38 protein-coding genes and 3 pseudogenes are annotated in these 40,861 nt (G+C 37.8%); 18 read left to right on the top strand and 23 right to left on the bottom strand.

Annotated elements, in window-relative coordinates; genetic code table 11:
• The first annotated feature begins 377 nt into the window (after window positions 1–377).
• From M5121_RS12465 to M5121_RS12455, 3 genes are all read left to right on the top strand, one after another.
• Complete coding sequence (locus M5121_RS12465; protein WP_005159687.1) at window positions 378–539, top strand: hypothetical protein; 162 nt, start codon at window positions 378–380, stop codon at window positions 537–539.
• Between the two features lie 157 nt (window positions 540–696).
• The gene (locus tag M5121_RS12460) at window positions 697–1,131 is read left to right on the top strand and encodes an I78 family peptidase inhibitor (protein ID WP_249571365.1); all 435 of its coding nucleotides are present in this window, start codon (window positions 697–699) and stop codon (window positions 1,129–1,131) included.
• A 200-nt stretch (window positions 1,132–1,331) separates the two neighbouring features.
• Window positions 1,332–1,895 carry an FxsA family protein gene (locus M5121_RS12455; RefSeq protein WP_249571364.1) on the top strand — a complete coding sequence of 188 codons (564 nt, stop codon included), beginning with the start codon at window positions 1,332–1,334 and terminating at the stop codon, window positions 1,893–1,895.
• 43 nt (window positions 1,896–1,938) lie between these two features.
• On the opposite strand, the gene M5121_RS12450 is transcribed toward M5121_RS12455, so the two are convergent.
• On the bottom strand, window positions 1,939–2,121 hold the full coding sequence (locus M5121_RS12450) for a hypothetical protein (protein ID WP_249571363.1): 183 nt from the start codon (window positions 2,119–2,121) through the stop codon (window positions 1,939–1,941).
• 229 nt (window positions 2,122–2,350) lie between these two features.
• Between M5121_RS12450 and M5121_RS12445 the strand changes: the two genes are divergently transcribed.
• Window positions 2,351–2,608, top strand: a complete 258-nt coding sequence (locus tag M5121_RS12445) for a hypothetical protein (protein WP_249571362.1) — start codon at window positions 2,351–2,353, stop codon at window positions 2,606–2,608.
• Between the two features lie 59 nt (window positions 2,609–2,667).
• Here M5121_RS12445 and metK read toward each other — a convergent pair whose 3' ends face one another.
• The gene (gene metK, locus M5121_RS12440; protein WP_249571361.1) at window positions 2,668–3,834 is read right to left on the bottom strand and encodes a methionine adenosyltransferase; all 1,167 of its coding nucleotides are present in this window, start codon (window positions 3,832–3,834) and stop codon (window positions 2,668–2,670) included.
• 385 nt (window positions 3,835–4,219) lie between these two features.
• Between metK and tkt the strand changes: the two genes are divergently transcribed.
• Both tkt and M5121_RS12430 read left to right on the top strand, forming a co-directional pair.
• Window positions 4,220–6,208: a transketolase gene (tkt, locus tag M5121_RS12435; RefSeq protein ID WP_249571360.1), complete on the top strand. Its 1,989-nt coding sequence runs from the start codon at window positions 4,220–4,222 to the stop codon at window positions 6,206–6,208.
• A gap of 174 nt (window positions 6,209–6,382) precedes the next feature.
• Window positions 6,383–6,655 carry a hypothetical protein gene (locus M5121_RS12430; RefSeq protein WP_249571359.1) on the top strand — a complete coding sequence of 91 codons (273 nt, stop codon included), beginning with the start codon at window positions 6,383–6,385 and terminating at the stop codon, window positions 6,653–6,655.
• Between the two features lie 170 nt (window positions 6,656–6,825).
• Here M5121_RS12430 and M5121_RS12425 read toward each other — a convergent pair whose 3' ends face one another.
• A complete protein-coding gene (locus M5121_RS12425) occupies window positions 6,826–7,236 on the bottom strand; it encodes an OsmC family protein (RefSeq protein WP_249571358.1) in 411 nt (136 codons plus the stop codon).
• Window positions 7,237–7,463: 227 nt separating this feature from the next.
• Between M5121_RS12425 and M5121_RS12420 the strand changes: the two genes are divergently transcribed.
• On the top strand, window positions 7,464–8,042 hold the full coding sequence (locus M5121_RS12420; protein ID WP_249571357.1) for a YceI family protein: 579 nt from the start codon (window positions 7,464–7,466) through the stop codon (window positions 8,040–8,042).
• A 96-nt stretch (window positions 8,043–8,138) separates the two neighbouring features.
• On the opposite strand, the pseudogene M5121_RS12415 reads toward M5121_RS12420, so the two are convergent.
• Window positions 8,139–8,596: pseudogene (locus tag M5121_RS12415) on the bottom strand (GNAT family N-acetyltransferase).
• A gap of 249 nt (window positions 8,597–8,845) precedes the next feature.
• Window positions 8,846–9,019: pseudogene (locus M5121_RS16005) on the bottom strand (lecithin retinol acyltransferase family protein); the annotation flags it as partial.
• A 171-nt stretch (window positions 9,020–9,190) separates the two neighbouring features.
• Between M5121_RS16005 and M5121_RS12405 the strand changes: the two are divergent.
• Window positions 9,191–9,928 (top strand): phosphodiester glycosidase family protein, encoded by a 738-nt coding sequence (locus tag M5121_RS12405; RefSeq protein ID WP_249571356.1) that lies wholly within the window; start codon window positions 9,191–9,193, stop codon window positions 9,926–9,928.
• A 46-nt stretch (window positions 9,929–9,974) separates the two neighbouring features.
• On the opposite strand, the gene M5121_RS12400 is transcribed toward M5121_RS12405, so the two are convergent.
• The 3 genes from M5121_RS12400 to putA all read right to left on the bottom strand — a co-directional run bounded on the left by M5121_RS12400 (window position 9,975) and on the right by putA (window position 15,530).
• Window positions 9,975–10,202, bottom strand: coding sequence for a hypothetical protein (locus M5121_RS12400; protein WP_004661846.1), 228 nt, complete (start codon window positions 10,200–10,202; stop codon window positions 9,975–9,977).
• 249 nt (window positions 10,203–10,451) lie between these two features.
• Window positions 10,452–11,537 carry a tRNA (uridine(54)-C5)-methyltransferase TrmA gene (gene trmA, locus M5121_RS12395; RefSeq protein WP_249571355.1) on the bottom strand — a complete coding sequence of 362 codons (1,086 nt, stop codon included), beginning with the start codon at window positions 11,535–11,537 and terminating at the stop codon, window positions 10,452–10,454.
• 231 nt (window positions 11,538–11,768) lie between these two features.
• Complete coding sequence (gene putA / locus M5121_RS12390) at window positions 11,769–15,530, bottom strand: trifunctional transcriptional regulator/proline dehydrogenase/L-glutamate gamma-semialdehyde dehydrogenase (protein ID WP_249571354.1); 3,762 nt, start codon at window positions 15,528–15,530, stop codon at window positions 11,769–11,771.
• Between the two features lie 120 nt (window positions 15,531–15,650).
• On the opposite strand from putA, the gene M5121_RS12385 reads away from it, so the two are divergent.
• Window positions 15,651–16,142, top strand: a complete 492-nt coding sequence (locus tag M5121_RS12385) for an Lrp/AsnC ligand binding domain-containing protein (RefSeq protein ID WP_004662457.1) — start codon at window positions 15,651–15,653, stop codon at window positions 16,140–16,142.
• Window positions 16,143–16,200: 58 nt separating this feature from the next.
• On the opposite strand, the gene putP is transcribed toward M5121_RS12385, so the two are convergent.
• Complete coding sequence (gene putP, locus M5121_RS12380) at window positions 16,201–17,697, bottom strand: sodium/proline symporter PutP (RefSeq protein ID WP_087548121.1); 1,497 nt, start codon at window positions 17,695–17,697, stop codon at window positions 16,201–16,203.
• 480 nt (window positions 17,698–18,177) lie between these two features.
• Between putP and aspA the strand changes: the two genes are divergently transcribed.
• Window positions 18,178–19,620, top strand: a complete 1,443-nt coding sequence (gene aspA / locus M5121_RS12375; RefSeq protein WP_249571353.1) for an aspartate ammonia-lyase — start codon at window positions 18,178–18,180, stop codon at window positions 19,618–19,620.
• Between the two features lie 70 nt (window positions 19,621–19,690).
• Here aspA and M5121_RS12370 read toward each other — a convergent pair whose 3' ends face one another.
• The 8 genes from M5121_RS12370 to M5121_RS12335 all read right to left on the bottom strand — a co-directional run bounded on the left by M5121_RS12370 (window position 19,691) and on the right by M5121_RS12335 (window position 25,521).
• Entirely contained in the window at window positions 19,691–19,951 is a 261-nt protein-coding gene (locus tag M5121_RS12370) for a hypothetical protein (protein WP_241311330.1), read from the bottom strand.
• A 3-nt stretch (window positions 19,952–19,954) separates the two neighbouring features.
• Window positions 19,955–20,329, bottom strand: a complete 375-nt coding sequence (gcvH, locus tag M5121_RS12365; protein WP_249571352.1) for a glycine cleavage system protein GcvH — start codon at window positions 20,327–20,329, stop codon at window positions 19,955–19,957.
• Between the two features lie 97 nt (window positions 20,330–20,426).
• Window positions 20,427–21,452, bottom strand: a complete 1,026-nt coding sequence (locus tag M5121_RS12360) for an AraC family transcriptional regulator (protein WP_249571351.1) — start codon at window positions 21,450–21,452, stop codon at window positions 20,427–20,429.
• Between the two features lie 127 nt (window positions 21,453–21,579).
• Window positions 21,580–22,020: a MaoC family dehydratase gene (locus M5121_RS12355; RefSeq protein WP_249571350.1), complete on the bottom strand. Its 441-nt coding sequence runs from the start codon at window positions 22,018–22,020 to the stop codon at window positions 21,580–21,582.
• Window positions 22,020–23,870 (bottom strand): ABC transporter ATP-binding protein, encoded by a 1,851-nt coding sequence (locus M5121_RS12350; protein ID WP_249571349.1) that lies wholly within the window; start codon window positions 23,868–23,870, stop codon window positions 22,020–22,022. Before M5121_RS12350 ends, M5121_RS12355 begins: the two co-directional genes overlap by 1 nt.
• A gap of 260 nt (window positions 23,871–24,130) precedes the next feature.
• Window positions 24,131–24,529 (bottom strand): hypothetical protein, encoded by a 399-nt coding sequence (locus tag M5121_RS12345; protein ID WP_249571348.1) that lies wholly within the window; start codon window positions 24,527–24,529, stop codon window positions 24,131–24,133.
• A gap of 178 nt (window positions 24,530–24,707) precedes the next feature.
• Window positions 24,708–25,178 carry a transposase gene (locus tag M5121_RS12340; RefSeq protein ID WP_249571367.1) on the bottom strand — a complete coding sequence of 157 codons (471 nt, stop codon included), beginning with the start codon at window positions 25,176–25,178 and terminating at the stop codon, window positions 24,708–24,710.
• Window positions 25,126–25,521, bottom strand: coding sequence for a transposase family protein (locus M5121_RS12335; protein WP_249571347.1), 396 nt, complete (start codon window positions 25,519–25,521; stop codon window positions 25,126–25,128). The genes M5121_RS12340 and M5121_RS12335 overlap by 53 nt, the downstream gene beginning before the upstream one ends.
• A gap of 662 nt (window positions 25,522–26,183) precedes the next feature.
• Between M5121_RS12335 and M5121_RS12330 the strand changes: the two genes are divergently transcribed.
• Together M5121_RS12330 and M5121_RS12325 are read left to right on the top strand one after the other, a co-directional pair.
• Window positions 26,184–26,378: a hypothetical protein gene (locus tag M5121_RS12330; protein WP_004662441.1), complete on the top strand. Its 195-nt coding sequence runs from the start codon at window positions 26,184–26,186 to the stop codon at window positions 26,376–26,378.
• A gap of 127 nt (window positions 26,379–26,505) precedes the next feature.
• Window positions 26,506–27,244, top strand: a pseudogene (locus M5121_RS12325) (transposase).
• Window positions 27,245–27,316: 72 nt separating this feature from the next.
• On the opposite strand, the gene M5121_RS12320 reads toward M5121_RS12325, so the two are convergent.
• Entirely contained in the window at window positions 27,317–28,096 is a 780-nt protein-coding gene (locus tag M5121_RS12320) for a ferredoxin--NADP reductase (RefSeq protein ID WP_249571346.1), read from the bottom strand.
• Between the two features lie 118 nt (window positions 28,097–28,214).
• Between M5121_RS12320 and tsaA the strand changes: the two genes are divergently transcribed.
• Window positions 28,215–28,931: a tRNA (N6-threonylcarbamoyladenosine(37)-N6)-methyltransferase TrmO gene (gene tsaA, locus M5121_RS12315; RefSeq protein ID WP_249571366.1), complete on the top strand. Its 717-nt coding sequence runs from the start codon at window positions 28,215–28,217 to the stop codon at window positions 28,929–28,931.
• An 8-nt stretch (window positions 28,932–28,939) separates the two neighbouring features.
• Here tsaA and M5121_RS12310 read toward each other — a convergent pair whose 3' ends face one another.
• Window positions 28,940–30,211: an MgtC/SapB family protein gene (locus M5121_RS12310; protein WP_249571345.1), complete on the bottom strand. Its 1,272-nt coding sequence runs from the start codon at window positions 30,209–30,211 to the stop codon at window positions 28,940–28,942.
• Between the two features lie 230 nt (window positions 30,212–30,441).
• Between M5121_RS12310 and tfpB the strand changes: the two genes are divergently transcribed.
• On the top strand, window positions 30,442–32,199 hold the full coding sequence (gene tfpB, locus M5121_RS12305; protein ID WP_087546957.1) for a type IV pilus assembly ATPase TfpB: 1,758 nt from the start codon (window positions 30,442–30,444) through the stop codon (window positions 32,197–32,199).
• Window positions 32,200–32,337: 138 nt separating this feature from the next.
• Here the strand turns inward: tfpB and hemP are convergent, their stop codons facing one another.
• The gene (hemP, locus tag M5121_RS12300; protein WP_249571344.1) at window positions 32,338–32,508 is read right to left on the bottom strand and encodes a hemin uptake protein HemP; all 171 of its coding nucleotides are present in this window, start codon (window positions 32,506–32,508) and stop codon (window positions 32,338–32,340) included.
• A 175-nt stretch (window positions 32,509–32,683) separates the two neighbouring features.
• Here hemP and M5121_RS12295 point away from each other — a divergent pair, with 175 nt between their 5' ends.
• Window positions 32,684–33,595 carry a thiamine phosphate synthase gene (locus M5121_RS12295; protein WP_249571343.1) on the top strand — a complete coding sequence of 304 codons (912 nt, stop codon included), beginning with the start codon at window positions 32,684–32,686 and terminating at the stop codon, window positions 33,593–33,595.
• Between the two features lie 9 nt (window positions 33,596–33,604).
• Here M5121_RS12295 and M5121_RS12290 read toward each other — a convergent pair whose 3' ends face one another.
• Window positions 33,605–34,174, bottom strand: a complete 570-nt coding sequence (locus M5121_RS12290; RefSeq protein WP_249571342.1) for a tetratricopeptide repeat protein — start codon at window positions 34,172–34,174, stop codon at window positions 33,605–33,607.
• A 19-nt stretch (window positions 34,175–34,193) separates the two neighbouring features.
• Window positions 34,194–36,608 (bottom strand): penicillin-binding protein 1B, encoded by a 2,415-nt coding sequence (gene mrcB / locus M5121_RS12285; protein WP_249571341.1) that lies wholly within the window; start codon window positions 36,606–36,608, stop codon window positions 34,194–34,196.
• Between the two features lie 234 nt (window positions 36,609–36,842).
• Here mrcB and M5121_RS12280 point away from each other — a divergent pair, with 234 nt between their 5' ends.
• A complete protein-coding gene (locus tag M5121_RS12280) occupies window positions 36,843–37,751 on the top strand; it encodes an NAD(+) kinase (RefSeq protein WP_034601775.1) in 909 nt (302 codons plus the stop codon).
• Window positions 37,748–38,020: a YeaC family protein gene (locus M5121_RS12275; protein WP_005159772.1), complete on the top strand. Its 273-nt coding sequence runs from the start codon at window positions 37,748–37,750 to the stop codon at window positions 38,018–38,020. The genes M5121_RS12280 and M5121_RS12275 overlap by 4 nt, the downstream gene beginning before the upstream one ends.
• 210 nt (window positions 38,021–38,230) lie before the next feature.
• Here the strand turns inward: M5121_RS12275 and M5121_RS12270 are convergent, their stop codons facing one another.
• On the bottom strand, window positions 38,231–39,226 hold the full coding sequence (locus tag M5121_RS12270) for a glycosyl transferase family protein (RefSeq protein ID WP_249571340.1): 996 nt from the start codon (window positions 39,224–39,226) through the stop codon (window positions 38,231–38,233).
• A 249-nt stretch (window positions 39,227–39,475) separates the two neighbouring features.
• Here M5121_RS12270 and M5121_RS12265 point away from each other — a divergent pair, with 249 nt between their 5' ends.
• Entirely contained in the window at window positions 39,476–40,621 is a 1,146-nt protein-coding gene (locus M5121_RS12265; RefSeq protein ID WP_249571339.1) for an acyl-CoA dehydrogenase family protein, read from the top strand.
• Window positions 40,622–40,861 lie beyond the last annotated feature (240 nt).

The raw sequence follows: 40,861 nt of genomic DNA, 5'->3' as shown, positions 1-40,861 counted from the left end.
TTCTGTTTCTTGCTCATGGTAAACTCCTAATGAGTATGTATAGTTTACCAAGTTAAACCCTCCTGTTTTTTAAGCACACATCATAATGACTGCATGCGCATCTCGATCTAAAAAGATTTGTCGGCTCGGAATATCAATATGCTTTTGTCGTCTACAGAGGGTGGAGTAATCTGGTGCTGTCCAATTCAAACATTAGTTGTACGGTAGGTTTTAGTCACAGGCTTCTTCATGTAGAAATTATATTGCTGAAGAAGCCTTCAAGAATAGCTTTGTGCAACAAAGCCTTCTAACATCAATAAAAATGACGATTAAGATTGAATTTTAAACTATATCTAAATATTCACTCTATGCTAGGCTTAAGAAAAAAGGATAAGCCTATGGATGCCATTGAAATAAAAGATTTCTCAGCTCTAACTGGGTATACAAATGCCATTTTAGCAATCGATGAGTGGCTTGAACACAAACCTTATTTCTATGTGATTAAGGATCAGTATTTGATTGATGAGGCTATTCGTGTTGAATATATCATTATTCAGTAATTTTGAATTTAGAGGAGCTTATAAATGACAAAAAACCGATTGTTTATAGACTTATCTATTATGTATTGTTGATCTGAAATTGGGGTTTTTGTTTCAAGTAATAGACATAATATTTTGATTTATTTGTTATCTTTAAATTTTTGCAAGATTTCAAATTATGAAGAAAATTCTATTTTTAGCTTTAGCACTTACTACATTAACAGCGTGTTCTTCAACACCCAGCAAGGATGTTACTCCACCTAAAATTGGTATGGCAAATCCTGCAAGCCAATACTGCGTTGAACAAGGAGGTCAGCTTGAGATTCGCAATAAGGCAAATGGTCAGGCTGGATATTGTAAATTGTCTAATGGGCAAGTGATTGAGGAATGGACATTTTTCCGTGCAAATCAAAGTAAATGTGTTGCTGATGAAGCACAAAAACTTGTAGGGCAGTCTGGTTTAACCGAACAGCAAATTAAGCAAAAAACCAAGTCCGAAATTGTGCGTAGTGTAGGACCAGATCAGCCCGTAACGATGGATTACCGTGAAAATCGAGTGACGGTAATGATTGATCCGCAATCTAAAAAAATTCTTAGCGCAAATTGTGGTTAATTGGTGAACTAGGTTCTTGCTTTCAAGTTGGTATCTACCAATTTGAAAGCTTTTCTCATCTAAATGAAAGATAGACCTTGATAAATCTACTTTTGTACCCATCAATTATAATATCGCAGTAATATTTTTCGTTTTGGCTTTAACCAAAAGTATAATCACTGTATTTATTTTCTAATTTTTGAGATAGACGAAACTTTGACATGAATCTACTTCTTATCGTAGTGTTTGGCGCAATTGCTGAGATATTAGTATGGATCGGCGTGGGCGACCTTGTTGGGAGTATGTGGTACGTATTCTTTTGGTTTGTTATAACTTTTTTCGTGGGTTTGAATCTCGTTCGTTCTAGTACATCTAATATTATGCCGCAATTGCAACAAATGCAGATGACAGGTAAACTTGGAGCTGATCCTGCTGTTACTAAAAAATTAGCAATTGCAATGTCGGGTTTCTTGTTAATGATTCCTGGTTTAATTTCTGATGTATTGGCTGTATTGGTTTTAATTCCTGCAGTTCAAACAGCGTTTAGAAATATGTTGATGAAAGCAATGGCAAAGCGTCAACAGGCGATGATGGATCAAATGATGGGTGGAATGGGTGGTAATGCTGCTGGTCAGAATCCATTTGCTGATCTCATGCGTCAAATGCAGGACATGCAGAATCAACAACAAGGTGGTGGTCAATATCGTGACTCAACCATTATTGATGGCGAAGCGAGAGAAGTTCAACCTGATCAAAAGAAAATTGAATTCAAAGATGTTAATTAGTCGTTGATACACTTAAAAAGCACATCCTAGTTGATGTGCTTTTTTATGCTTTAATTTTTACACTTTGCTCTTGTTTAGATTCTGTTTTATCTGGTGTTTGTTGTTCTTTGCTCTGAGGTTGATAGTGGGTAGGAGGGAGATTTGTTATTTCATTTTCAGATTGTTTATATGAACGACTTCGATTAGCTCGTTCACGAAATCCACCTTTATTGATCAATTGAGCCATAGTAATGTCATCTATGATTTGAAAGATATATTTTAACAAATTATGTGAAAGATCAAAATAATACTGAGCGTTAGTTGAATCTAGCTTTGTATATCTTCTTTAGAATGTATCCAAGAGAATTGTTAATTTGAATGAATTGCCTTTAAAACTAGATTGAATTCTGATTTTTTTTCTCATAGGATAAAAGTGTGACGAAAGAAATTGTTGTAAATAGTAAGTGGAAGGAAGAATGATGTTATACCAATATCATTGTGCATGTTGTGACAAGGTTGTCGCCTCAACAGATAAGCAGTGTCCTTACTGTGGTTCTCAACATATCCGAAGCCCTTATGGCTTATGGATGTTCTGTCTGGCTGCCTGCTTTGCGGTTGTGGTCATTGTGAAACTTGCACATTTATATTCCCAGCATCATCAAGAGGATCATCCTGTACAAAAGACATCATTGTTTGAAATCTTGAAACAGGACAATACCGACTCAAGCAAATAATGGAGGAGCATAAAAAAAGCTCGCTATCTATGAGCGAGCTTTTAGAATCAGGTAAGATGTTACAACCCAGCCGCATCTTTAAGAACTTCGACTTTATCTGTCTTTTCCCAAGTAAATGCAGTGTCTGAACCCTCACGACCAAAGTGGCCATAAGCAGCTGTCTGCTTATACATTGGCTGAATTAGGTTCAGCATACGAGTGATACCGTATGGACGTAAATCAAAGTGCTCACGAACCAATTGAATGATTAATTCGTTTGATACTTTACCTGTATTGAAAGTATTGATTGAAATCGAAGTCGGTTCAGCAACACCAATTGCATAACTGACTTGGATTTCACATTTATCCGCTAAACCGGCTGCAACAATATTTTTTGCAACATAACGACCTGCATAGGCCGCAGAACGGTCAACTTTTGATGGATCTTTACCAGAGAAAGCACCGCCACCATGACGTGCCATACCGCCATAAGTATCTACAATAATCTTACGACCAGTTAGACCACAGTCACCTACAGGACCACCAATCACAAACATACCTGTTGGATTGATATGGAATTTTGTACCCGCATGGAACATTTCAGCAGGAATAATCGGTTTTACGATTTCTTCAATCACAGCTTCTTTTAAGTTAGCTTGACTAATTTCAGGATCGTGCTGAGTTGAAAGTACCACAGCATCTAGACGCACTGGCATACCATTTTCATAAGCAAATGTTACTTGGCTTTTTGCATCAGGGCGCAACCAAGGTAAAGCACCTGAACGGCGTAATTCTGCTTGACGCTCCATTAAACGATGCGCATAAGAAATTGGGGCAGGCATGAGTACGTCAGTTTCACGACTTGCATAACCGAACATTAAGCCTTGGTCACCCGCACCTTGATCTTCAGGTTTCTGGCGGTCAACACCTTGTGCAATCTCAGGAGATTGTTTACCGATCATATTGATCACGGCACAAGTTGAACCATCAAAACCTAAATCAGAGTGATGGTAGCCAATACCATTTACGGTTTGACGCACAATTGCTTCAAAGTCGACATTTGCTGTCGTTGTAATTTCACCAGCAAGAACAACCGCACCTGTTTTTACTAATGTTTCACAAGCGACACGCGCATACGGGTCTTCTTTTAGGATTGCATCTAAAATAGCATCACTAATTTGGTCAGCCATTTTGTCTGGATGACCTTCGCTTACAGATTCTGAAGTAAAAACAGCATACTCGCGCATGAACGTCCTATCATGGTTATTTTCAAAAAGACAGAGTATGTTACATCGACTTGGCGGATAGGACTAGCATAAGCTGACTAAAATGCATGAATTTATTTCATTTTCATTGTGTTTTTATTGATATGTGTATCAGTAGAACTAATATTAATGCTTTAATTAATAAAGTTTTTCTGAATTGTAAATTTTCATATTGGCGTGAATGCATTTTAGTGGTTGTTTAGATGGTGAGCATTTATATAAAGAATTGTATTTGAATGATCAAAATATAAGAAATATCGTGTATTGCACTTTACCCCATCTTGTTTTTTTAAGACAATAGTCGCAGTTTTTGAAAGATGATTTCTCATCTTCTCTCATCTTATTTGATTTAATCGGATTCTGACTTATGACAACCCCTTTAAATGAACGTCGTATTGCAAATGCAATTCGTGTCTTGGCTATGGATGCTGTGCAACAAGCAAACTCAGGGCATCCTGGTGCTCCAATGGGGATGGCAGATATCGCTGACGTAGTTTGGCGCGAATTTTTAAATCATAACCCAAGTAACCCACAGTGGGCGAACCGCGACCGTTTTGTATTGTCAAATGGTCACGGCTCAATGTTGCAATATGCATTATTGCATTTGACAGGTTATGAGTTATCTATTGAAGATTTAAAACAATTCCGTCAATTACATTCTAAAACACCAGGTCACCCAGAATATGGCTACGCACCTGGTATCGAAACAACAACTGGTCCATTGGGTCAGGGCATTGCTAACGCAGTTGGTTTCGCTTTAGCTGAAAAAACTTTAGCTGCACAATTTAACAAAGATGGTTTAAACGTTGTTGATCACTTCACTTACTGCTTCTTGGGTGATGGCTGCTTGATGGAAGGTATTTCGCACGAAGTATGTTCACTTGCAGGTACTTTGGGTCTAGGTAAGTTGATTGCTTACTACGATGACAACGGGATTTCAATTGATGGTGAAGTAGAAGGCTGGTTCAGTGATGATACTGAACAACGTTTCAAAGCCTATGGTTGGCAAGTGCTTCGCGTAGATGGTCATGATGCTGATGCGATTCGTCAAGCAACTGTTGAAGCGAAAGCTGAAAGCAATAAGCCAACAATTATTATCTGTAAAACGATTATTGGTTTAGGCTCACCAAACAAACAAGGTAAAGAAGATTGCCACGGTGCGCCATTGGGCAAAGATGAAATTGCTTTAACACGTGAAGCATTAGGTTGGAAAGAAGACGCATTTGTTATTCCTGAAGATGTTTATGCTGCTTGGGATGCAAAAGCAAAAGGTCAAACATCTGAAACAGCTTGGAATGAATTATTTGCTCAATACCAAGCAAAATATCCAACTGAAGCGGCTGAATTATTACGTCGTATCAATGGTGATTTACCTGCTGAATTTGCAGCACAAGCCGATGCCTTTATTGCTGAAACCAATGCAAAAGCAGAAACGATTGCAACTCGTAAAGCCAGCCAAAATACTTTACAGGCATTCGGTCCATTACTCCCTGAATTATTAGGTGGTTCTGCTGACTTGGCTGGCTCTAACTTAACACTTTGGAAAGGTTGCCAAGGCGTACAAGAAAATCCAGCGGGTAACTACGTGTATTACGGTGTTCGTGAATTCGGTATGACCGCAATCGCAAATGGTGTAGCTTTACACGGTGGTTTTGTTCCTTACGTTGCAACATTCTTAATGTTTATGGAATATGCACGTAATGCGGTACGTATGTCGGCATTGATGAAGCAACGTGTGATTCATGTTTATACACATGATTCGATCGGCTTAGGTGAAGATGGTCCTACGCATCAACCAATCGAACAAATTGCATCGTTACGCGGTACACCAAACTTAAATACTTGGCGTCCATGCGATACAGTTGAAGCTGCAATTTCTTGGAAATCTGCGTTACAACGTAAAGATGGTCCAACCGCATTAATTTTCTCTCGTCAAAACTTGCCATTTCAAGCACGTAATGAAGCTCAAATTCAAAACGCTGCAAAAGGTGGTTATGTACTTGCTGAAGAGAAAGGTGAGTTGAAAGCAATCATTATTGCAACAGGTTCTGAAGTTTCATTGGCAATGGAAGCATATGCACAACTTGAAGGTGTGCGTGTCGTGTCTATGCCATGTGCAGAAGAGTTTATGAAGCAAGATGCTGCTTACCGTGAAGCTGTATTACCTGCACATATTCGTGCCCGTGTAGCGGTTGAAGCGGCTCATGTAGACTACTGGTGGAAATTTGTTGGTTTAGACGGCAAAGTGATCGGTATGACCACCTATGGCGAATCTGCACCAGCCAAAGATCTGTTCCAATTCTTCGGTATCACCACTGAAGCGGTTGTTGCTGCTGTTAAAGAATTGACTGCTTAATCGAATTAAGTGGTATAAAAAAAGCGCTCTGATTAAGGGCGCTTTTTTTATGATAAGGCACAGGAGTAAAAAGAAAAATGAGATGATTTGTTTGGTTGAATGTAGTTAATTAATTATATTGAATCTATATAAGCTAATGAAAATATCAATAATCCATCTGAGGAGAATAATAATATGAATTTATTGGAAGCTTTAGTACAGATAGAAGAATATTCTGAGGAAGAAACAATTTACTCAGCAAAACCATGGACACTAAATTCAGAGACAATCATTATGATTGAACCAGATGAAGGGGGACTCGAATTTACAGTAAATGGACGAGTATATAGTTACTTTCTAGAAATTTTCTTAGTTAAAGAGCTTTTAAGCGATTTAGCTGCAGAAAATGGCCTGTCTCCGGAAGGAAAAGTGCTTCGTATCATTCAATATGCTTATAATGATGCATAGTTTTTTAAAAGCACACTAGCGAAAGTGTAGTTATCTTCAACTAAGGCGACAATATTCTTTAAACAAAGTTGACTTTAGGTCGCAATTCTAGACCGGTTTAGGCCTAACCTGTTCTTGTGAAGAGATGACTTGCTGAAACCTAAATTGACAACAAGTCTACTGATATAAGTTTACCCAATACTTAATGCACTCTGAATTGAAATATTAGACGTTAATAATTTATGAACAGGACAACTTTCCGCAACTTTTAATAAGCGTTTATGCTGTTCTTCGGTAAATTCACCTTTTAGTGTAATTTTACGCTCAATATTGTTTTGACCTGCTTCAGGTTCACCATTTGGGTTTAAAGCCAAATCAACCTGAACATGATCAAGTTTAATTCCTTTATGGTTTGCATACATTTCCAGTGTAATGGTTGTGCACGCACCTAAAGCTGAAAGTAGCAGTTGAATTGGGTTAGGAGCTGAGTCTTGACCACCTTTATCTGTTGGTTCATCTGCATACCAAGTATGACCCGAAGAATCCGTCAACGTAACACGATAAGGGGTTGGGGTATTTAGAGCTTGAACTGTATGAGTCATATTCTACCTTTTTGTTTATCTTTAAGAATTTAAATCTAAATTTATCAATCGATCATGTTATTCCTCAGATCAATTGTCCACTACCTAATGGTCTTATGATAATTGTGTTTGATATGTGCTGTAACGTTTTTATTGTTGCACGGATGAAACATATCGTTTTATAAAGAATAGTGAATAAAAATACTTGATCTATAAACTATTGCTTATATCAAACAAGGATACGAAAAATGCAATTTAAAACATTAAGCCTCGGTTTATCAGTTGCCATTGCAAGTTCAGTTGCTTTGGCTGCCCCAGTCGACTATAAAATTGACCCAACCCATACAGCCACCGTGTTTAGCTGGAACCATTTTGGTTTCTCTACACCAAGCGCGAACTTTACTGATATTCAAGGTACAATTAAAGTTGATAATGCAAAACCTTCAAATTCATCTGTAGAAGTGACGATCCCTTTAAGCAGCGTAAATACCAATGTTGCTGCGTTGGATAAGGAATTCCAAGAAGAAGCTTGGTTTAATGCTGCGAAATATCCAAACATTACTTTTAAAAGTACCAAAGTAGAAACCAAAGACAAGAAACACTTCAAAATTACAGGTAATTTAACCGTTAAAGGTGTGACTAAGCCGGTGGTATTGGATGCTGTGCTGAATAAACAAGGCGAGCATCCAATGGCGAAAGTGCCAGCGATTGGTTTTAATGCCACAACAAGCTTTAACCGCTCTGCATTTGGTATCGGTAACTACGTGCCAAATGTTGGAGATAAGATCACTGTGAATATTACGACTGAAGCAACTGCTGCAAAGTAATATCAAACAAATCGTTAGATTGATAAAAAAAGCTCATGGAACTAATCCCTGAGCTTTTTTTAATTTTGCGTGTAAATTTGGTGTATTGATTTAATATTATGCTGTTGCGTTGAAAGCTTGGGCATAAACAACGCTACCTGTTGGGATGGTTTTGGAGAAAGCAAGCACCTGAAAATATTCAGCAGGTACATTTTCTAAAACCAGTCTTGAATCCGCTTTAAAGCCAAATCTGCCATAATATTCAGGTTCATCAAGCAATACACATCCTGCTGCTCCCAAATCTTTTAATGCCGCTAAACCCTCATTGATTAGCTTTGAGCCTACACCTTGTGCTTAATATTCAGGTTGAACTGAGACTGGCCCAAGACCATACCAACCTGTTGATCCAGCGGAAATGGAAACAGGAGAAAATGCAATGTGCCCCATCACTTGTTATATTCAGCAACCAGTGAAAGGGTTAATTGACCTGAATTACGCAGCGCATTCACAATAAACTGTTCAGTATGGCTGGAATATTGCTGATCTTGAAAAGCAATCTCAGTTAAATTAAAAATAGCCTAAGTTTCGGATGGTTGTTCATTGCGAATATGAAAGTTTATGTTTTATCTGGCCCTAATGAAATGTCCGAATCTATGGGAGTTAATATAAACGATAAATCATTAATCTGATAAAGCCTACGCGTTTTAATCTTTCGCCTGTTTTTCTTCTGGCAATAAATATTCAGGCATAGATTTCTTCGCTTGTCTGCGTAACATCATTTTGATGTATAAAACGAGGCTCTGTACAGGACAAATTTCATAGGGCCGAGCAAAGCGCTGAATTGAGGTCATTTTAATCGGACGTTTTTTAAAAATATGGGCAAAACCTGAATAATGAATAACTCGCCCACGACCTGCATAAATACCATGATGACTATAGCCAAAGTGTTTAACAATTAGGTGCGCACCGAGAGGGAAATGTTGCTGTATTTGCTGCATACTCATATAAGACTATTGTATTTACAGATGTATTTTAATCAAAAAATATAAATCTATCGAGTGCATTTAAAGACTCATTTATACGATTATGTGTGGAGATTGTATCTATTCTTTTTATGTTGAAACACATTGTGGGACAATGCGGTTAGTCGATTTGAACAATATTAAATTATGCTAAAAAAATGGTTTATAGCCTCATTGGTCAGTATTTGTATGTCTCATGTTTATGCGATGCAGCATCAAATAATTAAAGTAGACAATATTTCATACGATGTAATTAAAGTAGACCATTTACAGCAACTCAGACTTTTCCTAAAAGATCCAAAGACTGCTCGTTATTATCAAAAATTTGCTCATATCCAAAAAATGCTTCCAACATGTGAACAGTTAAGTTTTGCTATGAACGCAGGTATGTATCACCCTGATTTTCAACCTGTCGGTTTATATGTTGAGGAGGGTAAAGAAATTGTTGAACTTAATGAAGCGCAAGGATTTGGTAATTTTTTTATGCAACCAAATGGCGTGCTTGCATGGAATGATAAATATGCTGTAATTAAAACAACGACAGATTATAAATCCATGAGATTTAAGCCACGGTTTGCTACGCAGTCTGGACCAATGTTGGTTTATAAAGGCCAAGTAAATCGCCAATTTTTAGCAGATTCAAATTCTCTAAAAATAAGAAATGGAGTCGGTGTTAGAAATAATCAGTTGTATTTTGTGATTTCACAACAACGGGTCAATTTTTATCAGTTCGCACAATTTTTCAAGCAAAATTTAAAAATTGATAATGCGTTGTATCTCGATGGTTCAATTTCAAGTTTATATTTATCCAAAACTAAACGTCATGACAAGACTTTTAATTTAGGTCCAATCGTTGCTGAAATTGCTCAAGAGAATTGTAATTAATCAACTTCTCATCTTCTAGGCATTAGAAGATGAGAAGCGTTTATTTTTATTGAATTGGCGTTTTGATAAGAGCAAGAAGCTCTTTGCGGCTATAGCCTCGGGAAATGAGAACTTTCTTTATACCTTTAATCACATCTTCATCTGTCGCTTTGACTAAAGCATCCAGTAGTTGTTCATTTGATTTGCAAGAACAATCATTTTCAACGCAAGAGGTTTGATTCTTGTGTTCATTATATTGCTGATCTGCATTAAACAATTTTTGCCAAAAACTCATAGAGCCTTCATATACAACCTAACATATATCGAAATATAGTCACTTTAAAATAAAATACAAGTCAGCTTAAGTGATAAAAGCAGCAGTTGATCTTCAATTTTTTCGATGATTCTTTTTGTTTCTAACGAAATTATGACAGTTGAATGACTTGATCTTTGAAAAACATCATTTTTTCTAGTAAAAACTTTAAATAAAAATAGAGAGTTATGAGAACTCTCTATTTTTAATGGTTACTTTGCAATAATTTGTTTAAATCTTTTCGAGCAGTACACCAGATTCCACATGATGAGTAAAAGGGAATTGATCGAACATGGCAAATTTTATAATGCGATGTGTTTGACTGAGTGTTTTTAAATTATCATGTAAGGTATCTGGATTGCATGAAATATAAAGAATACGCTTAAAGCCTTGTAAGAGCTTCAACGTTTCGTCATCAATTCCCGCGCGCGGTGGATCGACAAATACCGTGTCAAAGTCGTAGCTTTGAATGTCGATCTGAGCTTCCTGCAAACGTCTAAATTCACGTTCACCTTGATACGCCTGAGTAAACTCTTCTGCAGATAAACGCGCCACCTGAATATTCTCAATCTGATTTTGCTCAATGTTCCATTGCGCTGCGTAGACTGAAGATTTAGCAAGTTCAGTTGCAAGGACACGTTTAAATTTCAAAGACAGTGGTAGAGTAAAATTACCATTGCCGCAGTACAATTCTAATAGGTCTTTCTCAGAGCTTGCGGCAGCATCACACGCCCACTCCAACATATGTTGACATACTTGTGCATTGGGTTGTGTAAAGCTACTTTCAATTTGTTTGTATTTAAAAGTACGACCATGAACATTGAATTGTTCAACCACGTAGTCGTCACCAATAATCACTTTTTGGCCACGGCTACGCCCCATAATTTTAATATTCAGCTTTTCTGCTAAAGCTTTCGCAGCGATTTCCCAATCTGCATCTAAACGGCGATGATAAATTAAAGTCACCAACATTTCTCCGCTCAATGTGGCGAGGAAATCAGCTTCAAAAATACGTTGCGATAAAATAGAAATTGCTTTTAATTCTTCTAATAAACGTGGCATCAAATCATTGATGCTTTGATCTGCGATAGGAAACTCATCAACTCGTATAACTTCTTTTTGTTTACCATCTTCAGCACGTTCAAACATGGCATAGAACAAATCATTTTCGGTATGCCAGATACGAAACTCTGCGCGCATACGAAAGTGTTGTTCAGGTGATTGAAACACTTCTAAAGTTGGGGGATTGAACGGAGCGAATTGTGCGGTAATGCGTTCAACTTTCTCTTGAAGTTGCTGTTGATAAGATACGGTCATAAAAAGAAAGCTACAGCTGAAATCTAAAGCCGAATGGTATCAAAAAAGCAGTTAAAGGTGCAGGGAAATTATGATTATCCCTGATTTAAACGAATTAGTTTTATTTAAATGATCGTAGGGAAGTTTTTGCTGAAATCCATTTGCTTCAAAGCTAGAAAATAAAAACCCGAACCATGTAAACATGATTCGGGCTGGGATGAGGAACGACTGAAGTTCCGCAAGAGACTTAAATTAGTCTTCAGATAAAGTCATCAAGCTTGCATTGCCACCTGCTGCAGCCGTATTCACACTGATTGCACGTTCGATAACAAGACGTTCTAAAGGAATTTGTTCATTTGCTTGTAACTGGGTAATCCCGACAATCGCACCTGAACGGGCAGCAACTTTAGTTTGCAAATCTTGTAACTGTTCAACAGAACCATGATGAAGCACTGCATCAAACGCATCTTTTTCAACACTTGAAATCACAGTGATTGCATCTAAGACATCTTTTGGTAAAGACGCTTTGTGTTTTACTAAGAATGCATTGTCTTTCAACACAGCAGCAGTACTACTGACGGAGAAAATCGCTAATAACTGTTGTAACTGGCTCGCTTCATCATTGGCAATCGAAAGCACACGATGACGAGGCAAGATAATGTATTGATTGCTTTCACCTGTTGGGCCTTGCAACTCGTAGAATTTACCAACACCAAATGCTGGAATTGTCGGAATTGCGTGAGGCATGTTTTGCTTAGCCCAAGTCAACAAGTTCTGGTAAGCAACATTTGATAAAGCATCAAACTGAGAGATTTCAGCTTTAACCGCAAAAGGTGTTGCTAAAACTTTCTCTGAACAATGTTCCATTAAGCGGTACATATACAGTGGACCACCAGCTTTAGGACCAGTACCAGATAGGCCTTCACCACCAAATGGTTGCACGCCAACGACTGCACCAACGATATTACGGTTGATATATAAGTTGCCCACTTCTGCACGTTGGATGACACTATTAATCGTTTCATCAATACGTGTGTGTAGACCCATAGTTAAGCCGTAGCCTTTTGCATTGATACGATCAATCAATTGCTCAAGTTCACCATATTTATAGGTAATGATGTGCAAAACAGGACCAAAAACTTCGCGCTCTAAGTCATCAAGATTTGGTAATTCAATCGCTGTTGGCGGAACAAATGTACCTTGTGCAAGTGTCTGTTGGCTTACAGCATCGTTAAACATCAATTGATGAACAGGGTAGCCCTTAGATTTCATCTTTTGAATGTGCGTATCGATGGTTTGTTTCGCTTCAATATCGATAACAGGGCCAATGTCAGTTTTTAAGATTGCAGGGTTGCCTACGATCAACTGCTGCATTGCACCTTTCAACATTTTAATCACAGTTGCAGCACTGTCTTCTTGCACACATAAGATACGAAGTGCAGAACAACGTTGACCAGCACTGTCAAATGCAGAGCTTACAACATCGAGAACGACTTGTTCAGTGAGTGCAGAAGAATCTACGATCATCGCATTTTGACCACCTGTTTCCGCGATGAGCGGAATCGGTTGACCATTTGGAGATAAACGTTTTGTCACAGTTTTTTGCAAGATTTTTGCAACTTCTGTCGAACCCGTAAACATAATGCCTTGAATGCGATCATCTTGGCTAAGTTGAGCACCAACAGTTTCACCACGACCCGGCAGAAGTTGAACAACGCCGTGTGGCACACCAGCTTCCCAAAGCATTTGAACGGCTTGCGCTGCAATCAATGGTGTTTGTTCAGCAGGTTTGGCAATCACACAGTTACCACTGACCAATGCAGCAGCAATTTGACCAGAGAAAATCGCAAGAGGGAAGTTCCATGGGCTAATACACAAAACTGTACCTAATGGCTTTACTTGTGCATTTGCAGGCAAGTTTTCGATTTGTGTCGCGTAGTAACGCAAGAAATCAACGGCTTCACGAACTTCTGCAATCGCATTGGCATAAGTTTTACCACTTTCACGGCAAAGTAATACCATCAATTCTTGGATGCGAGCTTCCATCAAATCTGCAGCGCGTTTTAAGCAAGCTGCACGTTCAACTTTATCTGTTGCAGCCCAGCTGTGTTCAGCTTGTACAGCTGCTTCTAATGCCAGTTGTACATCCGCACTAGTCGCTTCATTCACATGACCGACAATTTCACTATTTTGTGCAGGGTTTGTAATTGCAATCGCATTACTTTGATCGTGAATTGTTGATTCAAATCCAAGTAAAGGCGCACTTTTCCAAATATGGCTACGGAGTTTTTGTGCTGTTGTATCTAATGCAGCTAAAGGCTGGTCGTTATTTAAATCAAAACCACTTGAGTTCAGACGTAATGGGTAAAGATCATGCGGAAGTGGAATCGCAGGATGCTTTAAGCCAATCTGACCTTCATCTTTCGCAGCAGTTTGAATATCATTAATTGGAGACTGAATTAAGTCTTCAACTTTTAATGTCTTGTCTGCAATACGGTTTACGAATGAGGTATTTGCACCATTTTCAAGTAAACGACGTACCAAGTAAGCGAGTAAAGTTTCATGGTTACCCACTGGCGCATAGACGCGGCATGGCACACCAAGTTTATTGTCTGCTTTTGGACCTACAACTTGCTCATACAAAGGTTCGCCCATACCGTGTAGGCATTGGAACTCATATTGACCTGGATAATATTTGCTTGGGTCTGCAAGTGTATAAATCGTTGCAAGTGATTGTGCATTGTGCGTTGCAAATTGCGGATAGACTTGATCTGGTGCAGCAAGAAGCTTCTTCGCACAAGCAATGTATGACAAATCAGTGTGAACTTTACGAGTAAACACAGGGTAGTCAGTCATGCCGTCAATTTGCGCTTTCTTGATTTCGCTATCCCAATATGCACCTTTCACCAAACGGATCATGAGGCGTTTGTTACTGCGTTTTGCAAGATCAACGATATAATCAACCACGTAGAAACAACGTTTTTGATAAGCCTGAATAACGAAACCAATGCCTTTCCAATTCGCAAGTTTTGGTTCGAAACATAAACGCTCAAGCAATTCGAGTGAAATTTCTAAACGTTCAGATTCTTCAGCATCGATGTTTAAGCCGATGTCATATTGTTTTGCTAAGCATGCAAGTTCGAAAACTTTGTTGTAAAGCTCATGATGTACACGATCAATTTGCGCACGTTGGTAACGTGGGTGTAAAGCAGAGAGCTTAATCGAGATACCAGGACCTTCATAAACACCACGCCCGTTTGATGCTTTACCAATGGCATGAATCGCTTGAGTGTAATCGTTATAATAACGCTCAGCATCATGATCAGTTAGCGCAGCTTCACCGAGCATATCGTATGAATAGCGGAAACCTTTGTGTTCAAATGGTTTTGCATGTTCAAGTGCTTCTTCGATGGTTTCACCCGTAACGAATTGCTCACCCATCATACGCATCGCGACATCAACCGCTTTACGAATGATGCCACGTCCACTGCGAGCGAGAAGACCTGTTAAAATACTTGATAAACTGGTTTGTTTAGGTGTTTCCATTAACTTGCCAGTCAGCATTAAACCCCAAGCAGCGGCGTTTACGAACATCAGGTTACTTTGACCTAAATGCTCTTTCCAGTTGCCTTGGTTGATCTTGTCACGAATTAATAAATCACGTGTTGCTGTATCTGGAATACGAAGTAATGCTTCTGCCAAACACATCAATGCCACACCTTCTTGTGAAGAAAGTGAGAACTCTTGGAGTAAACCTTGAACAATACCTGCTTTTCCAGCCGAGCTTTTACGTTCACGTAAATTATGTGCAAGACTGAATGCTAATTCATAAATTTTTTGATCAAGATCAGGAGAAATATCTGCTGCTTCTGCAAGTTGTTTAACCGCTTCAGGCTCAGCACGTCGCCAAGCTGTATTAATGCGTTGCTCAAACTCACTTTTTTCTTTAAATTCGGTGATATAACCGTCTGTGTGAGCTGTGTCCATTTGTGCAGGAGTATCCAATGTATTCATACTAAATTCCAATAACAATCTCTAGAACATATTGAGTAGAGAGGTTTAGATAATTTATGATTACAGAATAAAACCCGAGTAACTCACTATAATTTACCTATTTTTTAGAGGAAAATTCAGTTGAATGGCCCTATTTATACATTAGATCGTACCGATCTGAAAATTCTGGATATTCTTCAAACAGATGGAAGAATTTCCAACAGTAAATTGGCTGAATTAGTGAACCTTTCGCCGACTGCCGTCATGGCTCGTGTCCAAAAGTTGACGAAGGATGAATTTATCTTGGGATATGAGGCAAAACTCAATCCGAATAAGTTAAATGCGAGTTTTCTTGTGTTTGTTGAGGTGCTTTTAGATAAAACCACCCCAAATGTGCTCGAGGATTTTATTGATGCGGTAACGCAATATCCTGAAATTGTTGAGTGTCATATGGTGAGTGGTGGCTTCGACTTTTTGATCAAATTACGTAGTGCAGGGATGGAGGAGTTTCGTCGTATCGCAGGACAAATTTTATGGCAACTTCCTGGGGTAAAGGAAACGCGTAGTTATCCTGTGATGCAGGTTGTGAAAGACAGCTCTAAAATAAAAATTAAATCAAGAACCAAATTTTAATAAAAGATTAAATAAAACAAAGGGGCTCGAAAGCCCCCTTAAATTTTAGTCAGAAATTTTATTTCATTTCTCTCGTATAGATTTCATCTGCTTGTTCAAAACGACCAGTCACAGTTGCGTTAGGTGCTTTACCAAGTAAGCTCACCACAACAATACTGATCAAAGCAAAAATGAAACCAGGAATAATTTCATAAATACCAGTACTAGCAAATACATTTTTCCAAACAATCACTGTAATTGCACCGATCACCATACCCGCTAAAGCGCCGTTTAGCGTCATACGTTTCCAGAACAATGACATGATAATCAATGGACCGAAAGCAGCACCGAAGCCAGCCCAAGCATAAGAAACTAAGCCAAGTACTTTACTATCGGGGTTTTGAGCTAAAGCAAGCGCCAACATTGCAACAGCGAGTACCATTCCTCGACCAATCCAAACTAACTCTTTTTGAGTTGCATTTTTACGGATCAAGCCTTTGTATAAATCTTCAGTTAATGCACTTGAACATACCAATAACTGACAACTTAATGTACTCATGACTGCTGATAAAATTGCAGCAAGGATCACACCAACAACCCAAGGGTTGAATAAAATTTTAGTGAGTTCCATGAATACTGTTTCAGGGTTAGCTGTCACAACCGCTGCAAATTCAGGATGTTGATGGAAATACGCAATCCCGATAAAACCAGAACCAACTGCACCTGCCAAGCATAAAATCATCCATATCATACCGATACGACGAGCAGCAGGGATTGACTTAACAGAATCAGCAGCCATAAAACGAACTAGAATATGAGGTTGACCAAAATAACCCAAGCCCCAAGCAGCTGCTGAAAGAATACCAACGATACTTAAATTTGAAACAAAATCATAAGCGTGTGGGCGTGCACTCTCAAGAATTGCTGTAAATTCTTCGACACCTACACCCAAAGACATGTATGTGACGATAGGTAAAAGCAATAACGCAAAAATCATCAGACCAGCTTGGAACGTATCTGTCCAACTGATTGCCAAGAAGCCACCGATACAAACATATCCGATTGTTGCAAACGCACCAAGCCATAAAGCGGTTTGGTAAGGTAAGTGGAACAATGTTTCAAATAGACGTGCACCAGCTACCATGCCAGAAGCACAATAAATCGCGAAAAAGATGAGAATAATCAGTGCGGAAGTTACACGTAAGATCTTTTTCTGGTCATCAAAACGACCAGTGAAATAATCTGGTAACGTAAGCGCATTATTCTGAACTTCAGTATGAACGCGTAAACGTCCAGCCACGAGATACCAGTTGAGCCATGCACCAATGATTAAGCCAATTGCAATCCATGATTCAGATAAACCTGTCAAATAGATTGCCCCAGGTAAACCCATGAGTAGCCAACCACTCATATCGGATGCACCCGCAGATAAAGCAGTAACGAAACTACCTAGGCTTCGTCCTCCAAGAATATAATCATCAAGGTTTTTGGTAGAAAAATAGGCGTATAAACCGATACCAAGCATGGCGATAATATACACCACGAACACAACAACAGTGGGATTCGAAAAATTCATAATGGATGCCTGTCCTTACATATCCATAACTGTGCAATCCCATCTGAATAGACAAAATGATTCACTATTCTAACAAGACTGATAAGGCCACAGATTCAAGCACGAATGATTTTTAAAATACTGTTTTGTTTTTGTATGTTGTTTGTATATTTTATGTAATTTAAATTAAGTGTATGAATCTTAATTTTTAAATCTAAAAAAGCTCACTTTTTTTTAATAAAAGAAAGATATTTGCGGCTTAAAAAAAGGCTACATGTTTCAAATTATTGCAGTGGCAAAAAATTGATAGTAATAACAGGTATTTTTGAACAGAAAAATAGAGTGAAATGACAACACATGTTGTTACAAAAGCAACAATGCAGAGAAATTACATTATAAAAAGCTCGTAATGTTAAGCAATTCTGCTAATGAAAATTTATTTGAAATCTTCCATATTATTTCTTTGCACCATTAGGGTGCATTGTCTGAGAGAAATGGAAAGTGGACACGGTTCAAGCAGCAACCATAAGAATAGAGCATGATTTACTTGGCGCAAAAGAAGTGCCAATGGATTGTTATTACGGAATTCATACTTTACGCGCAATTGAAAATTTCAAAATTTCTTCGCAAAAAGTTGGACAAAATAGTCACTTTATTCGTGCGTTAGCACAAGTGAAGAAAGCATCTGCTCAAGCGAATCTAAGTTTTAATAAATTAACAGAAACTCAAAGCTTGGCGATTCAGCGAGCTTGTGATGACTTAATTAATGAAACACAAAAATGGCAAGACTCATTTCCAATTGATATTTATCAAGGTGGGGCAGGCACGTCGATTAATATGAACACTAATGAAGTCATTGCCAATATCGCACTTGAATCATTAGGTCATCAAAAAGGTCAATATGACATTATTCACCCGAATGATCATATCAACAAATCACAATCAACGAATGATGTGTATCCTACCGCGATTCGTTTATCGACTTATTGTTCTCTAGATGCATTATTCACACAAATGGATAAATTGATTACTTCATTTGAGAATAAAGCAATCGAGTTTCGCTATATTTTAAAAATGGGGCGTACCCAACTTCAAGATGCGGTGCCGATGACACTTGGGCAAGAATTTCATGCATTTGCAACTTTATTAAAAGAAGATGTCCGCCTGATTAAACGTACACGCGAGTTGTTGCTTGAAGTAAATTTAGGCGCAACTGCAATTGGTACTGGTGTAAATACACCTAAAGGCTATGCTGTAAAAGTAGTTTCGTGTTTGAAACAAATTACAGGTTTAAATTTAGTTGGTGCTGAAGACTATGTTGAAGCAACCAGTGATTGTGGCGTCTTTATTATTTTATCGAGTGCCTTAAAACGTCTTGCATGTAAACTTTCGAAGATTAGCAATGATTTACGTTTGCTAAGTTCAGGTCCTCGTACTGGTTTGGGTGAAATCCAATTACCTGAATTACAAGCTGGCTCATCAATTATGCCTGCAAAAGTAAATCCAGTTATTCCAGAAGTTGTAAATCAGATTGCATTTAAGGTGATTGGTAATGATTTAACCATTACCTTCGCGGCAGAAGCGGGGCAATTACAACTCAATGTAATGGAACCTGTGATTGCAATTTCATTGAATGAATCAATTGAATTGCTTACACATGCAATTCAAAGCCTAGATGAAAAATGTGTACGTGGCATCAAAGCAAATGAACAGGCTTGCCATGATGCAGTGATGCGTAGTGTCGGGATTATTACGCTGCTTGATCCACTCTTGGGCCATGCATTGTGTGATGAAATTGGTAAACAATGTATTGCTGAAAATAAAACCATTCAAGAGGTGGTTTTAGAGCGCGGTCTGCTGACTCAAGCGCAACTGGATGAGATTTTCTCTTTTGAAAACTTGGTTTCAGAAGTAGATGGCATTCCTATAGATTACGTTGCTTAACGTATCAACCTCAAAAAAAGCCCAGTAAATGTACTGGGCTTTTTAGCCAAATCTCTTGAAGTTTTTGATATTAATAACCAACCCATACAGTGCAATTAGGATAGTGCTCTTTAATAGAATAAATAGCTTGTTCTACTCTAATATTATTTGTATGTTCCAAAGAATGAGTAAAAATTGTGATATCGAACCCTGAGCGACGTAAAGTAGTTATTTCATTACTCGATACAACTTCAGCTGATACCCATAGCGGAATGCTATAGGTATTTAGTTTTATAAAACTCTCATACCCTTGACGGTTTGTTGCTAGAAAAACCGAAGAAGAAATTTCCAAGAATTATAAACCTGATTCGTATTCGCTATTTGAAAGTAATTTTTCAACATCAGCCATATTGTCTGGCTTAATCTTATAAATCCAACCTTTACCATAAGGCTCTTCATTAACAAAATCTGGATCATCTTCAAGTGCTGTATTGACTTCGACGACAGTACCTGAAACAGGTGCATGGATGTCAGATGCAGTTTTGACTGATTCAACAACACCTGCTTGTTCTGTTGCAGTCACATGACTACCGACTTCTGGTGTTTCAACGTAAACTAAATCACCTAACTCCACCTGAGCATGGTCACTGATTCCAGTAACAACTAAATCACCTTCGATTCTTACCCATTCGTGTGTTCGTGCATATTTTAAATCTGCTGGATGATTCATGACAACTCCTTAAACAATCTGTCGTATCATTTTATTTGGCTTTATACAGGTTTTTTAGTTAAAACAAAAGTGTTTATAAATGAAGCACTTTGCAATATTACAAATAAGGGTCTTTACGCCAGTTACTCGGACTGCGTCCACTCCACCGCTTAAATGCACGGCTAAAATTTGCTACATCAGAATACCCTAATTCATCAGCAATTTGTTCTAAACTATAATCTGTTCTAGATAGTAAAGATGTTGCATGACGATAGCGTACTTCATCTACCAAGGTAGAGAAGGATGTACCTTCAGCTGCTAGCTGACGTTTGAGAGTGCGATCTGACACATGCAGAAGCTCAGCAACACTCTCGATGCTTAAATAATGCTGTTCTGAATTGGTTAAAATATCACGTACACGCATTGCAAGGCGACGACGTTCGCCTAAAGCAGAAAGTTCAGTTTCACACTGATTAATTGCAATTTGGCTGGCAATTGGATCTGCATTGACCATTTTTAAACCGAGATATTTTTTATCAAAACTCGAAATTAAATGTGGCTGATTAAAACGTACTGTACTGGTTAATTTATCACGATATTTATCAAAGCCCGCAGGCTCAGGGAAATCTAAATCAACTTCACTCTTTAAGTCTTCAATTCCTGTCAAGGCTTTGGCCATGGTCATAATACCAATCGTTAAACCTAAGATAATTTCAGTACGTAATGGTTCAACTTCAATATCACATTGTAGTTGTAAGGTTGCTTTAGATCCAAAAGTAGAAAAGTAAAGTTGTAAAAAAGGTAAGCGTAATTGAATGAAACGGCTTGCAAGTGCAATTGCATCGGTAATGTCATGCGCAGTCATAATGGCATAACCAATAAAACCGTGAATAGAAATACGCATTTGCGTACCTAGGTGAAATCCTAATGTACTTTCACCTGTTAAACGCAAGGAATGTTTAACTAATTCATTCGCAATAGGCGTAGGAATTCGATAATTTGGGTCAGCTAATTGCTCACTGGTTAAATGAAAAGGAGCAAATAAGGTTTCATCGCTATATCCCCAGCGTGAAACAACATCTAATAGCAATAAGCCATAGACGCCTGGTATACCTTGATCTTGACGAGTTGAAGTTGTTTGCATGTACTTTCCGTGGCGCTCATCAATTTTGCCAATATCTTTTAAACATTTAAGTCTGAAATATCTTTACACGAAATAAAATAATCAATCATAAAAATTGTTGGACAAAAGAGTCATCCAATCTCCAAAATTAAGCTGCTTTTCTAAAGACCATTATTTTGGTTGTTGATATTAATAGCACATCGCCATGTTGGTTCAAAGCTTGCGTAACGTAACTGACGATACCGCGATCGGTTTTGGTTTTAGACGGCACGATTGCCGTAATTTCAACTTCTACATGTATCTTATCGCCAACACGTGTTGGGCGGGGCCAGCGTAAACTGGATTCTGTTCCCACGAGACCACCTGCGACAGGAAAACATTCAGTCCATAAACGCATGGTGACTGCCGAGGTGTGCCATCCACTTGCTGCCAAACCCTGAAAAACAGGATGCTGTGCGGCCGCTTGCTCATCCAGATGAAAAGGTTGCGGGTCATATTGACCAGCAAACTGTTTCACCTCATCAAGTGTCATTTCATATTCACGGCTGATGAAATGATCTCCAACCTTTAAGTCTTCTAAATACAACATTATTCTGTGTCCTGAGCCACTACTTGCTCCTCAACTAAAAAACCACCTGTCTGACGTTTCCATAGCTGAGCATACAAGCCATCATTTGCAATAAGCTGCTCATGTGTACCTTGTTCGGCAATTTTGCCCTGATCAAGCACAATGAGGCGATCCATCTGGGCAATAGTAGATAAACGGTGTGCAATTGCAATGACCGTTTTGCCAACCATTAAGTCATTTAAACTGCTTTGAATGGCTGCCTCGACTTCTGAGTCAAGTGCGCTAGTGGCTTCATCCAAGATTAAAATTGGTGCATCTTTCAGAAAAACCCTTGAAATTGAAATACGTTGACGTTGCCCACCAGACAGTTTTACGCCACGCTCACCCACATAGGCATCAAAGCCAACACGACCTTTCATATCGGTTAGCTGTGGAATAAATTCTTCCGCTTTGGCTTTTCTGACAGCCTGTTGAATTTCAGCTTCAGTCGCATTGGGGCGGCCATATTTGATATTTTCAGCTACCGTACGATGTAATAGAGAAGTATCTTGAGTGACCAGTGCAATATTTGCACGTAAACTATCTTGTGTAACATCATGGATGTTTTGTCCATCAATCAAGATACGACCCTGATTAATATCATAAAAATGCAAAAGTAGCTGAATAAGGGTAGATTTACCCGCGCCAGAACGACCAACAATACCTATTTTCTCACCAGGCTTAATCGTAAGATTAAAATGATCAATTACATTTTTTTGATTATAAGCAAAACTAACATCTTCAAAACGAATTTCACCCTGTTGAACTTTTAGTTCAGTTGCATCTTTTTTATCTTGAATCTGGATAGGCCTACCTAAAGTTTTCATACCATCTTGAATGGTACCAACATTTTCAAACAGCATGGTGATGTGCCACATGATGAATTCCGCTAGGCTATCGAGTTTTAAAACCATCGCCGTGGTTGCTGCAATTACACCAATAGCAGCTTGACCTTGTGTCCATAACCAAACAGAACTACCAATCACGCCAATAAAGAGAAAAGCACTGAGTAAACGAATGCTGATTTGGTATTTCACAGCTAAGCGCATCTGTTTATAAACAGTGACCATAAATTCTTGCATGGACTCTTTTGCATACTGACTTTCACGACCAGCATGTGCAAACAATTTCACAGTTTGAATATTGGTATAAGCATCGGTAACGCGTCCAGTCATAATAGCGCGCGCATCTGCCTGTTGTTGTGAAACTTTACCAAGACGAGGAATGAAATAACTGGCAATCGCGATAAATAAAATCAGCCATAAAAGCAAGGGGATGATTAAAACAGGTGAAATAGAGCCTAATACAAAGCTAATCGTAATAAAGTAAATCAGTACATAAACCAACATGTCACCAAGGATCATCCAAAACTCACGAACTGCTAATGCAGTTTGCATAACTTTGGCAGACAAGCGGCCAGCGAAGTCAGTGTGGAAAAAATCTAAGGTTTGTTGCAACAATAAGTTATGGAATAACCAGCGCATACGCATTGGAAAATTACTAAATAACACTTGGTGTTTGACGATAGATTGCAAACTTACGAAGAAAATATTTGCGAATAAAATACTTATGAGAATAGTTAGATTTTCATGATTCGTTTCTAAAAAGGTATTAGGCTGACTTTTAGTGAGCCAATCAACTAGTTTACCAATATAAGAAAAGAATAATGCCTCAAAGCACGCTGCAGCAGCTGTACAAGCAATAAGTAAAAAGAGGAATGGTCTGACTCCTTTCGTTGATTGCCAAACAAAAGCAAAAAAAGTAGTCGGTAATGGTTTGTTTAAATCTTTCGTTGGGTAAGGATCAACTAATTTTTCAAACCAACTCAGCATTACACTTATCCTCTGATGAAACTCTAATTCAGCTAGTTCAGTAGCATATCAGAAAATTAGCTTTAGAGATGAAAAGAGCGAATGTCGCGTAGTTCAAAAAAGGATAATTAAACTTGCAATTTAATTTCGAAAATACTTTATCTCAAATAATATTTGTTATTAATTTTTTCTTAACAAATAATATGGTAAATGAAATTGCTATGAAACTGTCGCATCTCATGTTTGAATTTGCCGATCATTAGCAATCTAAATGGTTGATATTAACGAATGGTGTAAATGGTATCGAAGTTAACATCTACTGAACAAATAAGTAAATTACAAATTAAATTATTGTTTAGTAAATTTGAAATTTGATTACTTAGATTCATTTCAAATGCCGTTAATTCTCTCATGATTATTTGGCATGCGTTATTAAATTCATGAATATTCCAGTCTTTATTAAATAAAAATTTTATAGCGTTTAAATTGTTTAATTCATACATCAAGGTGTGATGAAGTGAGAATCCTTTATCATCAACTATATTTGAACTTTGGAAGAGAATTGGTTCGAGTTGATTCGCTTTGATGAGCATTAATGAATCAATTATTTTGTTTCTAAGCTCATTATTTAAGCTATTAAAGAAACCAAAAGAAAATGTTGCAATGACCGCAACATCCATCCAAAGTGTAGATTTATGACTCTTTTTTCTAAATGAAGTTCTATAAATTCAGATTGATTTCCGATATTCTCAGTTTGGGAGAAAAATGAGTAATCTTTTTCATTTTTGAATTTTATTGCTGAGTGAGGCATCTTCTAACTCATTATTACATTAATTAACAATAGACCTCTTTCATAAATCATTTTTTACTCAGTTCCAAATTATAGATCCCAGCAATTAGATTGAATCTCAATCCCAATCTTTTTCCTCGATTGCGATATCGCTCAGAAAGGATTTTGAAGGTTTTCAAACTACCAAATACATGCTCAATGCCAATTCTTCTTTTGTTAATTTCTTGATTGTAAAGCTTTAGCTCAGGATCTAGTTTGCAACGTTTTTTTGCTTTTAAGGGCAATAGGCTATTTCGATACACTGTGTAAATCCCTTGATAACCCTTATCTGCAAGGATAAAGGCACCTGCAGGAATCTGATTCAAATTGCGTTTGAAAAGTTCGAAATCATGTACAGCACCACGACTTGTGCATAAACTCAGAATTTGCTGAGTTTTATAATGAACAATGGCTTGAACTTTGAAAGTATGTGCCTTCTTCTTACCACTATAGCTTTTCTTCTGTTTTTTTAGGCCTTTGTATTGGAATTTCTGTGGTATCTACGATCACAACATTCCAGTCAATACCTTCGCCTTCAGGCAAATGCTTTGGTAAATTAAATAAATTGGACTTGATGAGGCAGTCCTCTACATGGTGTACGATTCTTGAAGCAGTGGGCTCTGACACCCCATAACTTGCTGCGACATGGAATAATGTTCGGTATTCACGCCAATAGCTTAAGCATAAGAGAATCTGATCTTCTTGGTTTAATTTAGGTGGTCTACCTTTGGCAGGAACATGCATTTTCAATTGCTCAACCATTAAATTAAAGGTTGACCATGATATGCCGGTATATCGCTTAAACTGTGTTTCAGAAAGCTTCTTTGAATCGATGTATTTCATTCAAAGATTATGCCTGAATGTTTAAGATTCTTCGGTACAAATAATCAGCAATAGATAGGTCGTTTTTTGATTTATGAAAGAGATCTAATATTGATACATAATGATTTTTTTAAATCAAAATTCAATAGGTTTTATTAATATTTATTTCTTTTGATTGGTTATTGATCCGAAAATGCCTATTTGATCAATCTTTCTATTCGGAGAGTTATAATAAGTTAATTATATTAAATTAATATGAAAGGTATTTAATAATATTTAAAACTTAGGGTTATTATCTCATTTTTTATAGAAACTGCGAATGAGATCTAAGTTTTGTATTCAAATAACTATTAGTAGGATAGAAAATTTCTGTCTTTTCCCCACAAGTGTTTAGGAGATAAAACTGATATAAGTGAAAGACATTTTAGACGTATGTTGAACGAGTCGGTTTGATACAAAAGATGGGAAACCTAAGCGAGTAGTTAACAGGCTACGGATTGGTAATGGAGAGGAGTGTACCCACTTAAAGTTCTATTTGTTTCATAGAGGAAGAGCAAGACACTACATTAGGCAATTATTTAAAAATTCATTTGAGATACAGCTTTTACAGTGAAAAATCAATGCATGAAATGTGATATAAGGCGTATACTCAAATTAACCATTACAATCACATAGGATTAGAAATGCTTCTTAAATTTGCGATTCGCTTTATGGCTGTCCTCCTTTCAGTACTTATCTTGGCTGCTATCGTTATTCAGTTCTTCTTCTCAAGCAAATTAACCACAGATTTGTGGATTATTGTAGTTCCTGTGATCTTGGGTATTCCAATTCTTACCTCAGTCGTCATTGCTAAAGACGATGAGTTAAGCATTCAGTGATACATACATGAATAATTAAAGTAATTATTTAAAAAGCCCATGCCAATGGGCTTTTTTCTTTGTACACGACAAAAAAGATAACTCATTGAAATAATGGCATAATACTTGTTTTTTGACGACGAATATGATAAAACATTTCAATGAGTTACATCTCATCTTAAAACAAATATCTAAAGTGGAACAAGTCACATGTAAAATGTTTTACACTGATTATGATTGCATTAATTGTAAAACAGACATGTAATCTTTCTTCTGCATCTAAAGCCTTACCCATCAAGTGCTTACCACAATCATTTTATCGACGTATACAACGCTTCTTTGCAGATCAGTATTTCGATTATCGTCAAATTTCTCAGTTAATTTTCAATATATTTTCATTCGATAAAGTCCAATTAACTTTGGATAGAACTAACTGGAAATGGGGAAAACGAGATATCAATATCTTGATGTTAGCCATCGTCTATCGTGGAATAGCGATACTTGTTGTTTCTCCTATGTTTAATGCTTCAGCTATTGGTGATTATGCATTACGCTGGGAAATCGAAACCTTATTTAGTTGTCTCAAAGGACGTGGATTCAATCTTGAAAATACTCGTTTAACAGACCCTAGACGAGTCAAGAAATTGATAGCAGTGCTAGCTATCGGTTTCTGTTGGTGCTATTTAACAGGTGAATGGCAACATGATCGAAAAAAAGCGATAAAAATAAAGAAGCATGGACGACTTTCAGTAAGTTTATTTCGCTACGGTTTGGACTATGTTCAAATGGCTATTCTACGTTTGATTGGTTTTGGAAAAAAAGAAGAATTTAAGAAAGTGCTCGCAATTTTAAGGAAGAAAAAGCCTGATAGGACAAGGGCCCTATGAAATTTGTCGTGTACAGAGAGATAAAAAGAAACCGAGGGATCGCCTCGGTTTCTTTTATATCGTTATTGACGTTTATTTTTCAACAAATGCACGTTCAATAACATAATCACCCATTACACCCATACGAGGGGATTCAACTAAACCATGTTGGTCAAGTAAAGCAGCCACGTCTTTTAGGAAAGCAGGGCTACCACAAAGCATTGCACGGTCAGTTTCACGATTGAAACGTGGCAAACCAATTTTTTCAAATAATTGACCAGATTCAATTGCGGTTGTAACGCGACCTTGGGTGTGGAAAGGTTCACGAGTCACTGTTGGATAGTAGATTAATTTATCTTTGATACCCAATTCTTCAAAGAACTCATTGTTTGGTAGTTCATTTAAGATTAAATCTTGGTATGCAAGCTCTGATACATAACGCGTACCGTGAACCATGATCACTTTTTCAAATTTTTCATATGTTTCAGGATCACGTAATAAAGCCAAGAATGGTGCTAGTCCTGTACCTGAAGATAACAGATATAGGTTTTTACCTGGCAATAAATCATCATGTACAAGAGTACCTGTAGGTTTTTTAGAAATAAGGATTTCGTCGCCCACTTGTACTTTTTGTAAGATAGAAGTGAGTGGACCATCTTGTACTTTAATTGAGAAGAATTCGAGTTCTTCTTCATAATTCGCACTCGCAATCGAATACGCACGCATTAAAGGCTTACCATTCACTTCAAGTCCGATCATCACAAACTGACCATTTTTAAAACGTAAGCTTGTATCGCGCGTGGTTTTAAAACTGAAAAGCGTGTCATTCCAGTGGTGAACATGAGTAATGCGTTCAACGTTAAAAGCAGCCATTAAAGGTCTCGATCACAGTTAAAAGAAACAGATTGCTATTCTAATCTAAAATCATTCTCTATAAACTGAATATATTTAATTGTGTTTATAAGAAAAAGTGATGAGCAATTCTGTGGTCATGCCGATCATCGGTTATATGCATTCTCCTTATCAGGAGAAATTTGGTATTCCAAGACAGCCAAATTTGGTGCAGGTGGAGTCCTATATAGAGTTGTCAGAACCTTATAATGATCTTTCGGCATTTGAGGGAATTGAAGACTTCAGTCATTTATGGTTATTGTGGCAATTCCATGATAATAAAAATACTGATAACTCCTTGAATCAAATGTCTAAATTTCGTCCACAAGTACGTCCACCTAGATTAGGTGGTAATCAAAAAATTGGAGTATTTGCAACGAGGAGTATGTATCGTCCATCTCCTATAGGTCTGTCGGTCGTTCGCTTTTTACGTGTTGAAAAATGTGCTAAGAGTGTTCGAATGTATGTGACGGGAAGTGATTTACTCAATAAAACTCCAATTTTGGATATTAAACCTTATATCCATTATTCAGATGCTGTGATGGATTCAGTCAGTGGCTATGCGCAAGACGAGCCGATTCGAAAGCGTGTTCTATGGAGCGAATTAGCACAATCAATTAAGCACAAGTTCATTCAAGAGAATGACACTCAGCCGAAAATCTTTGATGAGTTAGAACAAGTTCTATCTTTAGATCCACGGCCTGCTTATCATGATGATGCGAGTCGAATTTATAAAATGAAGTTTTTCACGTTCGATGTGAGTTTTAATGTTGACGATGACAAGATCAACATATTAAAGCTTGAAACTCTCAATTAGCATTGATATTAGTGTTGCTGCATCCAGAGCATGATAATTAACACAGTCATATGTATGATTTGGGCTGGAATAAAAGCAAGAGCAAATTTATATCCTCCTGTTAGCGCAGCGTTGATACTTTTCGCTAAAGCATGGGCAGCGAGTCCAATCATTAATGCAATCATAAGTGTTGTTGCTTGAACGGTATCAGGCTCTGCTTGGACAACGATTGCAGCAATTGCCGCATGTATTTCAAAAAGAGATGCGATTAATGTACCTAAAATCAGACCTGAACTACCGAGCCAAAGGTTGAGAGCATATACCGCGGCTTGAATTGCTGATAAGGCAAAAGTAATAATGATGGCATTTTTGAAGCTGAACATGCGGCTGTTATCATTGGTTGCGATTGTTTCACCATCGCCAATAGATGTCCGCATCAAATATAAAGCCCAAATAGATAGAACGATGGTAGAAATGATAGTTGGCAAAAATATGATTTTGAACCAAGCCAAGCTAATGCTTGCAACAATAATGAGCATTTGAATAAGCGTAGATACGCAGGACATCAAGGCAGCACCAGCATTTACATGAGGGTTCGCACCATTGTTACGAACTTCCATACCCAGATTTGCGATAGTTGCTGTGCTTGAGACAAAACCAGATGCCAAAGCAGAAAATACGATTGCATTTTTTGATGATAGAAGTCTTTTGGCAAAATGTGCTAATGCTTGTACAAATAGTATGAGGCTTAATAATTTCAAAATTGTATAGGGATTTAATACTGGTCCCCAAAATGCTTGGTTAGGTACTAAGGGCAGTGCAATCAGTATTAAAGCCAGTAGTAGCACGCCATCCCTTAATTCACTTTCATTAATCCACTGGTTTGCGAGCCCGTGAAGTGATTGTTTCGCAAAAAGTAGAATGGTCAGCGTCACTGCAAGCCCAGCAGCTAAATTGATATTCCATATGCAAACAGCACCAATGAAATAGGTCATTATGAGTGCAAGTTCAGTCGTCACACCAGGATCATCGGGTTGATTTTTAAGTGATGCAATACTTATAGCACCAATTAAAATTGCCCCCGTAATTCCTATTTCTAAATTAAATAAAAAGCACAGTGTTCCTAAAAGAGAGCTAATTGCAAAGGTTCTAAAACCAGCAAAGGTTTTGGTCTTATGTTTAGCTTTGCTTTGTTCTCGTTCTAAACCGATCAATAATCCACAACCGAGCGATACAGCAAAGATCATCATTAACTGATTTAAAGCCGTATTTTGTATTGATAAATCAAGTAAATCAGTCATGTCATATCCTTTCGCTTAGAGGATCATCGTTATTGTTTAGGCAAAATTGAGTTGAATTTATATACTTTAAAATTGCATAAATGCATCGCTCTATCTTAACCCTTTTTACTTTTATGGCTAAGTTATCTATATGTTTTTTAAAGTGCATTTAATCATTATTGAGTCATGAAATGATCTGGGAGATTTCAATAAATCTCTGTTATATTATAGAAATAGCTTGGGGTATAACAATGACGTTTAATTTTCAAATCGATATTTTTTGGTGCTTAGAACAATTACAAAAAGATGGACGAATCACTGAACGGGATAAATTATTAGTACAAACAACACATCGTCAAAAAGATGAATTGAAGTGGCATCCTTTACAGTGGGTTGCAAAATTTAATCTGAAAGATCAATTAAATCAAGAAACCATTTTAACACTCAATCGTCTATGTCTATGGTTAGCTGAAAAATCGCATGTTCCTTTGTTTGTCATTGATCCTCTAAAGGCTGATGTGACGGCATTAACCAGTGTTATGTCTCAAGAGTTTGCAGCTCGAAATCATATTTTGGCAGTAGAAGTTCACTCTGATCGTATTTTAATCGGTACAGATCAGCCGTTTATGATGGAATGGAAAAATAATTTAGAAAGAAGTTTGAGCCCAAAAAAAGTTGAAGCTGTACTATTAAATCCAGAACAGCTACAACGTTATTTGATTGAATATTATCAAGTTAGTCGAGCGGTGAGCTCTTCTCAAGGCACAAGTGCTTTTGACCGTGACAATAAGGGGGTCGAAGCTTTACTGCAATTAGGCGATACACAAAACCCTGATGCCAATGACCAGCATATTGTGAAACTGGTTGATTGGGTATTGCAATTTGCTTTTGAGCAGGGTGCAAGTGATATTCATTTGGAGCCTCGCAAAGACAAAGGCAAGGTACGTTTCCGTATCGATGGTGTGTTACATACTATTTATAACATGCCAGCCAATACGCTTACAGCAGTGATTTCCCGTATTAAAATCTTAGGTCGTATGAATGTTGCGGAAAAGCGTAAGCCTCAAGATGGACGTTTAAAAACACGTACACCGAAAGGTCAAGAAACGGAATTACGTCTTTCTACGTTGCCAACTGCTTTTGGTGAAAAGTTGGTCATGCGTATTTTTGATCCTGAAGTATTAGTGCGTAGTTTTCAGCAATTAGGATTTGAAGGGCATTTATTACACAGTTGGCAGCAACTGACACAGCATAGCCACGGTATTATCTTGGTGACGGGGCCAACAGGTTCAGGTAAAACCACAACGCTATATTCGTCTTTAAAGCAATTAGCAACTGAACAAGTGAATGTCTGTACCATTGAAGATCCGATTGAAATGTTGGAACCAAGTTTTAACCAGATGCAGGTGAATCCAAATATCGAACTTGGTTTCGCCGATGGTGTTCGCGCACTGATGCGTCAAGATCCTGACATTATCATGGTGGGAGAGATTCGTGACCATGACACCGCAAATATGGCGATTCAAGCAGCATTAACAGGACATTTGGTTCTTTCAACTTTGCATACTAATGATGCACCTTCAAGTCTGACCCGTTTGCATGATTTAGGCGTACAACCATTTTTAACTGCAGCAACGATTTTAGGTGTTCTAGCACAACGTTTGGTGCGCCGACTCTGCCCACTTTGTAAGCAAGAAACGGCAATTAATGAACAAGAGTGGGAGCATCTTACTTTTGATTATATGATGGATATGCCAACGACGATGTATAAAGCAGTTGGATGTGAAGCATGTCGCCATACAGGTTATAAAGGCCGTGTAGGTATTTATGAATTTATGCCAGTAAGTTTAGAGTTGAAGTCTATTATTAGTGCTCATGGCACACTGAATGATCTGAAAGCACAATCCAAGAAAGAAGGTGTTGAGCCACTGCGGATTGCAGGTGCACGCAAAGTCATTGAAGGTGCAACCACGTTAGAAGAAGTATTGCGTGTTGTTCCTTTAAGTTAAGCAAATTATTGATCTTCAGATTCACCTCATCTTCATTTGTTTTAAAGAGGTGGTCCCACTTGTTTGATCAAACAAAAAAAGCAGTACGCGCTGACATACTGCTATTTCCACGTTTATTATTATGCGGTTGTTATTATATTACTTCGTTAAAATCAGACGATTATTACGTGTTAAACGCAAGCGGTATTCTTCACCCGCATGCATTATGCGTATTTCCCGACCTAAGGCAAAAAGATTATTGGAATGCAACATTGGCAATGAATGAGCTGCATCTGTGCTACGTGTAAATAGGTTAAATGGTGCGTTCATTTGTTATGCTCCGTGGTGTGTTTTTTAGTGATTTAAATGATAATCATTATCGAATAGGCCTGTCAATGTAAATTTCAAGAATTTACAAAATCATTGATTATTGATGTTTTTAGCATGTGAAATTGTTGTTAAATTCATTAAAATTATTGTGAAAAAATAGAGATATTAGACTGTTATGGCAAAAGCTATAGTTGATGTTGCGATTGCAATTTTACTGCATAAATCTAAAGTGTTAGTGGGTTGGCGACAAGCAGATCAACATCAAGGTAATAAACATGAATTTCCTGGTGGAAAAGTCGAATTAGGGGAATCACCTGAACAAGCTTGTCGTAGAGAGATTTATGAGGAAGTAGGCATTGGTTTAAAAGAGTGGCATCCGTTTGATATTATTCGTCATGAATATGAAGATGTTATTGTTAATTTACATCTTTTTCATGCACACGTACCTGAGGAAATGCTCAATCAAATTCATCAACCTTGGACTTGGTATCAACGCGATCAACTAGCGAGTTTAAACTTTCCTAAGGCAAATGCTGTAATTCTGGAACGCTTAATCTGGTCTCATTTGATTAAGATCAGTGATCAAATTGATGCTTTACCACATCATAATTTTCAAATGTATTGGCGCATCCCAACAGCTGAAATTGAACAGATTGAACAGCAGTTAGAGATTTTAACTGATGAACAATTACAAAAAATTATAATAAATACTGATATTTATCAAAATATGAACATGGTTCTACAGTCTAGAGTGAAGACAATTCATCTTAAACAATCACAATTAATGGCACTTAAAAAAGGTGAATTGATTGTTGGTAAACGTTTTATTGCAGCCTGTCATGATGCTGTTTCATTACAACATGCACAGCATATAGGTTGTGATGCCGTATTTTTAAGTCCTGTGAAAGCGACTGAAACACATCCAAATGTAAAAGTATTGGGTTGGAATGATTTTGCTGCATTAGCTCAGAAGTGTGATATTCCAGTTTTTGCTTTAGGTGGCGTAGCACCTGAAGATTTAGAACAAGCCCAAAAACATCATGCTTATGGGCTTGCAGGGATTCGTCAATTTAGTTCAATTAATTGATCAAACTTGTTATAACGCTTGAATGGCTTTTTTAGCTTCTTGAGCTTTTACTGGATGATTCCGTGCTTCACTCGCTCGGAGCACAATAAACCAAAGTTGTTTTTTCATCGAGTTACTTTGCGCATAGCTTAAACCACGACGTGCCAAAGCTTCCGCATTTGCATATTGTTTGCGTTGGTCTGCAATCAGTGCCAAATACAAATAAGTTTCGGTCGCTTGGGGAGCAATACGTTGAGCTTGAAGAGCATAACGTTCTGCTTCCGCAAGTTGCTGTTGCTTATAAGCGACTTGGGTTTTTTGCATTAATGTTCTAAATGCTGGTAATTGACTCCCATCATTGAACTTTTGCTGTACTTTTTGCTCAGGTACAACCACTGGTACGTTTTGACGCTTTATTTCTTTCTGCTCATACGGCGTAATTTTTACATTCGATGCGGGCGGAGCAGTTTTCTTTTTCTGCGTGTTTGACGTACTTGGCGGTTCTCCCAATTTAATTACCACTTTTTTATTTGGAGGCGGTGCTGAATTACAACCTGCAAGCAGCAATATAACAATCACAATCGTTATTTTCTTCATCATATCCAATCATCCTTGTAACTTAGTTTTCACCGCTATAACTACCGCTCGAAATCACACGTGTAGAATTATGATTGGATAAATCGGTGTCCATTTGATTTTCACTTTCTCGAATATAATTGGTATTAGTATTGCCATCACCGTAATGATCCCCCTGAGTGTCTTCCTCGGATGGGATATTGGTTGGTTCAACTTCATAATGTGATTGGCCGCAGAGGGTTGCACGACGAGGTACAGTTTGTCGAAGTAGGGGAATATACATCGCGCCATCACAACCCTGCGCCGATAAATCACCAGTTGCACTGTCTATCCATTGCCATTCTACATTGTCAGTTTGACGAAGATTGACGGGTTCTTGACGAAGCTGTTTCATTACATTGGTCCAGACAGGTAATGCGCCTGAAGAACCTGTGAGACCAGTAACTTTATTATCGTCCAGACCTAACCAGACGACAGCGACATGATTGCCTGAATAACCAGCGAACCATGAATCGCGTGTATCATTGGTGGTGCCAGATTTACCAGCTAAATTTAAGGTTTCAGGTAAGCTGCCATAAGCTGATCGTCCAGTACCTGAACGCATAACTTGTTGCAAACCATAGTTCAAAATATAGGCAGCAGCAGGATCAATCGTTTGTTGAACATTTAAGCTATAACGTTCAAGCAAATGTCCTTTTGCATCAACAACAGTACGAATAGAGCGAGGAGGATATTTGAAACCACCTGTTGCAAAGTTGCCATAAATGCCAAGTACTTCCATTGGGGACATATTTACTGCACCCAAATAGATAGATGGATAAGCTGGGATATTTGAACTGACACCAAATTGTTTTAGCTTATTTGAAAATGATGATAATCCAAATTCATTTCCTAAACGAACAGCAGATAGGTTATATGAATTTGCCAAGGCTTGTTGCATAGGTACAACACCGTGTTCACCACCACTATAATTTTTTGGTGTCCAACTCTTATCGCCTTCTACTGGAATATTAACAGCGCTATCTTCAATCGGACTCGCCCACGTATAACGTCCAGATTCGATCGCATTTAGATAAATAATTGGTTTTAACAACGAACCGACTTGACGTTTAGCGTCTAGTGTACGGTTAAAGCCAGTAAAATCTTGGGTTGAACCAACAGCAGCAACCAATTCACCATTCTCAGGATGGGCAACAAGCACAGCACCTTGTAAGTTTTTCAAACGTGCTGGATTTGCTTTTGCTAAACGTTCAACAGAGTCTTTAAAAGCATTTTGAACTTGTGTCTGTGCAATAGGGTCAAGCGTTGTGAAAATTTTCAAGCCTTGATTGGTAATATCACTTTCTTGATATTCTGTACGTAATTGGCGACGTACGATATCAAGGAAATCTGGGAATTTTGCAGGCCCTAAAGTTGGTTTACTCACAATATTTAAAGGACGTGAGATTTCATCTTGATATTCTGTTTCGGATAAATAACCCATCACCATCATATTGTTTAATACAACATCACGGCGCTTTTTAGCCGCTTCAGGATTACGCCAAGGATTATATAAAGTTGGACCCTGTACTAAACCAACCAAAAAGGCCTGTTGGGAAATATTTAATTCACTCAGAGGTAAACCAAAATAGAATTGTGAAGCTAAGCCATAACCGTTAATTGAGTAATTACCATTTTGACCTAAATTTACTTCATTTAAATAGGCTTCTAGAATTTCATCTTTGCTGTAATGCAGCTCAATCAACAACGCCATAAGAGCTTCATTGACTTTACGTTTGAGCGTTTTTTCTGGTGAAAGATAGAAATTTTTAACTAACTGTTGGGTTAATGTCGAGCCGCCTTGACGTCGACCACCTGTTGCATTACTGACTAAGGCACGTGCTGTACCTCGAATAGAAATACCATGATGGTGATAAAAATTTCGGTCTTCTGTTGAAATTAACGCTTCAATTAGTGTTTTTGGTACTTTATTCAGCTTAATGAGGACACGGTCTTCATTATGTTGTGGATAGATACCACCGATTAATAGAGGTTCTAAACGAGCAATGCCTGTGCTAGAAGGTTTAGTGGAACGAATTTCACCAACTTGACCTTGATTGAAAGCAATCTCAAGCACCTGTTCAGGTTCATTACTATCACCATAGTCAAAACCACGTGTATGAACATACATTTGGTTGCCTTGAATGATGTAACTTCCTGATTTTTCATAGTTCGTGGTATTTTTATAGCCCAGTAATTTTAATTCTTGGACAAAATTATCTTGAGTAATGGGTGCATTCGCATAGATTTCTAATGGACGAGCAAATACCTTGGCTGGAATATCCCAACGCTGACCTTCAAATTTATTGCGAATAATATTATCCAAACGGATCAGATAGATACTAAAGGCAATAAACACACCAATCACTAAAATTGAAAAAATTAGTGCTAGAAAACCAATACCACGTTCACACTTCATAGACTTGCGTTAAAACCGAAACAATGTGAGTAATGATGCGATAGCTTATTGTCATTTTGCAATCATAAAACTGTGAATAAATAGCAACATGCAATAAAAACTTTCAGAAGGTGTTGACATTAATCGTATAGAAAAACAACGAATAGGCATTTTTATACTTTTTAATCAATCATCAACGAAAATTTGATTGTTAATGATATGATAGTCAATAGTCGCGGTGGAGCTGAGTTATTCGTGCAAATTTCACATAAATCCTTTCGAAATATTGGTCTAATTGGGCGACCAGATAAGAATTCTGTAGTAGAAACGTTATGTTTAATTCATGATCATTTGATCACTTTAGGCTTAAATCCCGTTTTTGATCAGGAAACAGCCAAACTTGTACCTTATAGTTATGGTCAGACCGTGAGCCGTAATTTATTAGGTGAAGTGGTGGATCTGGTGATCGTTGTGGGTGGCGACGGTTCTTTACTTCATGCGGCACGTGCTTTAGTCAGATACAATACACCGGTTATTGGGATTAACCGTGGTCGACTCGGATTCTTAACTGATATTAAGCCGGCAGAAGCAATTTTTAAACTGGATCAGGTACTACAAGGTCAATTTCAACTAGATCGACGTTTCTTGCTCGAAATGGAAGTCCGTACCAATAACGAAACCATTTATGATGCAATTGCCCTAAATGATGTAGTGTTACACTCAGGTAAATCGGTTCATATGATTGATTTTGAGCTCAGTATTGATGGGCAATATGTCTATCGTCAGCACAGTGATGGTTTAATTGTCTCAACACCAACAGGCTCGACCGCTTATTCGCTTTCAGGCGGTGGGCCAATTTTGCATCCAAGTATGGATGCGATCGCACTCGTACCAATGCATCCACATACATTATCATCTCGTCCAATCGTTGTCGGTGGGCAAAGTGAGATTAAGATCACCATCCGTGAAAATCGTGTCTTACCGATGGTGAGTGCGGATGGACAACATAGTGTTGCATTAAATGTAGGTGATACGGTGCATATTCGTAAACATCCGTTTAAACTAAGCTTATTACATCCACCTGGTTATGATTTTTATATGGCTTGCCGTACTAAACTGGGCTGGAATCAAGATTTTGAATCTTTTCAACAGGATGACTCATGAATATTGAACAAATGCTCGCTATTTTAAATCCTGAAATTGTTGAGCGCCTGAAAACTGCTGTTGAAATTGGTAAATGGCCAAATGGTATTGCATTGACCAAAGAGCAACGTGAAATTTGTATGCAAGCTGTTTATGCATGGGAAATGGAAAATTTACCAAAAGAACAGCGCAGTGGTTATATCGACCGAGGTACGAAAGAAGAAGGTGAAGAGTGTGATGATGATCATCACAAAAATGAGCCTGAATTTAAGCCGATTCGTTTTGTTTAGTTAATATAAGTAGTATTTAAAGCGATGATTTTAATAAAGTCATCGCTTTTTATTACGCTGTCTATTATTGATGTAATGTCTTTAAATAAAATACTGATTACTTTAACGAATAATTTAATGGTTGCTCTTTATATATTTTATTTTTAGGATCAAAAAGATATAGTTTTGTAGAAAAGGTGATTTAAAAAATCACCTTATTTATTTTTTGGTTTAAAAACGATTGTCCCAAAGCTCTTTTGCTTTAATCATTGCTTCATCATAACTATTCACAGCACCTATGGTATACAAAGCAATTCCCATCGTTTCGATCACTGCCATTTCGCCATATTCATGCTTTTGCTCACCGAGCCAAACTTCTTTAAATACTGCTAGATCAAGTTCTTCTTCAATTGGGCTGCGGTCAGGTGTTAATTTTGGTAGCTCGTGTTCATATAGCTCGCCGTTTTTAATCCCACAAATTAAGGTTTTGGCATCAGGATTACGCTCAAACTCACCACCTTCACCTTTAATCACAGCACTATTTTGATAGCCTAAACGAAAAGCGGTGTGTTGATGAGAAGTCCGATAAGCAGGGTGGAAAATTGCCTGTAAAGTCGCTTTGGCGTTAAACGGATTAATTAGACGAGCAAGGGTGTGAATTGGAGAACGTAAACCCATCACATTGCGGAGTGAGATCAATTCACTCAGAATTGGTGAAATGGCTTCAAGTGGCAAAAATGCAAAATTATTTTGTTCAAGTTGTTTACGGACATCTTGCTCATTCTCACAAATAGAATAGCCTAAGTATTGTAAAACTTGTTCCGTATAAACACGGTTAATGGTATGACCCGATGCGCCGTGCATCACAATTCTATAGCCATGATGAGCCAGTGTTAATGCCGCCAATAAAAACCACGGATAGTGCTTACGCTTGCCTGCATATGATGACCAGTCAAGATCGACATCAAGTGGCTGAAAATTGAGTTGATCACGTGTGGCTTGAACAAAACCAGCCAATTCATCGACAGATTCTTCCTTAACACGTAAAAGCATTAAGAATGCACCCAACTGAACATCCAAGACTTCATCTTTTAAAATCATGCTAAATGCTTGATAGGCTTCTTCATAACTGAGCGAACGAGAACCTGTTTTCCCTTTACCCAAGATACGAACATACTGAGCAAAGGGGTGTTCTACAGTTTTATAAATATTTCGTTTTGTATTCATGATCGTATGAGAAGTCTTCGCCAACAATAAAAGGAATATGACATAAAAGTGACGTATTTAGCGTAAAAAAATATGAGGAGCTGTCTAATCAATAAACAATTAGCGTTTGCTTATGCCGAGTGCAAACAAAATTATTGACCGAATCAGTCTAGTGATTTGATGTAAACGGAACATGACATCCAATCTAAAAATCATTAGCATGGCTGCAAATCGAATTTTTAAAAACAATGAAAGCGAAAGGAAATAATGATGTTAGCTTACGATGCAGATTTGGAACTCTTCCGTGATAACTTTAAACGTTTTATGAGCGAGCAAATTGCACCTCATTATGATCAGTGGGAACGCGAAGGCATTATGCCACGTTCAGTTTGGTCTTCATTGGGTGAAAATGGCTTTCTCTGTGTAGATGTACCAGAAGAATATGGTGGTTATGGTGTACCAACCCATTATTCATTAATGTTAGTTGAAGAATCTGCACGTGCGGGTTATTGCGCATTATCAACTGCAATTTCTTGTCATTCTGAAATTGCGGCACCGTATATTCAACATATTGGTACAGAAGAGCAAAAACAATATTGGTTACCAAAAATGGTATCAGGTGAGGCAGTTGGTGCAATAGGTATGACCGAGCCAGGTGCGGGTTCTGATTTGCAGGCTATGCGTACTAGTGCAATCCTACAAGGTGATCACTACATTCTAAATGGATCAAAAACATTTATTTCAAATGGTCAACATGCGGATGTTGTTGTTCTTGCAGTAAAAACTGATCCACAAGCACGTGCTAAGGGTGTGTCGTTACTACTGGTCGATACTCATCTCGAAGGTTTCAAGAAAGGTACTAACCTCGATAAAATTGGCTTGCACTCGCAAGATACGTCTGAATTGTTCTTTGATAATGTCAAAGTACCAAAAGATCAATTGCTTGGTAATGCTGGTTCTGGTTTTGCTTATTTGATGCAAGAATTGCCTCGTGAACGTACAGCAATTGCATCTACAGCTTTAGGTGCAATTCGTGGTGCAATTGATTTAGCTACTGCTTATGTAAAAGAGCGTCAAGCATTTGGTCAGGCAATTTCGCAGTTTCAAAATACGCGTTTTGTATTGGCTCAAGCGAAGATTGATGAGTTGGCAACAGCAGCTTTCTACAATCAGAACGTAGAGCTTTATATGGAAGGTAAGTTAGATGTTGAAACGGCTGCTGCACTGAAAAGTTTCAGTACAGATATGCAAATGAAGGTATCTGATAACTTACTTCAGTTATTTGGTGGTTATGGTTATATGACTGAATATCCAATCTCACGTTTCTTTGTTGATGCTCGTATTCAGCGTATTTATGGTGGTACCAACGAGATTATGAAAGAAATCGTAGCTCGTGGATTGATTGGTAAATCATAAGCCGACTTTGATATCCTAAGCCTGCTTTTAGCAGGCTTTTTTATTGTTCTTCTGTTGAATATTGAATCACTGGATAAGTTTTCTGTTTAGGGAGCTTTTGTAAAGCACGATTGATATCAAGCAGAAATTTATCTGCTTCATCTTGGTTTGGCCAATGATTGATGTGTGCTGAATTAGCAGGAGACTTTCACTTGGGAGATTCTAGGCAGCTAACCGATAAAAGTCTTCTGCCATTTGATT

The organism is Acinetobacter sp. ANC5681 (assembly GCF_023488045.1).
Taxonomy (GTDB): Bacteria; Pseudomonadota; Gammaproteobacteria; order Pseudomonadales; family Moraxellaceae; genus Acinetobacter.
Note: the sequence above shows the minus strand (reverse complement) of the source record. Positions and strands in the feature narration are given on the sequence as shown.

Excerpts from the sequence above, each read along its gene's own strand:
- M5121_RS12465 (WP_005159687.1), top strand. The coding sequence starts at position 378 with ATGGATGCCATTGAAATAAAAGATTTCTCAGCTCTAACTGGGTATACA.
- M5121_RS12460 (WP_249571365.1), top strand. The coding sequence starts at position 697 with ATGAAGAAAATTCTATTTTTAGCTTTAGCACTTACTACATTAACAGCG.
- M5121_RS12455 (WP_249571364.1), top strand. The coding sequence starts at position 1,332 with ATGAATCTACTTCTTATCGTAGTGTTTGGCGCAATTGCTGAGATATTA.
- M5121_RS12450 (WP_249571363.1), bottom strand. The coding sequence starts at position 2,121 with ATGGCTCAATTGATCAATAAAGGTGGATTTCGTGAACGAGCTAATCGA.
- M5121_RS12445 (WP_249571362.1), top strand. The coding sequence starts at position 2,351 with ATGATGTTATACCAATATCATTGTGCATGTTGTGACAAGGTTGTCGCC.
- metK (WP_249571361.1), bottom strand. The coding sequence starts at position 3,834 with ATGCGCGAGTATGCTGTTTTTACTTCAGAATCTGTAAGCGAAGGTCAT.
- tkt (WP_249571360.1), top strand. The coding sequence starts at position 4,220 with ATGACAACCCCTTTAAATGAACGTCGTATTGCAAATGCAATTCGTGTC.
- M5121_RS12430 (WP_249571359.1), top strand. The coding sequence starts at position 6,383 with ATGAATTTATTGGAAGCTTTAGTACAGATAGAAGAATATTCTGAGGAA.
- M5121_RS12425 (WP_249571358.1), bottom strand. The coding sequence starts at position 7,236 with ATGACTCATACAGTTCAAGCTCTAAATACCCCAACCCCTTATCGTGTT.
- M5121_RS12420 (WP_249571357.1), top strand. The coding sequence starts at position 7,464 with ATGCAATTTAAAACATTAAGCCTCGGTTTATCAGTTGCCATTGCAAGT.
- M5121_RS12405 (WP_249571356.1), top strand. The coding sequence starts at position 9,191 with ATGCTAAAAAAATGGTTTATAGCCTCATTGGTCAGTATTTGTATGTCT.
- M5121_RS12400 (WP_004661846.1), bottom strand. The coding sequence starts at position 10,202 with ATGAGTTTTTGGCAAAAATTGTTTAATGCAGATCAGCAATATAATGAA.
- trmA (WP_249571355.1), bottom strand. The coding sequence starts at position 11,537 with ATGACCGTATCTTATCAACAGCAACTTCAAGAGAAAGTTGAACGCATT.
- putA (WP_249571354.1), bottom strand. The coding sequence starts at position 15,530 with ATGAATACATTGGATACTCCTGCACAAATGGACACAGCTCACACAGAC.
- putP (WP_087548121.1), bottom strand. The coding sequence starts at position 17,697 with ATGAATTTTTCGAATCCCACTGTTGTTGTGTTCGTGGTGTATATTATC.
- gcvH (WP_249571352.1), bottom strand. The coding sequence starts at position 20,329 with ATGAATCATCCAGCAGATTTAAAATATGCACGAACACACGAATGGGTA.
- M5121_RS12360 (WP_249571351.1), bottom strand. The coding sequence starts at position 21,452 with ATGCAAACAACTTCAACTCGTCAAGATCAAGGTATACCAGGCGTCTAT.
- M5121_RS12355 (WP_249571350.1), bottom strand. The coding sequence starts at position 22,020 with ATGTTGTATTTAGAAGACTTAAAGGTTGGAGATCATTTCATCAGCCGT.
- M5121_RS12350 (WP_249571349.1), bottom strand. The coding sequence starts at position 23,870 with ATGCTGAGTTGGTTTGAAAAATTAGTTGATCCTTACCCAACGAAAGAT.
- M5121_RS12345 (WP_249571348.1), bottom strand. The coding sequence starts at position 24,529 with ATGGATGTTGCGGTCATTGCAACATTTTCTTTTGGTTTCTTTAATAGC.
- M5121_RS12335 (WP_249571347.1), bottom strand. The coding sequence starts at position 25,521 with ATGAAATACATCGATTCAAAGAAGCTTTCTGAAACACAGTTTAAGCGA.
- M5121_RS12330 (WP_004662441.1), top strand. The coding sequence starts at position 26,184 with ATGCTTCTTAAATTTGCGATTCGCTTTATGGCTGTCCTCCTTTCAGTA.
- M5121_RS12320 (WP_249571346.1), bottom strand. The coding sequence starts at position 28,096 with ATGGCTGCTTTTAACGTTGAACGCATTACTCATGTTCACCACTGGAAT.
- tsaA (WP_249571366.1), top strand. The coding sequence starts at position 28,215 with ATGCCGATCATCGGTTATATGCATTCTCCTTATCAGGAGAAATTTGGT.
- M5121_RS12310 (WP_249571345.1), bottom strand. The coding sequence starts at position 30,211 with ATGACTGATTTACTTGATTTATCAATACAAAATACGGCTTTAAATCAG.
- tfpB (WP_087546957.1), top strand. The coding sequence starts at position 30,442 with ATGACGTTTAATTTTCAAATCGATATTTTTTGGTGCTTAGAACAATTA.
- hemP (WP_249571344.1), bottom strand. The coding sequence starts at position 32,508 with ATGAACGCACCATTTAACCTATTTACACGTAGCACAGATGCAGCTCAT.
- M5121_RS12295 (WP_249571343.1), top strand. The coding sequence starts at position 32,684 with ATGGCAAAAGCTATAGTTGATGTTGCGATTGCAATTTTACTGCATAAA.
- M5121_RS12290 (WP_249571342.1), bottom strand. The coding sequence starts at position 34,174 with ATGATGAAGAAAATAACGATTGTGATTGTTATATTGCTGCTTGCAGGT.
- mrcB (WP_249571341.1), bottom strand. The coding sequence starts at position 36,608 with ATGAAGTGTGAACGTGGTATTGGTTTTCTAGCACTAATTTTTTCAATT.
- M5121_RS12275 (WP_005159772.1), top strand. The coding sequence starts at position 37,748 with ATGAATATTGAACAAATGCTCGCTATTTTAAATCCTGAAATTGTTGAG.
- M5121_RS12270 (WP_249571340.1), bottom strand. The coding sequence starts at position 39,226 with ATGAATACAAAACGAAATATTTATAAAACTGTAGAACACCCCTTTGCT.
- M5121_RS12265 (WP_249571339.1), top strand. The coding sequence starts at position 39,476 with ATGTTAGCTTACGATGCAGATTTGGAACTCTTCCGTGATAACTTTAAA.